The organism is Nostoc sp. UCD121 (assembly GCF_014222285.1).
Lineage (GTDB): Bacteria > Cyanobacteriota > Cyanobacteriia > Cyanobacteriales > Nostocaceae > Nostoc.
This window is the reverse complement of the sequence record NZ_JACKZS010000029.1, coordinates 1-55,055: the sequence shown is the minus strand read 5'-3', so window position 1 is coordinate 55,055 and position 55,055 is coordinate 1. Positions and strand designations below refer to the sequence as shown.

Sequence of the window (55,055 nt, the reverse complement as noted above, 5' to 3'; positions counted from 1 at the left end):
CCAATATTCTGAGAATTTAGATATAAATAATTCTATTGCTATTATCTATATCTAAATAAATGAAACAAAAATTAATAATTTGTTTTTAGTATAAACTATAATAAATTTAAATAAATTTTTGTTTAAATATAGACTAATGATTATTTGCATTAGTTATAGTTTAAGCAAAAGTTGTTTAAGTAGGGTCTGTTTATATGGCTACTAATACACCTAAGTTAATAGCTTCTGACCACAGTATAGGCAACATTTTGATTATCTCCTTGCTGGCCTTCTGTGGGCTGACTTTTATCATTCTTCTAGGAATTTTCTAACAGCTAAATGTGCGTTCAAAAACTTTTGAGGCTTAGATTCCTGACTTTTCTAAAAAGTCAGGAATCTTATTAATATAAATAGTTAATTTATCAGAGATTGACGAAAAAGGGTTATCAAGCTTTCTGCACTATCGACGTTGCTTAGATATGTACTTCTGCAAAGAAACAACATCTTGTAAAAGAGAAGTGAACATTGCACACTTAATTTTCTTTTAGCAAGTAGATTTGCTTATATACATAAAAAACTTAATAAGATAATCTTATTAATTATGGCATAATTGTGACCCTTCCAAGTTCATTAACTTGTAGGTGACAGTTACTTGCTAAAGTAATGGTTATGAATTCTCACAACCGCAACCCATCTCTTATAATAACTTATGGATAGTTATGAAATTATATAGGGCGAACGACGGGACTCGAACCCGCGAATGGTGGTACCACAAACCACTGCCTTAACCACTTGGCTACGCTCGCCATTCAACAATTCGAATTATAGCAATAATTTGGCAAACGATCAAGAGTTTATGTTCAAGGAACGGACTCAGTTGATTTAGAGTCTCTGAAATCTAACGATTACAATGTATTTTACTTGGCAAACATGAAACCCCTAACCATCATTGCATATACTGGAGCAGCAGCAGGACTCGCCGCCTTGGGTGTGACAATGGCAAAGACTAATCCCAGTCAGGTTGAATATGAAGAATATGCAGTGCAACGGTTGACGGAATACTTAAAAACCGATGTATGCAAAAAAACCACGAATATTATAGAAAATTTAATCCATTTTAATTGTGATAAGTTGGTTGACTCAGCTAACCCACAAATCCAAGGAATTATTGCCAGGACTACAGAAAGACAAAATTTTATGATTTTTAGCATTTACCGTACAGATTTAAAAATAAATTCTTGGATACCTTCATACAAATTTGAAACGGTGGGAGCTTTTGATCAATTTTATACTTACACTGCCGAAGAACAATGAAGCAAGTTGCAGTGGAAGAATATAAAAGTGATTAACAATACTTATATTTAGTAATTGACAATAGTTTCAATAATCACCAGAGTACTTATTAAACTAGCTTAATATTAAGTAAAATATGAGTATTAGTCACTGAGAGTTCAAGCTTTGCCGATGTCATCTGCCTATCTGCTAGTATCTCACGGAAGTCGCGATCCGCGCCCAGAAGTTGCTATGGAGCAACTAGCAAAGCTGCTATATAACAAATACCACAACCCATCTAATAACAAACATCTGGTTGGCATCGCTGCTTTAGAAATGAGTCCTCAGCCTTTACATGAGCAGATTCAACTATTTGCTAAAAGCGCTTTTGGTGATTGTCCACAGTCTCAAAACGAGAATCACCTCAAAATTGTACCGCTATTTCTGTTGCCGGGAGTCCATGTTATGACAGATATTCCCGCCGAAGTAGCGCTAGCGCAACAGGCTATTGGTCAAGATATCATGATTGAGTTGCAGCCACATTTAGGCTCTCACCCCAATTTAGAGAAATTACTGGCCAAGCAAATATCTACTATAAAAGCAGAAGCATGGATTCTGTTAGCTCATGGTAGCCGTCGCCCAGGTTCCAAAGAAACTGTGGAAGCAATGGCGACGAGTTTATCAGCAGTTGCTGCTTATTGGGCTGGGCCTCCTAGTTTAGAATCACAGGTGAAAGAGTTGGTAGCCGCTGGTTATAGCGAAATTGCAATTTTGCCATACTTTTTATTCGCAGGTGGAATAACTGATGCGATCGCGGCCTCCATAGAGGAGCTAAAATTACAATTTTCTGCGGTGAATTTCCAGTTGGCGCAGCCACTGGGAGCAAGTGCAGAATTAGCCGAGCTTATTTGGGATTTAACGGATAGATGAACCGCACAGAAAAACAGGAGAACGAGTATTTGGGAAAGGTTTATTTAGTAGGTGCGGGGCCAGGAGATCCAGGATTATTAACCCTGAAGGCGAAAGGTTTGTTGGAATGTGCAGATGTAGTTATCTATGATGCCTTAGTGAGTACGGCAATTCTGGCAATGATTAATCCCCAAGCTGAACAAATTAATGCTGGTAAGCGCAGGGGGAAACATTCGTTGTTCCAGGAAGAAACAACTCAATTAATGATTGAGAAAGCGCAGGGTCATGCAATTGTAGTGCGGTTAAAGGGTGGCGATCCGTTTATCTTTGGTCGTGGTGGCGAAGAGATGGAAGAATTAGTCAACGCTGGGATATTAACTGAAGTTGTGCCCGGTATCACATCGGGGATTGCTGCGGCGGCTTATGCAGGTATTCCATTGACTCATCGACTCTATAGCTCATCAGTGACATTTGTAACTGGTCACGAAGCGGCGGGTAAGTATAGACCGAAAGTAGATTGGAATGCGATCGCGCACGGTTCCGAAACCATTGTAATTTATATGGGAATTCACAATCTGCCTTATATCGTAGAACAGTTAAGTGCAGCTGGGTTAGATGTAGAAACGCCCATTGCTTTAGTGCGCTGGGGTACGCGCCCAGAACAAGAAGAATTGATTGGAACCTTAAAGACAATTGTAGAACAGGTAGAGCAAACTGGATTTGGTGCGCCTGCGATCGCAGTCATTGGACAAGTAGTAAATATGCACAGCATTTTGTCTAGTTGTCGTCCAGTTTAATGGCTGGCGCAAATGTGAAATAAAGTGTTTTTAAGTTTCTCGAATCCAAAATGCCAATCCTCCTCCACGGCCACGAGCTGCAATGAAATCTTCCGTCACTAAAAAGAAGGCAAAGAAAGGTAATTGCGCTATCGGCTGGTTGTAGAAATCTTCTGTTTGAACTTTACCAGAACGAATTGGTCTGTTATAAACAACACGACCAAATAGACTGATAAGCATCTGGTTAAAATCAAACGCCAATAAATTTTTCTTACCTGTATATTGCACTGGCCCCGTGAGCTTCAATAAAAGTTGCCCCAATTCAACCTGATTACAAATTTCGCCTCTATGTGAATCCTGTTCTAAGGTGGCATCAAAGGAAACATGGATTTTTATAAACTTGGGTACATACAAACCCTTGCCTAATACAATTCCTCCATGTTCTCTGGCTTTCTTAGTGCCAGTGGCAAAGCAAAGTTGCCATTTACCTAAAAGAAACTCAAAAGGATAAGTTAACCGTTCCTGCTTGGCAGATTTTTCTGCTTGTAGCAACGCATTTACTAATATTTCAGCATTAGGGCGTGTATCTTTCTGTCGTCGATATGCAGCCGCAGCCTGTGATAGCACGGTAACAAAGTCAAATTTGGCTACAGGTGTCAAATTAGCTGTCATAATTTAACTATTTCTTTGCTTTCCTGATAGATTGTAACCTTATGAAGAGTAGAGAGTGCAGAATCGAGAAGAGGTATTTTTATAATCGGTTGTTAGATTTTTCGCGATTGAGAGTCTTCCATAAGGTAGGTTGATTATTAGTCCCCTAGGTGTAATTGGTTTTTGAGTAGGGTTACGGTCAAATGTGCCTACCGCTACCTCCTCTATGAAAGCTCTTGTTAATGACCAAATTCTGTGACAATGGTTAACAATCTGACAATTCATGCAATATGGAAAAGTTAATGCGGAACTTAACGCCCCAACTTTTGCAGGGAATGGGGAAAATTCAAAGTCTCTCAAAAGGAGGAGAGAGGAATAAAAGTAAGGTTTTCCAAATTTTGTGAAAAGTCAGAGTTAACAATAAGCCGGAATTTGAATCTAAGGTACTCATGAGCCAGAGTTCTCAAAACAGCCCTTTGCCACGCAAACCTGTCCAATCATATTTCCATTGGTTATACGCTTTCTGGAAATTCTCTCGCCCTCACACGATTATTGGTACAAGTCTGAGTGTGTTGAGTTTGTATTTAATTGCTATTGCCACTAGTAATAATACTGCTTCTTTATTCACTACTGCCGGCTCACTAAGCCCTGTCTTCGGCGCATGGATTGCTTGTCTATGTGGCAATGTTTACATTGTAGGGCTGAATCAATTAGAAGATGTTGATATTGACAAGATTAATAAACCTCATTTACCGTTGGCATCAGGTGAGTTTTCTCAACAGATGGGACAATTAATTGTTGCGTCTACTGGGATTTTGGCGCTAGTTGTGGCGTGGCTAACTGGGCCATTCTTATTTGGTATGGTAGCAATTAGTTTGGCCATTGGTACTGCTTATTCTTTACCGCCAATTCGTTTAAAACAGTTTCCCTTTTGGGCGGCGCTGTGTATTTTTTCGGTGCGCGGCACAATTGTTAATTTAGGATTGTATCTGCATTATAGTTGGGCACTTAAACAAAGCCAAACAATTCCGCCTGTGGTGTGGGTGCTGACATTGTTTATTTTGGTATTTACCTTTGCGATCGCAATCTTTAAAGATATCCCAGATATAGAAGGCGATCGCCTCTACAATATTACTACTTTCACGATTAAGCTAGGGCCACAAGCTGTGTTTAATCTAGCTCTTTGGGTGATAACAGTCTGTTATCTAGGGATGATTCTGGTTGGGGTGCTACACCTAGCCTCAATTAACCCCATCTTTCTGGTAATTGCCCATTTAGGGCTGTTAGTTTGGATGTGGTGGCGGAGTTTGGCGGTAGACTTACAAGATAAAAGTGCGATCGCTCAATTCTACCAATTTATCTGGAAACTCTTTTTTATGGAATATCTGATTTTTCCTATCGCCTGCTTTTTGGCTTAGACAATGCTAGAAACCTTTCCTACCAGTTCTATTATCGCTGCTTCCGCAGTTATTTTGAGTTTGTCGATCCTAGGCTATTTCGCTTGGAAAACTTTGATTACCTCAGACTTGTTTCAAAAAGGAATCAATCTTGCTCAAGCAAAAGATTACCAAGGTGCAGAAGCAGCATTTCGCAAAGTGATTTCTCTCAACTCTACTAATGATGTAGTGCGCTTGTTTTTGGGAGATGTTTTAAACCAGCAAGGTCAAGTAGAGGAAGCAACAGAATTATTCCAGGAAGTGATTCGCCGCAGTCCAAAAAATCCCGATGCTTACTTGCGTCTGGCCAATATTCTTATGCAGCAAGAGCGAGAAGAAGAAGCTAAAACAAACCTGCTACAAGCTAAAGATTTATTGCAAAAACAGCGCCAACCCGAAAAAGCTAACAAAATCACTCAAGTGTTAGATAAAATGAGTATTAAGTCAAGTCAATCTTAAGTTGAGTGAGAATTGCAGAAATTAAATTTTCCTGTTGCGTCTCCTAATTTTTTTACCATTCCCATCATAATTATGGTGAGAATGGTTTTATTTTGGAATTATCCGTGTATTTTGTAATTATGTCCGTAATTTTCGTAAGTTTAATCGTTCCCTTCATAGTCCTTAGAATGACACAGAACTTAGCTAAACAATAGCCGAAACCTTAATTTTCATCATCAGTTAGGTGCAATACCCTGCGGTTAGTCAGTTAGATAACTCGTAGAGTAGCCGCTCCACGTCTCTGCGGTTTATAACGTCATTCATTCTCTTATTCCTATCTTAAGACAAGATAAAAGTAAATTTCAAACTGGCAAACAACTTTGGCTAATTAAAAAAATGCATTTAGTAGTAGATTTTATAGATTTAAAATAATCAAGTATTTATGTCAGATATTTTATCGGAATTTTGGACTATTTTTTTTACATCAGGATCATTTATTCCACATGGGCATTGTTATCTATGGCAAACTAATTTAGTTTGGTTACATATATTATCTGATGCGTTCATTGCAGTAGCTTATTATTCGATTCCAGCTACCCTATTTTACTTTGTCCGTAAACGGCAGGATCTACCCTTTGATTGGATTTTTCTGCTATTTAGTGCATTTATTGTCGCTTGCGGCACTACTCATTTAATAGAGATTTGGACACTTTGGCATCCAACTTATTGGGTAGCAGGGTTTGTCAAAGCATTAACTGCCATGATATCTGTAATTACGGCAGTCCAACTTGTGTCTTTAGTTCCACAAGCATTAGCACTTCCTAGCCCTGCTCAACTAGAACAAGCAAATCAACAACTTCAAACACAAATAGCCGAACGCTTACGGGTAGAAAAGGAACTGCGAAAATACCAAAATCATTTAGAAGAAATGGTTACTATTCGCACCAATGAAATTACCAAAACCAACGAGCAATTACAACAAGAAATTTTTGAACGCCAACGAATTTTAGAAGTTCTCCGACAAAGTGAAGAACGTTACCGTTATCTAGCAGAGGCAATTCCTCAACTTGTATGGACAACTAATGCTAACGGCGAATGTGATTTTTTTAATCAAAATTGGTGTGAATATACTGGGTTAACATTAGAGCAGTCCTTGGGTTCTGGTTGGTTAGCTGCATTGCATCCAGATGATATCCAAAATGCTGATGAAGTATGGTCTAATGCTGTAAATAATGGCACTATATATAACAATGAATATCGCTTTAAACGTGCTTTTGATGATTCCTACCGTTGGCAGCTAGCGCGAGCTTTACCGCTTAAAGATGAGCAAGGTATTGTAGTTAAGTGGTTTGGCACGTGTACAGATATCCACGAACAAAAACAAATACTTGAAGAACGGGCACACCTGCTGGAATTAGAACAAATAGCACGAGCCAAAGCAGAAACAGCCAATCGAATTAAAGATGAATTTCTAGCTGTCTTATCTCACGAACTACGCACTCCACTAAATGCAATTCTTGGCTGGTCAAAGTTATTACAAAGTCGGAGGTTAGACCAAGCAAAGACATCGCAAGCACTAGCCACAATCGAGAGGAATGCCAATTTACAAGTTCAACTCATTGAAGACTTGCTGGATATCTCCAGAATTTTGCAGGGCAAACTGACGCTGAATATTACGAAGATTAACCTAGAGTCTACGATATTGTCGGCATTAGAGACAATGCGTTTAGCAGCAGAAACAAAGTTAATTGAAGTGAGTACAGTATTTGAAGCGAATGTGAGACAAGTTATGGGCGACTCGACTCGTTTGCAGCAAGTTGTCTGGAATCTCGTTTCTAACGCTGTCAAATTTACACCCAAGGGAGGGAAAATAGAAGTGCGATTAGAGCAAGCTGATGGTTATGCTCAAATTATAGTTAGCGATACAGGTAAAGGAATCAGCCCTGAGTTTTTGCCATTCGTCTTTGATTACTTCCGCCAAGCAGATAGCACATCTACGAGAAATTTTGGTGGATTAGGATTGGGGTTGGCAATTGTGCGTAATATCGTCGAAATACATGGCGGTATTGTCAAAGCGAAGAGTGAAGGTGAGGATAAAGGGGCAATATTTACTGTTAGTTTGCCGCTTCTGCCAGATGAAAGCCAAAGCCTGACGAATAAACAAAACTATGCTGTATTCTTAACTTCTAACTCCTTACCTCTCAGTGGCATCCGAGTTTTAGTTGTAGATGATGATACTGATTCACGAGATATTATTGCTTTTGTACTAGAGCAAGATGGGGCTTTTGTAATTGCGGTATCTTCCGCTTATGAAGCATTAGAAAACCTAGCAGAGATAAAGCCAGATGTGTTGGTTAGCGATATTGGTATGCCTGAGATGGATGGCTATATGTTAATACATCAAGTAAGAAGTTTGAAACCAGAACAAGGTGGAAAAATCCCCGCGATTGCTTTGACTGCCTTTGCTAGAAATGATGACCAGCAAGAAGCACTAAAAGCTGGGTTTCAAATGCATTTATCCAAGCCTATTGACCCACAAAAATTAATCGCAGCTATTGCTAAAATTGTTGAATTAAAAGTGTAATAAATAAATAACATACCAATTTTTTACTCATAAAAAATCACTAGCCATTATGTATAAATGCACAATTATATGAGAGTAACTTGTATCAAGTTAGGTTAATCACTTATAATTCCTGCTAGAACCCCGCCAAAGCTACGCGACTCGATATTACATATAAACCAAGCAGGTAAGGTAATAAAAATGCTGAAAAACAAAAATGTACTGGTAGCAGCTATTATCTGCGTGTGTTTGAGTAATGGGAATACTGCCTTTGGTAAAAATATTGGTGTTGTTTTATCAAAAACTACAGACTCAAATCAAGCAGCACTTCCTGGGAACAAAAATGCAGTTGCTTATTTTGAGCAAGGAACTAATTTCTACAAACAAGGAGATTTCAAAGGAGCAGAGGCGGCTTTTCGGAAAGCGATTGAACTAGAACCCAAATTTGTGCAAGCTTATATTGCTTTGGCAAATACTCTCGACGATCAAGGCAAACCCCAAGAAGCGATCGCACATTACAAAAAAGCCATCAGCCTCGATCCTCAAGACTCTGGAGCCTACTTTAATTTGGGTTTAACTTTAGCAAGGCTCAATCAGTTAGAAGCTGCGATCGCCCAATATAAAAAAGCCCTCAGCCTTGAACCCAACTATGCAGACGCTCACTATAACTTAGGAAATGCTCTCTACGCCCAAGGTAAGCTAACCGAAGCAGTCACCGAATATACAGCTGCTATTCGCCTCAAACCCAGCTATGCCCCAACTTACACGCGTCTGGGAAACGCTCTGTACGATCGAGGTGAGCTAGCAGAGGCAGTTACTCAGTACAAAAAATCTATTAGCTTTGATCCCAAGTATGCAGACGCTCACTATTACTTAGGCAATGCTTTGTACGCTCAAGGAAAGTCAGCTGAAGCGATCGCCGAATATACAACAGCCATTCGTCTCTCTCCAAAAAATCCCGCAGGTTATAATGCCTTAGGAAATACTCTCTACGCTCAAGGCAAACTAGAAGAAGCGATCGCCCAATACAAACAAGCCCTCAGCCTTGAACCCAACTATGCAGACGCTCACTATAATCTAGCCAGCGCTTTTTACGCTCAAGGCAAGCTAACTGAAGCGATCGCCAACTATACCGAAGCGATTCGCCTCAATCCCAAACACGCACAAGCTTACACGGGTTTGGGAAATGCAATGGACGATCAAGGTAAACCCCAAGAAGCGATCGCACATTACAAAAAAGCCATTAGCCTTGTACCCAACGATGCATTCACTTACTATAATTTGGGAATCACTTTAGGAAGAGAACAACAGCTAGAAGAAGCGATCGTTAATCTCAAAAAAGCCAAAGAGTTATTCCAAGCTGAAGAGAACAAAGAAATGGTTGAGCAAGTCGATCAGCTAATCCAAAAAATTAATATCCGAACGAATTGAATTTAGGGAATTGGGAATTGGGAAGTAATAACCAATGACAAATGACAAATAACAAATGACAAATGACTAAGATTGAAGAAAGGGGCAAAGTCTACCTTGTAGGTGCTGGGCCTGGAGATGTGGCATACTTGACGGTAAAAGCTTACAATCTCTTAGCTGCTGCTCAGGTTTTAGTCTACGATGCCCTGGTAGATGCTCAATTATTGCAGTGTGTAGCAACTGATTGCTTGAAGTTGGATGTCGGTAAACGCGGTGGTAAACCCAGTACAACTCAAACTGAGATTAATAAGTTACTAGTAAAATATTGCCAGCAAGGAAAACAAGTTGTAAGGCTCAAATCAGGCGATCCATTGATTTTTGGGCGTTGCACTTCTGAAATTGAAGCATTGAAAGCATCTGGTTGTGATTTTGAACTGATACCAGGAATTTCTTCTGCCCTTGCAGCACCTCTGTTAGCAGGAATTCCCCTTACAGATCCGGTGTTGAGTCGTTGTTTTGCAGTGCTTACAGCTCATGAACCAGAGGTTTTAGACTGGGAGGCACTTTCACGCTTAGAGACACTAGTAATTTTGATGGGAGGGCAACATCTGCCAGAGATTGTACATCAACTGCTGCAACACGGGCGATCGCACTTAACACCGATTGCAATCATCCGTTGGGCAGGAACTCCTCGTCAAAAAATTTGGACAGCGCAACTGGGCAGTATTTTGGAACAAACCACCGGATTATCACTTTCCCCGGCGGTAATTGTTGTTGGCGAAGTTGTTGGGCTACATAAGTACTTACAACCTGAGAAAATAGATTATCAGGATTCGACTACAGCCCAAACTCCAATGTTAAACAGCCTCTCCGCTTCTTCCCAACCCCTCACAGGTAAAACAATCTTGGTGACACGTTCAGTTGGGCAGTCGAGTACATTTAGCGATCGCCTCATCAAATTAGGTGCAACAGTCATCGAAATGCCTACCTTAGAAATCGGCCCGCCCTCCAGTTGGGAAGCTTTGGATAATGCGATCGCTCATTTATCTCAGTTCGACTGGTTAATTTTCACTTCTAGCAATGGCATAGATTACTTTTTTGAAAGGTTAATTGCCCAAGGTAAAGATACCCGTGCCTTAGCAGGTGTAAAAATTGCCGTCGTTGGCGAGAAAACAGCCAATAGTCTCAAACAATACTCTCTCCAAGCAGATTTTATTCCCCCCAACTTTGTTGCCGATTCTTTAATAGAAAATTTCCCAGAGGAACTAAATGGTAAAAAAGTTTTATTTCCTAGAGTTGAAAGCGGCGGAAGAGAAGTTTTAGTTAAGGAATTAACTCTCAAGGGAGCAAAAGTAATTGAAGTTGCCGCATATCAATCTTGTTGTCCTAGCGATATTCCACCTGCGGCAGAGTTAGCCCTCCAAAACCGTAAGATAAATGTAATTACCTTTGCCAGTTCTAAAACTGTACAATTTTTCGACCAGCTAACTGAGAAGATATTGCCCGAAAACTCTGATGTTAGTCAACTCTTAGAGAGCGTTTGTATTGCCTCTATCGGCCCTCAAACCTCTAAAACTTGTCATGATTTATTCGGACGTGTAGATGTAGAAGCCCAAGAATATACTTTAGATGGTTTAACCCAAGCATTGGTAACATGGGCCATTAATTCTTAATCTCAAATAGCCAATGACTAATGACTAATGACTAATGACCAATGACCAATGACAAAACGTATAATCGGCTTAACCGGAGGTATTGCCACAGGCAAAACCACTGTCACCAATTATTTAGCTAGCGCTTATAACCTGCCGATTCTGGATGCAGATATTTATGCAAGAGAGGCAGTATCTTTAGGTTCGCCTATTCTGAGTGCGATCGCTCAACGTTACGGCGAACAAATTTTATTATCAGATGGCAGCCTCAACCGCCAGAAGCTAGGCGAAATTATCTTTAATCGTCAAGATGAACGCAACTGGATAGACAATTTAATTCATCCTGATGTGCGCGATCGCTTCCTCAAAGCAATTGACCAATCTTCCTTACAAACACTGGTGTTAGTAGTGCCTCTATTATTTGAAGCGGGAATGACTGATTTGGTTACAGAAATTTGGGTAGTGTGTTGTTCTCAAGAGCAACAACTACAAAGATTGATACAACGAAACCATTTAAATATAGAACAGGCACAAGCCAGGATCAACAGCCAATTATCTCTCGAAGAAAAAGTGGCTCGTGCAGATGTAGTTTTAGATAACTCTTCCACCCTAGAAAGACTACTGAAGCAGATAGATGTCGCTCTAAAAATTACAAGTATGGACTAGAACCTATCTATATTAAAAAATATACATAGATTGCATTTTCAAGACATAAAATCTTTATCATTTCAGATGATCTATTCCAGTAAAAAAATCTTATATTTGACCAGCTTTATGTAATAATTCGGTGATTTTACAGTTGAATCTGTGGTTGATGGTACTGTAAATTTAAATGATTGTTGACAAAAAGATATCATAAAGTTAAATTAAAGGCTAATAATTAAGAATTAAGAAAAATTAATTGTAAATTATTGATCTTATTTTAATATTGTTTTGTGATTTCCTTCTCGACGAACTGCTTGTAATTTAGTTTTGCTAGTTATTGGCTACAGACACTTAATTGGACATTGGGTGATAAATTCCTTTACTAGCTATCAATACGGTTGATTCCTAACTAGAGTGTCCACCTGTTCGATTCTGGATTGGTGACTAAAAAATGATTGAGATTCACCTAGAGTCCAGAACTCTTCGTTATAGATTTCTTCTTTGGGAGAACTCACTTATGTCTTTGATCAGGACAGGTATGAACTTAAGTTTTAGTTTTTTAAGCAAGTTAGCTCTAGTGAGCTTTCCAGTAAGCGAATTAAAGAAGAAAAATAAAATACACGATTATAGCCAACTAGCCTGGGGAAGTGACTACGTATTTGAGCGCCTCAACCAAGGAATGCTCGGATATATGACTGGAGTAGGAAAAGGCGTTAAACCCTGCGATCGCATTATTTTACGAGAAGGTTGTGAATCTTATCAATATCAAGTAGAAGAAGTTGATTATTATTCCGATCCATCTGATATGTGGATAGCTTTGCTTAAGAAAGTACCGATTGACTAAATATTAAAGTCAACTAGTTACTTCAATTCTATCTGTGAAGATTTCCCCTATCTTACTAGACTAATAAGAGAAAGAATATATCTATTTTAAATCGATCAAGAAATGAGCTATTAAAGTATTTCTTTCGTAGGATAGCAAGTAAAGATGCAGAAGATTTGGTTTATCTTTATCAAGGTGCATCACTGAACCATCAACAGCTAAATGGTGATGATCTATCCACCGCTCCTGCGAATCTAGTAAAAAACTGAAGTATGGGCTGACATCTGGATGATTTTTCGTTAATTCATCGTAGCTTTGATAAAAAGGAGGTATGCCAATTCCCATAGGCATATATAAACCTTTAGGATACTCTTCTACAGGCAATTGAGGAAGCTTTTTAAGATTAATGCCACTGATGAGTAATCTATTTTGTTCACTAGTCTTAGTATCTGTGAATACTAACTCAATTTCTTGTAAATTCTGTTCAATACCAATCGGTTTAATGTTCCTTAAAATAGTTTTATCAAATTTGCCTATTCTCCAGTATTGATTTCCCCAAGGCTTATTTTGGTCGTAAAATCCTGGTGGTCGAAAACTGGCAAATTTAATTTCATTTTTAGCATCGTAAAAATCTCTCCATTTTGTAATATTTTTCGCTAATGTAGTTCTAACTTTTCTACTTTGCTCTCCCGACACAATTATCTTTTCATCAAGGGGGAATTGAGTAGCAACTTCTTTTTGATCGAGTACGTTTCTTAGAAGATTACTCTTGACTATTGTGCCACTTGGATCTTGCCAGTGTTCTAACTTCCACCAATGCTTCCAATAAGAAATATTATTAATTTTTTCAAAAATATTTTTGTAATGTCCCATCGGGAAGGTAAACCAACTTTGATAATAAAGGGATTTATTACCATCCTCTTTAGTGAAAAGTAAAATTTCCCAAAATCCTGCATTTAAACAATTATTAGCCAAAGCAACTTCTACCAGATTTTGCTTTTCAAAACCGTCTCCGCCGCTAATTTCTATATTTGGTGAGTTAGCAGGAAAGCTAACTTGTTGTCTATTCCACTCCCGGTCTGTAAAAGCGATTATTTCTAAAACTTGATCTTTTTTAACCCATTCTGGTGCTTTAGGAACTAATAGCTCTAAATCAACATTTTTTATAATGATTTGCGCCGTTTTGTTGTCTGTTGGCTCAATCACAAAATCGAAATGTGTATCATCTCTCTTAATAACTGTTAATTTTCTCTGAGAATATCTTTGAAAATTTTTACCCAAGGGTGCGGGATTGACTGGATAATCGACATTAGATAATTCTTGTAGGTTTACACTCATCTTATTATCAAATTTATATCTGGATTGAAACCATAAGCCAGCCAATCCGAGCAAACCAAGACATAGAATAAGGGTGCTAAATAAAATCTGTTTATTCGTGACTCTAAAATTAAGCTTGCTAAATCGTGAAATGCCTGCATTCTTTTCCTTTGCAGAAGTGTTTTTCATGGGATAGATTAATTTTTATGAGAATGATACTTAACAGCATACCGTTATGTGAAACTGATTTTTCATTCCCATTATCAATGGTCACATTAATAAACAATTATCTGAAATTAAGAGGTTTAATACCCATTTCCTGCTGACTTTTCACGGGTTCTGGAAAACATCTCTCTTTCTAGGCTACGGTGTACACATAAGTCTTTTAAAGTTGTTTTGATCCACTCCACCCAGTGCCGCGATAAATTGGGGGCAAAAACCTCTCAAAGTTCTCCAATTTATCGGAGGATTTAGGAGGAACTACAAAATTTTGGTTTTGTAGAGAGATGTGTATACACCTTAGCCTAGAAGGAGAGAGACTTTGAATTTCCTCCCAGTCAGGATTTTAGTGACGAGTGTAGGAACGCTCAAAGTGAGTTTTGAGTGTCTGAGCCATAGCGGATATTACAATTGCTGTTATAGAAACCGATATTGCTGCTATTCTGATTCTAGAATCATCTGCAAGTATCCCTACAGCAGCTAAAGCGATCGCTACCCCTATACAACTTTGTCTGATTTTATTTGTCACTTGATAAGCTTGATTACAGGAATGACAAATAATTGTATGTTGCGAAAATCGGTCTAATGTTATCAACTTCTCATCAGACTCGCTATTACCGACATTTTTTGAGGTGGAATAACCTTGATAAAACGGCAAAGATGCTCCAAATTTATCTAGCCACTTGCGATACTCAACCACTAAAGTATCAGATGTCTTCAGAGGTAAATACACTTCTTTGAGATTTTTTTTCAAACGCTCAATTTGTGCTTTTTGTTCAACAACTAATTGCAAATCACCTTCCAATATTTTGTTTCTGATCAAGATGTGATCTAACCAAGGAGGCATCAGCTTAGTTTTTTGGGTATAAGAGTTACTATAATTCCTGATGAGAATCCGACATCTATTCTTACCTAGTGGAATTGAATACAAGGCTGTGCCCCCAAATTTACCTTGCTGTGCATTAGCAAATTTGTAAAGAATCAAATTAGGAGCAATGAAATCTAATGAAATCCAAGGCAGATTGGGTTTCCGTGTTCGTCGCCACCTTCCCTTAATCCCCTGAACGTTGCTTTCAATGACTTCTATTTCCAAAGCTTGGGCATCTTCTCGACTTCCCATGATGCCATCATGACTGATGGGAACATGAGCCGGGTCAATAATATTTTCAATAAAATAGCTTTGGTCGTAAGGTAGGTCACGTACATAGTCTAAGTTGAAGCATTCCGGGTTGTTCCAATCTGGTAGTGATGGAATTAGCTCATCAATAGCTGTTTCGGCTTCACCTGCCCACATCCAAATGATACCTTGACGTTCCAAGACTTTAAAGGATGGCACGCAAGCATTTACCGGAATTTTTACATCGCTTGGTAACTGGGGAATGTGTAGACATTGACCATTATTGCCAAACTGCCAACCGTGGTACGAACATTCTATTTTGCCGTCAATAATTTGTCCATCAGAAAGTCTAGCTGCACGGTGAGAACAACGATCTGTTAAACAGACAAGCTGTCCATTTTGGTCTTTGAACAAAACGAAGGGTTCTTCGTATAACGAAAAAGTATAAGGACGATTTGTAGGCAAATCTTGCAGAAAACAAACAGGATACCAAGATTGTCTCCAGTTAAATTCTTGCTGATTCTCAGGTGTTTCAAAGGTAGAATTTGATGATGTCGCCTGTAGTGTCTCTGTTTCTAATGTCATCGTTTTCTCCAGGTTTATGCCATTCTAACTTTTATAGAAAACTCCTATTTAATTTTTGAACATAAAATTACACATAACGCCTAATTTTTACCCAACAAACGATAATTCTGACTTCTTAATTATTCTTCAACAAAAGCTGCTCATAATCATCTGGAGTATCTAAGTCGAATACACCTTCTGAGAAAGGAATGGCTAAAGCTTCTTGAAAATATTTTTTAATTATATGTTTTGCACCATCTGTACCACTTAGTGTAGTTAGTTTTGCAAATAAAGTGCGGTTAAATAATGCAGGAACACCTAGAGTGTCTGCATATTGTGACGCAACGATTGGATTAAGAGTAGTTTCGTGAACTTCAACAAGTTGATTGATGAGTTGCGGTGAAATAAAAGGTTGATCGCATACCATCAAAACAACAGCTTTTGCTTCTTTGCTGATTATATTCAGAGCTTCTATGCCAACACGAATAGAGGTACTTATTCCCTCACTAAAAAGTGGATTTTCTACAATATGTACTTGTTCTGAGTTAATCTCTGGTTTGATGCGTTCAGCGTATGACCCTAATACAACGATAATTGGGTGGCAAACTGAAGCGTTCGCCACTTGAATTACATGCCTAATCAAACTCTGTTCACCGTAACGTAGAAGTTGTTTTGGTGTTCCCATACGAGTGGATGCACCAGCAGCAAGAATAATTAGACCGACATCAGACATTTGATTTTATCTCCATGAATTGAGCCAAGTCGTGACCTCAGCATTCCACCAGTGCGATTTGCCAGCACTGCTTGAATTTCTGCTACGATTGACAGTGCGATCGCTTCTGTTGAATCTGCACATCTGAATACTTATGGAGAAAAGGAATAAGCTTTTCTCCATAAGCATTGCAGTGATTTGTGCTATTAAGTAGTGAATAGTTTAGGCGATCGCTATCTCTTGAAGAGATTGTCCGAATATTTCTTGTAGGTATAAAAAGCTTACTCGTTTATGAAACACTCTTTTTTATCTGAATAAGCTAACACGATAGCTCTACTGTGGCAATTCTCAAGTAGAAGTTTAGTCAAAGTTGGGGATTAAGGAAGCAAGCCTCTCTCACCAGAGTTAAAACAGTATTAACCTTTCTGGCAAATTTCTGAAACATTACCCAAATGCAATATCACGATCGCCCCAGTGTGACTGGTATTTTATTGCAAGTCCCTAACTTTGCTCTGCTTGCTTGGCAATATACTTCTCAAGCAGGAATTGCTTAAGGTGCGGTTGTTCTAAGTTTAAACCAAGCTCTTGCGCTTTCTGACTAATTTCTTCATAGGTCAGACCTTCGCTAATAGCATTTGAAATCAAGGCAATACCACCAGCCCTTGCTCCAGCCGCGCAGTGAATTAAAATTGGTTTGGGTAAATTTTCAATCTCCTGGATTGCTGCCTCTGTTAGTTCTTGATTTGCTTCTGAAGGCTTTAAAGGGATATTGGCATATTGCAATCCAGCAGCTTGGGCTTGCTGCTGTTCATCACCGAGAAAACCTGCTTCATCGGGAGAACGCAGGTTTAGCACCGACTTAAATCCCTCTTGGGCTGCCTGTTTTAACTCTTCAGGAGTTGGTTGTCCAGCAGCGCTCAAGTCTTTACTAACTTTTCTAGTATTGCTCATAAGATACACTAATTAGATAGGCTTAATGTAGTATATTAGCAATTTCGTTCAACAATCTAGGGTTTTCCTTAATTCAAGATTCTGTAATAGTTGGCTCAGATCAGAATGGCACTAAGATAAGCGCAAACCCGTAACTTAACTGGCTTTTGAGTGTAGGGAGTGTGGGGAGCCAGATTTCTTCCCCATCCTCCCACACTTCCCTCAGACAAAGGTTTCAGGTTTTCTTAGTGCCATTCGGCTCAGATCATTTGCCTATATGAGATAATTTCCTATTAATTATTTGATTCTGCACAAAGGAAATTAGCTCAATATGCGTATGCAGCAAAAAGCATCAAATTCTAACATAGAGCTACCAATTCATTTGTGTGCTAAAACAATTGCTCGACGTTTAATGACCGCAGTTATTTGCCTCACCTTAGCAGGCGCTCTAAGTGCCTACTTCTGGTTCACGGAGTTTTCCTTCCCAGCTAGCAAATGGTTTTACGAACTATTTAGCTTAGATGAAGAATTGAATATTCCTGCCTGGTATTCTGCATTTTCTCTATTATTTTGCTCGGGATTACTTAAAGCAATTACCGCTATTAAGACGGAAGACCGCTATTTCTCTCGCTGGAAAACCTTATATTTTATATTTGTATATTTGAGTTTGGATGAAGCATTTAGTTTTCACGAGCTTTTGATAATTCCGTCAGTGCGAGAATCGCTTAATCTCAATCCTATATTTTTCCAAACCTGGGTAATACCTGGTGCTATTCTAGTGGGAGTTTTTGCATTTAAATATCTAAAATTTTGGCTTCATCTCCCTTACAAAACCCGATATTTATTTCTGATTGCCGCAGTTGTTTATGTGAGCGGAACTTTAGGTATGGAAATGGTGGGTGGACTTTTGAGAGAAGATTTTGGGCGACGTGGGCTAATAACGTTAATTGGGATAGTGGTTGAGGAATTTTTAGAAATGACTGGAATTGTAATTTTTACTTATGCACTGTTAGCTTACCTTAGCAGTCTGAGAGAGAGCCTTAAAATGAAAATATATCTGTCTGAAAATGAATTTAAATAATTCATAATTCGTAATTCGTAATAACTATAGCAATCCGCTTTGATTTCTGTCATTGAAAATTTGCCATGCTATTTGATGCGTTTAAAAATCGTAAATCTCCTAAAATCGAATTTATCAAAACTGACCCAACCTGGCGCGTAGCTTGGGGAACAGTTGATGAAAGTTATGAAAATATAGCTTGGCGAGATGAAAAATTTTCTGTAGTTTTACCACGTACAACTTCTGGATTTCTGACGGATAAATTAGCAATCAGTTCTGGAGGACGATTTGTTGTTGTTGGCGATGTTTGGTTAACTAACCAAGTGCAATTACTGCAAAAGTTAGGGATTGAACCGGATAGCTTTCAAGGAAGTTATCTGCAACTAGTTGCCAATCTTTGGGAACCATGGGGTTTTGAATGTCTTCACCAACTTGTGGGGATGTTTGCGCTAGTGGTTTGGGATAGAGAAAGACAAGTATTGAAGTTGGTTCGCGATCGCATCGGTGTTCGGACTCTCTATTACACTACCACTGGTTCAGTTCGATGGATTGCGCCTCAACTGAGAACTTTATCACCTCACCGTTCATCTGATTTAGATTTGGTAGCGTTGCGAGATTATCTTTGTTGTGCATTTGTTCCAGGAGAAAGAACCCTTTGGGAACAGGTGCGCGAACTACGACCTGGAACCGTTTTAGAATTTCCCGACCACAAAGTTGAAGCTTATTGGCAGCTTCAAGAACAGATTGTAGCAATAGATCAACCCTTAGCATGGCATGGCGATCGCTTGCGAGAACTCCTAGACCAAGTTGTTCAAGAATATTTACCACCAGCAAACGAACCCGTCGGCGTTTTTCTTTCCGGTGGTTTGGACTCTAGCTGTATCACTGCTTTAGCAGCGAAATTCCACAAAGCACCAGTTCACACCTTCTCGATTCATTTCGGTTCAGAATGTCCCAATGAGTTAGAATTTTCCAGTCTCGTTGCATCCCATTGTCAGACGCAGCACCACATTTTAGAAATTACTTTTAAGGATATGTGGGAACGTCTGCCAGAAACAATGGCGTATTTAGATGACCCCATTGGCGACCCACTGACTGTTCCCAACCTTTTGCTAGGACGACTGGCGAGACAAAGCGTAGAAGTAGTTTTAAATGGCGAAGGTGGCGACCCCTGTTTTGGTGGGCCAAAAAATCAGCCAATGCTTATCAATAGTTTATATGGCTCTGTCACCAATCAGGATGCTTTGCAAGCTTATTTAATTTCCTTTCAAAAGTGCGCTGTTGACTTACCACAACTTTTAAAACCAGAAGTTTTGACAGCAATACAAACAGCACCTTGGGTTTTTGAAGAAGATTTATATTCTCAAGCCAGTTATCTGAATCGTTTGATGGCAATGAACATCAAATTTAAAGGCGCTGACCAAATTCTGACGAAAGTCAGTAACTTGACTCAAGCAGCCCTTTTGCACGGACGTTCTCCCCTATTTGATCAACGAGTAGTAGACTTAAGTATGGAAATTCCTCCAGAGTATAAACTTTCTGGGGTGGAAGAAAAAGCAGTTTTAAAGCAAGCTATCGCAAATATTCTACCAGAGGAAATTATTCATCGTCCCAAAAGCGGCATGATGGTGCCTGTGCAGTTAGGATTTCGGAAATATTGGCAGCAGGAAGCTAAAGATTTATTACTAAATCGAAATGCAGCTATCACTCCTTACTTGAACCAGTTACCAATTCGTAATTGGTTAAACTATCAAGGAGATACTTGGAGTCGTTATGGAGTAAAGCTTTGGTTGCTTGCAAGTTTAGAAATTTGGTTACAGGTGAATCAAAAAGTACGGTAGTAAAAACAAAAAATGAATACCGATAACTACAGCTAACTTTGGGAAACAAATAAGTTTGTACTAAAAACTTGAGTTTTTGTATCAATAAACACAAAAAAAATTAATACACAATAGCCCATTTCTGTCGTAATGCACTAGCCAATAAAATATTTTTTTGACTACAATATGAACTTCTTCTGGAATTAGAATTGTCTGCTGTGTATTTACACGTAGATAACAATCAAATCTAGAACTCTAATACAAATTACAGACAACAAAATAATGACACAACCTAACCCACAAGACAAAAATAGCTTTCTTTACCCTCGTAGTCGATATTATGGTAAATTCCAACCAGAGACTTTAGCATTTAATGCCAACCTCCAAGAATTTGCTCAAAGAATTACTTACATCTCTTGTCTAGAAACAGGGGGAAAACTATCCCCAGAAGAAGCTTACGAGCAAATTAGGGCGCTTTGGAAAGAGTTGAAACATAGCAAAAAGGAATTGTCTATTGGCGTAAATAAATGAAAACTAGTTTTTGGGCATTGGGTATGGGCAATACTTCAACTACGCTCAGTACAAGTGCCCAATGCCCAGTTAATTAACTTCCAGCAAAGTCCAGAAATAGCCATCTGGTGCAATAAAAGAGAAACTTGTCTCACCAAACTCATTACTAATAATACTTGTAACTTTTTGTACAGTACTTGCTTTAATGCGATCGCAATACTCTTGTATCCCCTTAACCCGATAGGTATATAAAGACATACCCAAGCTACCTGGTTGGGCTGCCTCAAAACGCGATTCTAAATTAATAGATTCTGGGAATCGAACAATATAAAGTCTACCACTGCGTGCAGCCATGAGGTCAGACTTAGAAGAACGCGGATCGTCAAAAGCAGTAACAATAAACTTTTCACCAGGGTTAAGGTCAAAAATATCTCGACCTGCTGGCGAAGATTCATAGCTAGTTTCGACATCATCACGCACACGCAGCAAACCTAAGACATCTTCATAAAACTTGAGGGTTTGTTTGCTGTCATCCTGAGAGATGATTCCTATATGAGTAAACTGACTAGCCTTAAGAGCAGCATTATGATTAACTTGCCCGTAATGCGGTAGTGTATAGCCAAAGCGTTGAAATAAAACTTGTCGAGCTAAGGGTTGAAGTAGCAACATTTCTCGGACACCAACTGCTGACTCAACAAAAGGACGGCTTTTCCTCTCTTTGTTGTAGATGACTTCCCAATAAGGATTAGAGTGTCTAATAGGAAAACCTGCGGCTTTTGCATCCTCTATATGATTTAAGATACTTAACACATCAGTCGTTAAGCTTGTCGCCCAGCGATTTCCCTTAATTTTCATCGATGCTATTCCCAAACCTTCATGGGTGGGTTTTTGCCAAACCATTAACCGAATCAAACCATGATCTGAATTTTGGTGGTAGAGGCGAATTGAGCGTAAAGACGAATTTACTCCATATAATTGATAGGCTATATCTGCGGTTAATTCACCCACTTGACCAATACGATAGCCAAATTGCTCCCAATACTGAATTGCAGAAATTGGTTCCGGGATGCCGATACAGACTTCATAGATACCTTCAATTGCGGTTTGTTGTTCTTGAGCCATAACAATTTTGGATTTTAGATTTTAGATTGGTCAAATAAATAAAGCTTTCGGAAAGATATCTCAGAAAGAATCGGAAAAGCAACAACTTTAGGTTGTAGCTTATGATGTACCTAGAAAAATGAGTATAGAGTTTTTCTAATTGCACGTAATCAAGATCAAGAATCGCCATCAATCAAGTTTTTTTAACAGGAGTTAAGCGATGACGCAACGACTGACTCAAGAGCAATTAGCACAAATAGTCACAGAAGTAGAAGGTCTGCAAGTGCGTCGAGAAGCGGAACTAGACCAACAGCAGGTTAGAGAAATTTTACAGGAGTTGAATTTACCGCCTGAGTTACTAGATGAAGCGCTGATTCAGTTAAATCGCCGCCAAGCGCTGGAGGTACAGCAGCACCGCAATCGATGGATTACCTCTGGAGTTGTGGCATTCTTAGTGATACTGAGTGCATCTACAATATTTTTCATCCAGCGACAGAATTCTGTACTCTCTCGTGTTTCTGCTCAACAAGACCGCATCACCTTGGTATCAAATACTGGCGGTGACTTGAAGACAATTTCTCGCCAAACCAATCCAGAAATTTTGTACCGTGTCACTTTAAAAGATGCACCTTTGGGTAAAAAGCTGGCTCTCTCCTGTAATTGGATTGACCCAAGTGGTCAAATTGCCAGGCAGAACAGTTATCAAACCCGCGAAATTAATACGTCTGTCTGGGATACGCAGTGCCGCTACACGATTAATCCGGCTGCAACTGTTGGCAATTGGAAGGTGCAGATGTTGCTGGAAGGTCGGCAGATTAGTGATGAAACCTTTGAAGTGAAATAAGTCCAGATGGGCAACATCCCGCATCACTTTCTTGGTTATTGGGGTTATGGCGCTCAACATGAGTTGGAGGCGCTGTTAAATAGGGTTCTGAAAAACCTCTCTCCAAACCTCTCCCCTTGTAGGGGAGAGGCTTTGAACTTTCCCCCTTCCCTGCAAGGGAAGGGGGTTAGGGGGTTAGGTCAGAAAAATAATTTCTCTCTACAAGAAAATTATCCTTTTTGGAATGTTGTTCATATAGGAATTGATGGAAATTGTCCACCGCTAAAAAATCAAATTGCTGCGATTTCGGCATCAGGATTATTAACTTCACCCGATGCTTGGGTAAGTCTCCAAGAAAATAACTGCCTAATTTTGGGTAGAGAACCTTTCGGAAAGATGCCCTTATATTGGACTCAGCAAGGACAAGTTATCTGGTTTGCATCACAACTGCAACTACTCTTACCGATTTTGCAACAGTCAGAAGTTAGCATTTCTGGGTTATATGGCTATAGCTGTTTTTCTTATGTTCCTACACCTTTGACCCCTGTTAATGGAGTGTTTGCAGTGACGGTGGGAACTGAATTAATTTGGCAGAGCGATTCTCAATCAGGTATTCTGCAAACACCTGAATCTAAAAAAATCCACTCGTGGCAAGAAGCGCCAGAACAGTTAACAGATGAAGCTACAGCAATTACTGAATTGCAAACCCTCCTTAAAGATTCCATTGAACGACAGATTGCCGATTTAAAGGATGAACCTGTTGCGGTATTTCTCTCTGGCGGACTTGATTCTTCAGTGGTGGCGGCGCTGTTGGTGCAAGCAGGGGTGAAAGTCCGCGCCTACACTCTAGATTTTGGTGATGTAGGTATTTCAGAATATCCATACTCTGAACAAGTTGCCCAGTTTCTCAAAATTCCGCTTATTAAAGTTGCAGTAACGCCAAGTTCGATCAAGAATGCCCTAATTCCTACTGTGCAAGCATTAGATTTACCCTTTGGAGATGGGGTGTGTGTTCCGTTGTATCTCTTATCTCAAAGGGCGAGTCAAGAAACTCAGGTAATTTTTAACGGCGAAGGTGGAGATCAATTATTTGCTGGTTGGACGAATAAACCTTTAATTGCCGCAGGTGTTTATCAGGCAGAAAATCCCGCCGGGCAAGAAACTTTTATCCAGCAATATCTCCGCACCTTTCACCGCCTTGGGGGATACGAATCTCAAGTTTATCAGCCGGAGGTTTACGCACAGATCCAAAATTTGCATCCTGAAGATTGGCTGTTGGCAGCTTTAGATCGCAATGAGTGTCCATCTTTGCTACATCGCCTCCGCCGTGCCAGTCTGATGCTCAAAGGGGCGCAAAATATCCATCCCCGTGCGACTACATTAGGGTTTGCTCATGGGTTGTGGGTGCGATCGCCTTTTTGTGATTTACCTTTAGCAGAATGGACATTCCGCCTATCTGGAGAACTCTGTTTGCAAGGAGCTTGTGAAAAATATATCCTCAAACGGGCTGTAGAAAATTGGCTCCCGCCTGAAATTGTCTGGCGACAAAAGCGTGGGATGGGGGTTCCCTTAACTTCTTGGTGTTTAAATGATTTTTGGCATCAGCTAGGCATCTGGCTCAATCCAGAAATACTTCGCGCTAATAATCACTTTTATCCTCATATCGCGGCACAAATCGTTGAAGGCAAACTGGGAGCAGCTATTCAAGACCGACGGATTGGTGAGACTCTCTGGTTACTTATTATGTGGCAACTTTGGCGATCGCATGTTTTAAATGAAGAACTAAGTAAACAGTCTTGGGATCATCCTTTTTGGTTACATCGTTGGCTATGGAGAAATTACAAGCGATGGCAAGGTTAGATAAAAGTGAGGAGTTAGGGAGTAGAGACGCGATTAATCGCGTCTCTACAGGAGTTGTGAATAAGCAATTAATCCTTTCATCTTTGCCGTTTTCTGGGGAACTTGCTCAGGAGTTGCTGAGTACTTATGGTTCTCCGCTTTATGTTTATAATGGCGATCGCTTGCATGAAACTATTGAACGCATTACTAAAGCAGTCAGTTATCCCCGCACGCAATTTCGGTTTGCAAGCGTTACTAATGGCAATATTGCGTTGTTAAAAATTTTTCGCTCATTTGGGTGGGGACTTCACGCTAATACCCCAGGAGATATCTACCTAGGATTGCAAGCTGGTTTCGATCCTAGTGAGATTGTTTACAGTGGTAGCAATTTGAATCGGGCTGAGATGCTACAAGTCTTAAATTGGGGAGTTACAACTCTCAATCTCGATAGCCTCGCTCAATTGCAGTTATGCTGTGAAGTTTTGCCCAAACAGAGAGATAAATCTATTCGGCTAGGTTTACGCCTCAATTTGCCCGAAATTACCGGAGATAGCCGCATTGGTGTGCGTCCTGAAGAATTTGGTGATGCGATCGCTTTAACTCATGAAGTTGGATTAAAGCTGAGTGGTTTACACTTCTATCGAGGGACTGGAACTAATGCCACAGCCGCTTTCACCCAGGTAATTGACACAGTAATCGCCATTGCACAAAAGTTACCAGATTGGGAATATTTAGATTTTGGTGGTGGTTTTGGCTACCCATATCACCACAACAAAACAGCCTTTGACTGGGAAATATTTGGCGCTGAGTTAACCGAGAGAATCACTCATTTAGGGCGGAAAATTGATTTGGTGATTGAACCGGGACGAAGTGCGATCGCAGAATGTGCAACTTTGCTTGCTCAAGTTGTTTCTGTAAAATGGCAAGGAGAAAAACAGATTGTCGGAGTTGATACCACCGTTGCCAATCTTTCAGTACCATCAGTACACGGCGGCTACCGAGAAATTATCACTTGGAAACAAGCAGACGATCCATTCACAACTGATATTTGTGGTAACACCACATATTCACGAGATTATCTAGGTAAAAATTGCCAACTTCCAGCGTTAGAAATTGGTGATATTGTTGCCATTCTAGATGTCGGTGCTTATGGTTATGCCATGTCGTCTCACTTTTTACACCGCCCCAAACCTGCTGAAGTCCTGCTAGAAAATGGCACACATCGCTTGATTCGCTGGCGGGAAGACTACAGTGTTTTACTAACAAATCAGGTGCTATAGGACTCATATTTGATTGTGTGAAAAAACTCCATACAACTCAAAAGCCTTTTTTCCTATTGCCTATTGCCTCTTGCCTTCCCAACAATTAATAAATAACATTGAGCAACCATTATGAAGTGCATTAACTGCGGAACTGACAATAAACTCAAAGACCGGACAGCTAATAAAGGTCGGTGTATAAAATGCAATCATCCCTTTGCTTTTGAACCGACCAGTATGAGTAGTGTTAAGATTACTGACCCTTTTTTTGCAAAGGCGATTGCTGATATTTCTGCAAATAATACCTTATTTTTCACTCCCAAGCAGCTTTTTTACTTATTAGATAGCCGGGTAAAAGTCAAGTCTATTTCAATATTTGGTTTGTTATTTATATATTTATTTTTTAATATTTGGGTACCAGGGTTTATAGGTGGCTTTGCTTCGTTAGTGTTTGGTGCTAATTCTTGGTTAATAGCATCAATTGTGTTTAATATATGCTTTTTATTGTTTCTATATAAAAAATCTATATCAAATAAAACAAATATTAACTCTCGCCAAAAATATGCTCGATGTTTCCAAATAATAGGAGGTATGATTATTGCTGTGGGAATTTATGCCAGCTTAATTATATATAACTCGTTTAGTCTATTTGTCATCGCCGTTATTCTAGGGATGCTATCGATATACTGGGGAACTAGACAGCTAGGACAAACTAAATTTGCACAGGAGTTTTTATTTTCTCAAAATGATTTTCAAGGTTGGTTAAACCAATGGCAGAAAATAAATGGTTCAATTCTTAAAATACTACCTTTTCCGCGTGAAGAAAATACACCAGCCATAATTAATCCTGATGTAACTGCTTACAGTTTTGATAGATTAGTAGTTTGCGATAGTGCTAGTATTGCTCAACTATTAATTGCTAATAATTTTCACTTTGAAAATAACTGTGCAATTCTCAGCATTACTGGATATCCGCAAAGCATTTTTGACACCACAATGCAAATGCTGCGCCGCAATCCCGATTTGAAAGTCTATGCAGTGCATGATTGCAATCCACGAGGAATTAGTTTAGTTCATAATTTGAGAAGCAATGCTAGTTGGTTTCTCAATAGCGAGATTGCAATTATTGATATCGGATTAACACCAAGTCAAATTATCGCTGCTAAACGCGGAATGTTCATTCAATCTTCTCGAGATTCGGCGCAAGCAGCTAAACAATTACCTCAAAAAGTTCGTCAAAGTTTGTCTGCTGAAGAATTAACATGGTTAGAATCTGGAAAGTTTGTGGAATTAGAATCTTTCTCTCCCCAAAGACTGATTAAAGTCCTACAAAAGGGTATTGCTGGCAGTCGAAATCTAGAAAGTGATGACAGTAACTTGCTTTTAGTAGGGGATACTGGTAATGATATGTATGTTGTTCAAAGTTTTGGTTAATCTAGCCATAATTCGTAGGCATAGCCCGTTGCAGACATCACATTAGTACTTACGCGAAACTAGACATGGTAGGGGCAATTCATGAATTGCCCCTACCTGAGAATAATTTTTTGTTTCTTAGCTAATTTTAATCACTTTATCAGCGCTAATTCAGAGCGATCGCTGATTATAGTGATTAAGTAGGGAATTCCGTACTGGAGTTGATTGCCCAGTTAACCGGAAAATAGAAAATAATAGATATATGGACAAACGATATTTTTTACAGGCTAGTGCGGTAATAGTCGGCACAGCATTGTTATCAAGGTATATCAACTGGGGGGCAAAAGCGATGACAACTTCTAATAGTGGATTTGAAATTACCAAACCAGAAGAAGAGTGGCGCACGATTTTAACGCCAGAACAGTTTAATGTATTGCGTAAACACGGGACTGAACGCCCTCACACCAGCGCATTAGATAAGGAGTACGACAAGGGTACTTATTATTGTGCCGCGTGTGAACTGCCATTGTTTACCTCTGATACCAAATTTAACAGTGGTACTGGCTGGCCCAGCTTCTTTAACCCGATTGAAGGTGCGATCGCTACTACTGTAGATAAGTCATTGTTTATGACCAGAGTTGAAGTACATTGTAGTCGTTGTGGTGGTCATCTTGGTCATGTTTTTGATGACGGCCCTGCACCCACAGGCAAGCGCTACTGTATGAACGGTGTTTCGCTGAAATTTACTCCCGCCTAATTTACGTTTCACTTTAAGGTTGATACAAATAGGTAGCAGAGGGACAAGGAGGACAAGACGAATAAGGGAAAATGATTAAACAAGTCTCTTCTTTGTCTCCCCCTCTCCCTTGTCTCCCTTGTCTTCCTTCTCTCTTCCCCCTGCCTCCTGCCTCCTTCAAAGAAGTTGGGAAATAGCGCTATCAGTAAAGCGAACCTCTTCAACCATCGGGGTATAACCTAGCCATTGCACTCCTGACTGGGAAAATTGTTGTGGACACCCGCTAACGGCGAAACGAGTTGGTAGTGGGAGGTGAGTATTTTTTAAGCCTAGCAAGTCTAACTCTTGGGCACAGGCTGCCACCACGTGAACAGCTGGGTCAACTAGCTTGACTTGAGAGGGGAGGAGCGATCGCAATACTGGTGTAAGGTGGGGATAATGGGTACAGCCATGAACTAAGGTGTCGATTTCTTGGTCTAGTAAAGGCTCTAAGTAGGCTCGCGCCACTTCAGCAGTGTAGGGGTCATGAATCCGATTTTGCTCAATCAGTGGCACAAACTCTGGACATCCAACTTGCCAAACTTGAACATCAGGAGCAATTTCGAGGATGGCGTGCTTATAAGCATTACTTTTCGCTGTAGCTGGAGTGGCAATTACACCAATGCGTTTTCCTTCCTGCACCGCAGCTTTTGCACCCGGTAGAATTACTCCTAAAATGGGTATGTTGAATTCTTGACGGACGGTTTCTAGGGCTAAGGCAGAACTAGTATTGCAAGCCATAATTACCATTTTTACCTGCTGCTTTTGTAACCAGGTAATAATTTCGCGCGTAAATTGTAAAATTTCTGCTTGTGAACGAATTCCATAAGGAAGTCGGGCTGTATCCCCAAAGTAAACAATTGATTCATTGGGGAGTTGCCGATATATTTGTCGCAGTACTGTCAATCCACCCACACCACTGTCAAAGATGCCAATTGGGGCACGTTGGGGTTCAAGAGCCGAAAAATCGTCTAGATTCGTTTCAAAGATCGAAGATGAATACACAGGCTGATATTAATTTAGGTTTTGGGATTTAAAATACAGAATTTAGCAGACAATCGGCTAATTGACCACTAAATTCTGCACGCCAAAGGATTCTAAATACCACCTTTTAATAAGTAATTTGTACTATGCTAACGCTGTAAGTATTTTAGGATGCCACGAGCGATCGCTTCTGCCATCTGATTTTGATACTCTCGTGATGCCAATCTGGGATTGTCTTCTCGACCACTCATATAACCTGTTTCTACTAAAATCGAAGGCATAGAGCTTTTTCTGAGAACGTAGAATCTGGCTTTGCGGGTTCCCCGGTCTTTGATTGTACCGATGTTTTGCAGAATGGTATTGCGAACCGCTTCCGCCAGAGCATAACCGCTATCGTAATAATATACTTCTAAGCCATTCACATCCGGGCGATTATCAACAGAATTAGCGTGAATGCTTACAAACGCAGTTGCATTAACTCGCTCGGCAATTTCTACCCGTCCCTGAAGTTCTACGAAAAAGTCAGCATCCCGCGTTAGTACCGCTTGTACACCATTTTGCTCTAAAATTGCTGCTACCCTTTTACCAATAGGCAGAATTACATCCTTTTCTAAAAGCCCACCTAAACCGGGAGCGCCTGAATCTTTTCCACCATGTCCTGGGTCAATCACAACTAGTAATTTCCCTCTTGGAACTGAGGGGCGCGGCTTTGGTTGAGATATAGGACGGGGATTATCTATGGGATTGGGGAATTGACCTTGGTTTGGCGATAAAGGAGGTAAATCAATGGGCTGCTGTGTAACGCTACCAGAGCGTTGTAATTCTAGAGCCAAAAGCTGGTCGCCAACTTGATTAAGTTCACCAATTCGCACTCCGGCTGCTGGCTGAACCAAGACGTTAACTGTATTAGATTCTTGAGGTTGCAGGCGGACTCGCAGGATAGGGCTATTAGAATTAAAAGTCGGGCCTGTAACTTGGGGAGCTAACCGAGCATTGTTGATGATAATGCGGTACAAACCAGAGCTTCTATCCCAGCCTCCTGTTGCAGATAAAGCTTGGTCTGCTCTAATTAGCAGTTGTGTGCCATTATTAGCCAGTTGCACAGACTCAATAGTCGCTGTACTAGATGGTATGGGGCGTGGACTATTATTACCTCCAGGGAACTGGGCAATGCCACGACTGGGCAAAAGCACAAAACCACTACTGTTACTATTAGTTGCTCGCCAATTTTGACTATTTTCATCCACCTGTAAAGTCATGCGAACAACAGATGGGCTTGTTTGTATTTGGCTGAACTGAATACGGCTGACACCATAACGATTAATCGCCAAATCGCGTTGCTCTAGACTTGGTGATAAAGTAGCGCTGGCAATGTCAATGTTAATTTCTCTTTGATCGTTGCTACGATTTACCTGAATCTGAGCATTACCACCATTGGTACGGATGAAAAACCCATCGCCTGTAACTTGTAAGTTCTCAATTTGAGTTACCCTGGCGGCAAGCATTCCGTTTTTAGGTGGATTAATAGGGCTGGTTCTCACCACGTTGTAAATATCTCTTGGTGAGAACACAGATGGAGATGTTCTCGGTGAAGGTTGTGTTGCTATAGCTTGTTGTTGCCCACCAGTATTTCTTGAGGGAACATTTTCGGCTATTGGCGTGGGTAATTGCACCATCCAGCGTTCGCCAGTTCTACCAACAAATTTTACTCCCTTGGGGTCTAAAGTATAACCAGGAGTCATTTCAACAACTATGCGCGTTGTTTGTTCGTCAAACTGCCCAACACGGATAGCACGAATTGCACCGCCCACCTGTTGGGTTAGTTGCGGACGGCCAAATGTTGTTCCTGGTAAATCAATTACTAAACGAGTGGGGTTAAAAATTAATTGTGCCTGGGGTTGAACATTCCCTACAGTATTTATTTCTAGGTTGTTTTGATTGACATCAAAACGCCAAGATTCAAGTTTCGCTGCCATTGCGGGCGACGATAGCATGAAGATAGTTCCAATAGTACTGGATAGTAACCAGCGTAATTTCACAGTCTTTTCTCCTGATTCACATTCATGGGAGCCGTCAAAATTTCAATATATTGGCAAATCCTCACACCATCACCGCACACACTTGAGTATTACGCTTTTATTAAGACACAGCTAATGGCGTAAAATATAGCACGCTCCTCTGATTTTGCCATGCCATCGATTAGCCCAGATAAATTTGACTTGTAAGCATCAGATGACAATAACAAAGATGCTACTCTTGTCCCGCCGCAATAATACTTAAATTGTTTTACTACTAAATTGGATAAAAACGGTAAAGATTAGATGTATTTACTCAATAATTTCGACTAAATTACTTATCTTCTCTTTAAATACTGAAGGATGCCACGAGCGATCGCATCCGCCATTTGATTTTGGTAAGCGGAGCTTCTGAGTTTAGCGTTATCATCTCGACCAGTCAAATAACCTGTTTCTACAAGAATAGAAGGCATGGAACTTTTTCTGAGAACAAAAAATCTGGCTCTTCGCACTCCCCTATCTCTGACATTTACGCCTTGGAGAATACTGTTATGTACAGTGCGAGCTAGACCCAAACCACTGTCGTAATAATATGTTTCTAAGCCGCTGACATCCGAACGACCAGGGCCAACTGCATTAGCGTGAATGCTAACAAACACATCAGCGTTAGCTCGCTCTGCCAATTGCACCCGTCCTGGAAGGGTGACGAAATAGTCAGAATCTCGCGTCATCACAACTTGTACGCCATTTTGTTGCAAAACCTGAGCTATTCTTTTGCTAATAGGCAAGATGATATCCTTTTCGCGTAGTCCCCCAAGACCTAATGCCCCAGGGTCTTTACCGCCATGTCCTGGGTCAATGAGGACTACCACTCGCCCATTAGTAACTCGGCGCTGTGGTTGCAATTGGGGCTGAGGATTGGGATTGTTTGGGTCTGGGAATGGCCCCCGGTTTGGTGGTGGTAGCCCAGGTAAACCATAGGAGGGTCTTCCGGGGAGGGAAACAATTCGACGAGAACCTTGTATTGGTATAGCCAAAAGCTGGTCGCCGATTTGCTGGGGTTGAGCGAGTTGTACTCCAGGTGCTGGTTGAACTAAAACAACGACTGTGTTGGCTGCTTGGGGTTGCAGACGTACCCGAAGAATGGGGCTATTGGGGGCAAAGGTAGGGCCTGTAACTCTGGGAGCTAACTTGGCATTGTTAATTGTGACGCGGAACACACCGGATGATCTATCCCAGGTTCCTGTAGCAGATAAAGTTTGGTCGGCTCTAATCAGTAGCTGTCTGCCATTATCAGCCAGTTGCACAGACTCAATGGTGGCTGGGGAGTCATTAGCAGCAGATAATCTGCTAGGGAAGGAGGGTGGTTGTGATTGATTGTCCGAATTACTACTTCCAGGCAATCTGACAACGCGACTAGGCAGAACCACCAAACCACCACTGTTACTATTACTGGCTTGCCAATCTGGACTATTTTTATCTACCCGCAAAGTCAAGCGAACGATAGGAGCTTGGTTTTGTAGTTGGGTGAATTCGACGCGGCTAATACCATGTTTGTTAACAGGCTGATTATTCTGTTGCGCCAAACGTGGTGATAAAGATGCGTCAGAGATATCTATGAAGATACTAGCGCGATCGCGGCTGCGAATTGTCTTAATCCCCGGATTGCCACCACTGGTACGGAGGAATAACCCATCGCCTGTTACTGTCAAGCCATCAATTTGCGTCGCCCCGCGTGTAGTAGTGGCAACCCTTGAAATACTAGGTTGCCGCTCAGAGTCTGGGGTAACGACAGTGTAAGCACTTCTGGGAGGTGAGGCGGGAAATGAGGCTACTCGATCAACTTCTGGTCTAGGTAATTGCACCGTCCAGCGATCGCCAGATGTCCCAACAAATTGGACGCGTTTGGGGTCTAAAGTATAACCAGGTGTCAGTTCGACAACTATGCGCGTTGTTTCTGTATCAAACTGCCCAACCCGGATTGAGCGAATTCCACCCCCAATCTGTTGAGTTATTTGTGGACGACCAAATGTAGTTCCTGGCAAATCGATTACCAGCCGAGTTGGGTTGAAAATTAATTGTGCCTGGGGTTGAACTGCTCCCACAGTATTAATTTCCAGCCTGTTTTGATTGGCATCAAAGCGCCAAGATTCAAGTTTCGCAGCCATTGCCGGCGACGATAGCATGAAGATAGTTCCAATAGTGCTGGGTAGTAACCAGTGTAATTTCACAGTTCTTTCTCCTAATTCACGTTCATGGGAGTCGTCAATATCTCAACTCATTGGTAAGTCATCACACCGTCACCACCTAAACTTGATCTTGATGCCTTGTTTGATTTTTAAGCTGGTATAAAGACACGCTTAAATCAGTTATCAGATTTCATATTTGCTTGAAATCCCAATATAAAATCTTCCACCTTTGGAGGTGGAGGAATCTGACTCCCAAGGAAGCTAGAAAACTAATAACTGATAACCGTTCACTGATAACTGTTTTTTGTTTTTTGCCATCAATGCACTAAGTAGATAATTCCCATTACTGTCAGACGATCTAGCAAAATTTATGGGTGTTACTCCCCAATTACCTGGAAAATATTCAGATAATGGCTCACAAGCCTAGGGATACTGGAAATAAATAACATTCCGAATGCGGGTAGAAATTATAAACAGACGATTATTCTACAATCAGATGGGACGGAAATTTGGAGAGAGAAGTTTCCACTTTATAATTGCAGAATCTTCAAAATACGGTGATTTTACTGAATTTAAAGTGCCGAGTTCTGAGAGAAAATCACTCAGAACTCAGTAAGAATTTACCCAATATTTTGATTAGCGATCGCCAGAATCTGGAGTTACTTCCAAATTGCCACTGTCATTTGATGCTGGCACCTTCGATTTAGGTGGTTCAATTACCAACGAGGTTCCAGAAGAACCATCTAAAACCAGTTGGTCTGAGCCTGCATCCACAGTTTTTGGATCTGGGAACACAAATCGTAACAAAGGAGGAGCTAAAAAGGTTGTCAAGATAACCATCATAATGATTGCCGCCCCTAGTGGTTTCGAAAGAGCGCCACTGGCTGCGCCAACACCAGCAAACACTAATCCAACTTCTCCTCTAGGAATCATCCCCACACCGATCGCTAAACGGTTGATTCCCGGTTGACCAAACACGCTTAAGCCTGTGATAACTTTACCGAGAATGGCTACTATGATCAGGAAAGTTGCCATAATTAAACCTTCTCGATTATCGGGAATTGCTGGGTTTAACACTCCCAAATCAGTTTTTGCCCCAACAGTCACAAAGAAAATTGGCACTAACATATCGGCAATAGGACAGACTTGCCTTTGCAGTTCTTTGCGCTTATCAGTCTCTTCTAGAACTAAACCCGCCGCAAAAGCTCCCAGAATCGCTTCTAAGTGGATGACGGCGGCAAGGTATGCCATAGCAAAGGCGAAGATGAATGCTGGTATTACCAGTCCACCGCGTGTTTTGAGTTGATCAGCGATCGCTACAAAGGATTTATTGAAAACATTCCCTAGTAGAATTGCTCCCAAAATAAAACCAGTGGCGCTGATAATCAAATAAATAACTTTGCTAACATCCACCACACCATCTTTAGCTAGGCTGGCAACTACCGCCAAAACGATGATTCCTAGAACATCGTCAATTACAGCAGCACCTAAAATAATCTGCCCTTCTTTAGAATTGAGCCGCCCCAACTCTGACAGCACCTTGGAAGTAATGCCAATACTAGTTGCAGTCAAAGCCGCCCCTGCAAAAATTGCGGGTACAGCAGCAATTCCAAATAAAGTCATCAGTCCCACAGTCCCAGCAGCAAAGGGTACTACTACCCCCACTATTGCTACAACGGTGGCTTGGATACCAACTGCCATTAAGTCTTTTAAGTTCGACTCCAACCCGATTTCAAACAGCAGGATGATCACACCCAACTCTGCCAAAACAGAAATGACCTCAGACTGGGCTGCAAATACTGCTGGAGTGGCTTCAGGACTTAAACCAGCAGTGATTTGAAGGAAGGACATGATCAAAGAGTTAGAACTGTCTGTGCTGCCTTCTGGAAACACTAAAAGGTGGAAAACAGAGATGCCAACTACCACACCACCTACTAGTTCGCCTAAAACGGGCGGCAAACCCACTTTGTTTGATAACTCTCCACCAACTTTGCTGGCGAGGTAAACGACTACTAAGCTTAGTAGCACTGCGGCTACTACCATTGAACTGTCTGCGGCTTCTGTTGCAGTAGCCAGCAGAGGAAAAGAGAAGTTAATTGGATCTAACAAATGCATGGGTTCTGTGAAAATCCTTCTCTTTGATTTTGACGTGTTTCTGAAAAACATCTATCTGTGGAGACGCTATTGGCAGGTTCAAAAGCTTAATTTGTACCACTTATCCACTCCATCAAGCGCTATCAGAAAACTTCGTAAACCTTTGCTACAGACAGTTTAGAAAGTTACAGTAAGTCAAAGTCGGTGAATGAATTTACCATCATGACAAAATCTTTAAAAATGTTGGTGTAATTTTTTTAGTATCAAAAAATGTAACCATTTCAGCTTTTGACGATCGCAGTGTCAAAGTAAGAACATAGAAATCGTATCTAGCGATCGCACTAAAGTTGTGAAAAACTTGTGGTGGCTGTTGACTCTCAACAACCACCAGAAGATTGCTAAATACGCTTATTAAAAACATCTGTGGATACTTTGAGGAGTGTAAATCTTATGACTAGAGCCGCTTTACCCGGTTCTCAGTTTCCATCTGGAAACTTGTGGAAAATACTGCCTTTAGCCCTGCTAGTATGTGCAACTTTTGTACTGCCTGCATTGGCGCAAGAGAAGGAGAAAATGTGGCGAACCCTTAGTGTCAGTGGTCGCGGAGTTGAAACAATTCCAACAACCTTGGCGCAAGTTAGCTTAGGAGTGGAGATTCAGGGGAAAACAGCAGAGGAGGTACAGCAAGAAGCCGCCCGGAAATCATCGGCTGTAGTTGCGTTCCTCAAAAGCCAAAATGTCGAAAAATTACAAACTACTGGCATCCGACTGAATCCAGTTTACAGTTACACCAATAATGTACAGAGGATTACAGGCTATGCTGCCAGTAACACGGTGAGTTTTAGAATTCCCACAGAGAAAGCTGGTACGTTATTAGATGATGCAGTGAAAGCGGGTGCAACACAAATTAATGGTATTAGTTTTGTTGCGAATGATGAAGCGATCGCAGCTGCTCAAAAACAAGCATTAAAAGAAGCCACCCAAGATGCCCGGTTGCAAGCTGATGCTGTTTTCAGTGCTTTGGGTTTCAAATCCAAAGAAATAGTCAGCATTCAAGTTAATAATGCCACTGCGCCTCCACCACCCATGTTTTTACGGGCTGAGGCTGCCAAAGTAGCTGATTCTTCCACTCCTGTCGTTGGTGGTGAACAGGAAGTAGAAGCATCGGTGACGTTACAAATTAGTTATTAGTCATTTGTCATTAGTCCTTTGTCATTTGTGAGGGCAAAGGACTAATAATCAATGCCCACTTGCCCTGAGCGAAGCCGTTCGCGTAGCGTCTCGCAGAGAAGGGATGCCCAATGCCCAATTCCCAATTAATTAAAAATGTTCTGAAGACATATCTCCACCGCCCTCTCCATCGCGCTTAGAGCCTAATAATTCTAGTTGGTCTACTCTAATAATTGGTGTAGAACGGTTTGCTCCTGTTTGGCGATCGCTCCATGTGTCAAACTTTAAGGAACCTTTGATGCCAATTAAGCTGCCTTTACGCACATAATTACCTGCTACTTCAGCCGTTTTATCCCATAATTCCAGAGTGAACCAGTCAGGTTCGTCGCTGTTGCGTGATCGCCGTTTTACCGCTAGTGTCAATCTACACTTAACACTACCAGACTCAAAATATTTTATATCTGGGTCGCCGCCTACACGGCCAACAAGGGTGACAATATTGATACTCATAGGTTTTACCTTTCAGTACAGGTGTACTTGTTAATTCCGACTTTCATCATAGCGAATTGTGAAACACTTGAAAATAATGTGTTAAACAGTTAACAATATAGTGGAATTGAAAAATTATACATAACTACTTGGAGAAACACATAAAAGTATACGGATATACTAAGCAAACCAGAGAATATCAAAAAACAAGGGCCTGAGACATAGTAAATATTCCTGGGAATCATATAAAAATATAGTTTAGTTTGCTGAACTCAGGATACAAAGATAATCGAATCCACTCTTACCGTTGTAGTCAAGAAGTATCGCACATAGGGGGCTTAGAGAAGCGTGGGTATTTTTAGGAACTTTCGCACATCATGGGATATGGGTATCGACCTCGGTACTGCTAACACCCTGGTTTATGTATCTGGGAAAGGTATTGTACTGCAAGAGCCTTCTGTAGTTGCTATCGATGTTAACGAAAAGGTAGCACTAGCAGTAGGAGAAGAAGCCAAAAAAATGCTCGGCCGCACACCTGGAAATGTGATTGCCCTCCGCCCCTTGCGTGATGGTGTAATCGCTGATTTCGATATAGCCGAGCTAATGCTGAAAAGCTTTATTCAGCGTGTAAATGAAGGCAAATCTCTAATTTTACCCCGAATTGTCATTGGTATTCCCAGTGGGGTCACGGGTGTAGAAAGACGAGCTGTGATGGATGCGGCTCACCAAGCAGGAGCAAGAAAAGTTTATCTAATCGATGAACCTGTAGCTGCCGCCATTGGTGCAGGACTGCCTGTTGCCGAACCCACTGGCAACATGATTATCGATATTGGTGGTGGTACAACCGAAGTCGCGGTGCTGAGTCTTCAGGGTACAGTAATCAGCGAATCAGTACGCATTGCTGGGGATGAACTAACTGATTCAATCATTCAGTATATTAAAAAAGTTCATAACTTAGTCATTGGTGAACGGACTGCTGAAGACATCAAGATTCGGCTTGGTTCTGCGTATCCTACCCATGATGATAATGATGCCATGATGGAAATCCGAGGCTTACACCTGCTTTCTGGTCTACCGCGAACTGTAACCATCAAAGGCCCAGAAATCCGTGAAAGTATGTTGGAGCCACTATCAGTAATTATAGAAGCTGTGAAGCGGACACTGGAACGTACACCTCCAGAACTAGCAGCAGACATTATTGACAGAGGGATTATGTTAGCTGGGGGTGGTGCTTTGCTCAAAGGCATAGATACCTTAATTAGTCATGAAACGGGGATTGTTACCCACATCGCCGCCGACCCTCTGTGTTGTGTTGTGCTGGGAACCGGTCGGGTGTTAGAAAACTTCAAACAGTTAGAACGGGTTGTTACCGAAAGCTCTCGCAATATGTAGCAAAAAAATATCATACTTGAGTTCTATTTGGGTTCTATATAAATAGAATCCAAATAGAACTTAATTGTATAAGTAGATAAAGGTATATATGGTTACAATACGGCGTTGGTGGGATCGTAAAGGCTTACAAATAGGGTTGTTAGCTCTAGTAGTTGGTAGTGCTTGGGTATTGAGACAAACTCAAGGTGAATTGGTGCTTGAGACATACCAGGCACTTACCCGTCCATTAGAGATGTTGCAGTCAGGGCCAACTCCAGAAGAACGTATCAGAGATGCCCGGATATTAGAATTGCAAACCCGTATAGTAGATTTGGAAAGTCAAAAGACAAAGCTACAAGATTTATTAGGCTATGTGGAAAAAGAGCCACTGGCATCACGGCCAATTCCAGCCAGGGTAGTAGGACGTAGTGCTGACCAGTGGTGGCAACAAGTTACTCTGAATCGCGGCGCGAATGCAGGCATTCAGCAAGGCTTTGTAGTCAAGGCCGATGGCGGATTAGTCGGTTTGGTGGAGAGTGTAACTCCCAATACTAGCCGCGTCTTGTTAATCAGTGACCTCAAGAGTCAAGTTGGTGTATCAGTTAGTCGCACAGCAGCTAAAGGCGTTTTGCGAGGAGATTCTTCTGCCGAAGCTGTGCTGGAGTTTTATGAAAAAGTCCCAAATGTCAAGATAGGAGATTTAGTTTCCACATCTACCTATAGTCAGAAATTTCCATCTGGCTTGGCAGTAGGACGAATTAAGTCGCTGGATTTAAAGAAACTTCCCGCATCAGTAGCGAAAATTGAGCTTTTTCCGCCAATCCGCTCTCTTGATTGGGTAGCAGTTTATCCAAAACCAGAAAACCAACAGCCGGAAAATGAAAAGTCGGCAAATCAACTGCCGCAAAAGTCTAAGTAAATTCTCCCTTGAAAATCCATAGAAAAATGAAGATTCCTGCATTTGGTATTAGCAGGCAGAAAAAGCCAAAATCGTCAGAGCGAAAATCGAAATTCCGAATCCAGCCGCTTTCTCGTTGGCATCCCGGTGTACGGCAGCTATTTAGTTGGTTAGTGACGGCTAGTTCTGTACTCTTATGTTTACTATTATTGCCAACCCGCCTGCCAGGTATGGAATTATTGGGAATTGGCCCTAACTGGCTATTAATTTGGGTGGTAACTTGGAGTGTGAAGCGCACAGTATTTGCTGGAGCCTTGGCAGGTATAGTTCTGGGGCTACTTCAAGATTCCATGACAGCACCTAACCCTAGTCACGCCATCAGTTTAGGAATCGTGGGAATTTTAACTGGTCTACTCCAGAAACAGCGTTTTATTGAAGAAGACTTTATTTCAATTGCTGTAATTGTCTTTGTGATGGCAGTTTTGGCAGAAACTATCTTTGGGTTGCAATTAACTTTGATAGGAAATGAGCGCAAAGTAACAGATATTTGGACATATTATCAGCGTGTCGCCCTCGCGTCTGCCATTCTTAGTAGTCTGTGGGCACCCGTGGTCTATTATCCTCTCAATCGTTGGTGGCAACGATTGAAATTGTTGGAGCAATAGTCAGTCAAGGGGGTTAGAAGAGAATTTACAAAAAACCACACGCGGTAGAGGCAATTCATGATACTATCCCTACCGCGTGTGGTTTTGGCTATTATTTGCGTAAGTCTTGCAAATCTTTAATTATTTAAGCTGATTTACTTAGGTTATGATTGCCAGGGAAGAAAATTCTCCTTTGTAACCTGAATCTTGATGAAATTTGGCCAACCTCTAGCAATATGGATTCAAGCTACATTAAATCAAACAACACCGTATCATTGTAGTTAGTAGCAATTTATGTTTGATACTTTATTTTTTGCCTTATAAGAATATCAGGTAAGTCGTCTCCTGATTTCCTAACGGCAGAAAATGGAAGCTTTCACTGAATAACCTAGTTGGAGAACGCTAATGTCGAAGGAAAGAAAAAGTAATAAAGAAGTTAAAAAACCTAAAAAAGATCCCAAGGACAAAAAGGATAAAAACGACCCAAACAAATAGAACGATTTAGACCAAGGGGATTTCTAAGGTTTTTATATTTTTTGGCAGAAAAACCACAGGTTTCGAGCTAGACGAGGTTTATACCTATTCTTTGTGAAACTTTACAGAATCAAACTAGTGAGGCAAGGGGCAAAATCCCCTTGTTCGTAAGCAACCTCAGATATAATGAGTATTAGGAGTTAAAAATTTTTAATTAATAACTCTTAACTCCTCACTACCCACTACTGACTATTAACAGCTTCAGTCACCTTTGCCCTTACTGATATCTCCTGCTTGTGTTTTCCTTCGGCAGATGAAGGAAAACTTTTAGGAACAGTCTTTGTACCCGTTCGCTTTGCCAGTGCCAATAACAGGTAGACTGTGAACAAATATCCAGACGCTAAAATAAAAATCATCATAGGTATACTTCCGTAAATCATTGTTCTACTAGCACCCTTTCAAACGAATATAAAATTCCATAAAATTAGTAGAACCTCAGCCAACCAAGTACATTCTTGATTGCTGTAGCTTCATAATGGTAAGATTACCTATAGAGATAAAATTCTCTACGGACAAAGAATTTATTGTCTAATGAGACTTCTTGCAGACCATAGATCCACAGCAGTTAGATTGCCGTTTAGCAATCTAAAACTACGATTCTCAGCGGTCTACTTGATCTGCGTTATTTTTACTCACACTGCTGTGAAAAGAGCAATGCTTGCGCTCAACGTGCGCTGAAGACGTGTAGCGGCTTCCCATAGGGATATAGCATAGCTCCAAGCCAGGAGTTTTGCATATCGTAGGAAAAATCAAAGGGATTATTCCCTTAATCTAAGCTACGACTAATTATTTTAGACTCACATCACCGACCTAGTAAAATCACTTAGTAAGTGAATTACTTTGGGGTGTGAATATCTGAAAAATTTAAAATTCCTACATTTTAGCGTAACACAACGACCCTGAATTTGAAGCCCATTCCAATGCTAAATTTCAAATTTTTTGAATAGCTATACTTCAGTTCTGAAGAAATTTAGTTTTATCGATCGGCAACCCAATTTAAATTATATCTATTTTGTCAATAAGTAATATTGCTTGAATTTTGCTTTGATCTGTAGCGGTAAACGTGTACTTGCAAACTACTTAATACAATTTAAGCTAGCATTTGTCCCAGTGTACTGAGAAGCCATTTTTTAAGTTAGTTTAGAATATGATTCTCTCAAAAATCAAGCATAATTACTTATTGACAAAAGTATTAACAACCTTAATTATCACCGATAGAATCATGAAAATGGGATTGTCCTATGAAAACTTTGCGCTGGCACAGGGTTATCTTAAAATGAGTGTAGGATATGTAAACTTTCGTAACCTAAGCCAGAGTCCGCCCATCCATGACCCCAGCCACCTCCCTGTTTACCCCTGTGGAAGCAGACCTGCGACTACTAGCAGATAACCTAAAACAGCTAGTTGGAAATCGCCACCCCATTTTGTTTGCAGCAGCCGAACATTTATTCGGAGCTGGGGGAAAGCGTATCAGACCAGCAATTGTCCTGCTAATATCGCGGGCAACAATGTTAGAGCAAGATATTACACCGCGTCATCGCCGCCTAGCTGAGATTACAGAAATGATTCATACAGCAAGCTTGGTACATGACGATGTGGTAGATGAATCAGACGTGCGGCGAGGCGTTCCTACCGTTCATAGTTTGTTCGGTAATCGCATTGCCATATTAGCAGGAGATTTTCTTTTTGCCCAATCGTCCTGGTATTTAGCCAACTTGGACAATTTGGAGGTTGTGAAACTCCTCTCAGAAGTCATTATGGATCTGGCTACTGGGGAGATCCAGCAGGGACTAAATCGTTTTGATGGTGGTATCTCTATTGAAACTTACCTCCAGAAGAGTTATTACAAAACAGCTTCGTTAATCGCAAACAGTTCTAAAGCTGCTGGGTTACTTAGTGAAGTCTCGCGGGAAACTGTTGAGCATCTGTATAGCTACGGTCGTCATTTTGGTATAGCATTTCAAATCGTTGACGACATTCTAGATTTCACCAGTACGACAGATACCTTGGGTAAACCAGTGGGGTCTGATCTCAAAAGTGGTAATCTAACTGCGCCCGTTTTATTTGCTTTAGCGGAAAAACCATCCTTGGAAGTGCTAATTGACCGAGAGTTTGCTCAAGATGGAGATTTAGAGCAAGCACTAGCACTAATTCAAGATAGTCAAGGCATACACCAGGCACGGGAGTTAGCTGCTCACCATGCTAAGTTAGCAATTGAACATCTTGCAGTTCTCCCACCCTCAGAATGTCACCAGGCATTAATTAACATAGCTGAGTACACACTGAGCCGCCTCTATTAACTCAGTTATTAGTTATTAGGTACAAAATGGGGTTTTAGATGCCAAGTTAAACCTACCAAATGTTCTTAGGTGGGGAAATTTGGCTCAGTTGTCAGCTAAATTTTGAAAAATGTTCACTGATAACTGTTTGTTCACCAATTTTAGATTAAGCCGATAGCCTGGTTCTTTAAAGAACTAAAAGGGTAGTAATTGGCATTAATTTCTTTTCATCAAAAACTTTTTCAAACAAATTTGAGCTTTAAAATTTGGGATGTGGGATTGTATCTAAAAAATCCCACATCCCAAATTTTTCTATGCAATATCAGGGGGTATCTGTTTAGGCGATCGCTGCTGCCGCAACCTTTGTTGCATGAGTTTCTCTAGATCAGTTCGCCGAATTTCGACGGTATGAGTGGTCTTACCCGGCGTTTCCAAAAAAAGGATACTATCTACGGGTTCCAATGCCACCAATTGGAACAAAATATGTGTGACAGGAACAATTTTAGCTAGCATTTGAGGGTCAAGCCCAGCAGGGGAAATTAGAGAGACATCCTGTATGGTAGGGAAAGCGTAAATAACGCGCTTTTCCAATCCTGGATTAGCACGATTGCTCAAAGTAGTTAAAACCCAGCTTGCCTCCGAATTTTGGAGAATATAGTACTGGGAATGGCGTAATTTTTGAGCGATCGCTCTAAGGGCAGGAGCAATTGCTGCAATTAGATTTGGTGTTATACCATCGCGGGGTGCATTGTCAATCAGCAATTGAATTTGTGCTTCTAAATCCATAATGACTTGTATACGGCTCCTGGGTAATGGCAATAACATCTATCAAAGTGTGAACAATCCCATCCAAGTTGGGAATAATAAAATCAGCCATATCCTGAATGTAGGATTGGTCTGCGTTTAGCTTATACGTAAAACCAAAAAAGCCAATACCCACAGTCGTACAGGTTGTATTTAAATACTTAAGGTCTTTTGAAAACTGAGACTATGAATTCAGCCGCAACCGCAACAATTCCATCTGCAAATATTCTGGGAGAAAATTCTAAAGGCGTGGAGGTGATCTTTCAACTCCTATCCAAGGAGTTTCAACAATCGACCAAAGCTTCGGAACAGAATTGCCATGACGTAGCAAGACGTATTACCACCGAAGTCTATCGGATTTGCCATGAAAGCAAACGTATTCAAGCTTCTGGAACTGTAGAAAGCTCGGCGATGACCCTAGCTCGGCATCGGCTACAACAGTGTCTCAGGTACTATCAGTTGGGTTCAAATCGGGGCAGAGTAGAATTACACAGTACTCTGAGTGCAATTATTTATCGATACATTAATCCGCCTCAGAAGCAATTGAGTTATCAAGGGCGACTGACTATAATCGAAGATTTTTTACAAAGTTTTTATCTGGAAGCATTAAACGCTTTCCGGCGAGAAAATCAACTTGGTGCTACCTATCGCCCTCAGACGCTTCTAGAATTGTCTGAGTATATGGCATTTACCGAGCGCTACGGCAAACGACGCATTCCCTTACCAGGCCGTCAGCAGCAGCTAATTATCCTGCGGGCACAAACTTTTTCTCAACAGCAGCCCCCAGAAACCAGCGTAGATATAGAACAAGCCGCAGAAGGTAGCAATAACGAAGGCGATGGTTCTTGGGAAGAACCAGCAGTGCATCAATTGCGCTCCACAATGGCAACGCAAGCCGAACCCGAACCAGAAGAAGATACCTTGCGTTCGGTTGTGGTTACAGAATTAATGAATTATCTCGAACAACGACAACAATCTGACTGTGCTGATTACTTTTCCCTCCGCCTCCAGGATCTCTCAGCACAAGAAATAGAGTCGATTTTAGGTTTAACCCCTCGTCAGAGAGATTACTTACAGCAGCGCTTCAAGTATCATTTAATTCGGTTTGCTTTATTACACCGTTGGGAATTAGTTCACGAGTGGCTGGAAGCTTCTTTACACACCAATTTGGGTTTAACTCCCCAACAATGGCAAGTATACACAGCACAGCTGGACAATAAGCAACGGTCTTTATTAGAGTTGAAGCAACAAGGACAAGCCGATGAAAAAATCGCCAAAACTTTAGGGCTGTCAATGGCACAACTTCAAAAACGGTGGTTTAAGATTCTTGAGCAAGCTTGGGAAATTCGTAACTCATTAGTGTCCGGATCAGGTGCATCTACTCATGAATAGTGACTCAGAATCCTCACAATACCAGTATCTCGGTTGGTTATTGACAGATGATGTCAAAAATAACGAGCAATCGGTAGAATCTGAGGAAAATGACGGGGTAAAAAAACTCATCAATGAAGCCACTGCTTCAAAAAGCAGTGAGCCAAAATTGGGAGGAACGCCCCAGACCCTTCAATTGGGAGAAATTCCTACTGTGCAAGATCGTTTTCAAGCCGTCATTAAACATCGGTTACAAATCCAAGCCCAAGACCACCCACCTTTGTTTCCCTGGGAAACACAATTAATCGACTATCCCGATTTTGTTGATGAGCCGTCGATGACGCTCGTTCCTACCTGGGGATGGATGGTACAACAGTCGAAGCTGAAACTGCCTTGTCCCTTGCCGGAGAGAGTTTTCCAGCAATTGCTGGAACAGTGTCAGGCATTGGTGACATCTTCAGTCCCTCTAGGGGCAAAATTAGTTCAAGTGGTGGAGAACTTTTTTCCCAACGAGTCTCAAGCACTAAATGATATAGCTGGATTGGTGCTAAGAAGTACTTATCGCTCTGTCAGTACTCTGGAGACAATGCCCAATATTCAGAGCGATTACTCAGATTTACAGCCGCGTCAACAGATGGCTTTGTCGTTGCTGGCAGCTAAACAGTTGCTGGAAAATTTGACTCTACCACTTTCAGCAACCAGTCCAGTGGTAGAAAGACAATGGCTAACCACTGTCGGTAATTTGAACATCAGAGTAGAGTATCAGTCTGAAGGTAAACTTACGAAGTTACTTGTTCAAGCTGAGTTACCTGTTAAAGGAACTTTGATACTTCGTGGAAGTGGTACTTTAGCAATGGCAACATCTTCGACTTCGGGATACTTAAGTGTAGAGTTAGGTTGTGAGCAACTTAACCCAACTTATACTCTGGAAGTTGAGTTTCCAGAAATAGACCAACAGCCGCTTTTGTTTGTCATCAATCCCACTGTGTAATCTTAATTGCCACGGCTAGTACGTAATGCCGCATATCTTAAGGTAACTATTCCCTAGCTGTTGCCTTGGGCATTTTTCAGTCTCTAGATACTACTAGCAACAGGGTGCTTACTTATACTTAGGCGTGGTTACAGTTAACCAATGGTGTAGACTCACCCTCCATCCCATAAATTGAATGTTCGTGGGTACTCGTAAGTCCACTCGGTTACTAGCAAAGCCTGGGGAACGAGTTAGTTTGTTATGCTGATTTCGCCTCTATTTTACCAAGCAACCAATTTTTCACAACGAATTTATTCGATTGTGCTGTTTTTTTATACAAAATTATGTTCACTCTTGGCGCAATGAAACCCTACGACAGGAAAAGGGAAGCAAAGGTTGAAAACAGAGTTTTCAACCTTTTTATTTTGTAAAAATAGGCGCTAAACCTTGATAGATGAATGAAGACAGGATAATAAAGCTTCTTCTAACGGGAATACTTTAAAGTAGGGCGAATAGTTTCGTCCTCAACATTGTTTCCGTGGCATCTATAACTTAGACTCGAAATGCTCAACTTATCCAGGATGAATCGGTTTTGGCGTGCCCCTGTGGATAATTTCTGGCGGCAAAATTTGCAGCGATCGCCTTTGACAGAAGTGGAAGATTCAATTTCCTTGCGGGTGCTGGTGCTAGCATTGGTTATTTTGGGAATTGGGGCGACTGATATCGCCGCCGAGACTTCATTCAGTTTTTGGGCGTTACCCCTGAGTGTATTGGGTGCAGCTTGGAGTTACTATCGTCGCCGCGATCGCAATGTTGCGGTTCAGTTTTGCATTGCTATCGGAATGTTAGTAGCGCTGGGTGCTTTCTTTGGGCGGTTAGTGGGAGAGTTGAATGATACGCGGTTGGGTTTGGCGGAGTTATTAATTCAACTTCAGGTGTTGCACAGCTTTGATACACCCCGCCGGAAAAATTTGGGCTATTCGATTGTTATAGGACTGATTTTATTGGGTGTGGCGGCAACGCTAAGTCAGACTTTAGCATTTGCACCTGTGTTGCTGTTATTTTTAGCGATCGCTCTGCCAACTTTAGTGCTAGATTATCGCTCACGCTTGGGTTTGCAGCCATTAAAAACTCAAAAGGAAAAATTCAACCCAAAGAATTCTTCAACTCTTAATTTTAAATTTTTAACTCTGACTTTTTTACTAATTGTCAGTCTGGGACTGGCAATTTTCGCTGTTTTACCAAGATTTCCCGGTTATCAATTACGGAATTTTCCTGTAAGTTCTGCTATTCAAGTAAAAAGTAATTTCACAGGTCGTAGTATCATTAATCCCGGTTATGTCCGCCAAGGTAAAGGTGATAATCAAGGCAGTGGTGGTAGTGGTACGGGACAAGGCCAAAGTGGTGAACCAGGTAAGGTAGATAATAACTTTTATTACGGTTTTAATAGCCAAATGAATCAAAACCTGCGGGGCGAGATGAAACCCAAGGTTGTAATGCGGGTGCGATCGCAAGCTGAGGGTTTTTGGCGAGTACTAGGATTTGACCGCTATACGGGTAAAGGATGGGAAGTTTCCCGTAATGAAGATGTTACGACCATCAAGCGATCACCTTGGTCTTACCAAATTTTCTTGAACCCACCTCTGACTACTGCTAAAACCCAAGAAATAGTACAAACTTATACAGTAGTGGCGGACTTGCCTAACCTAATTCCGGCGATGGCTTATCCCAAAGAGATTTACTTTCCGACACCAATGGTCGCGGTTGATAAAGAAGATGGATTGCGATCGCCTGTGGAATTATCAGAAGGACTCACCTACACAGTAATTTCTGAAGTACCATACCGCGATCGCACTTCATTAGGTCAAGCTTCTACTAATTACCCGCGACAGATTAAGAAGCATTATCTGCAAATTCCTCCCGAAATTGCTGAAAAAGTCCGACAACGTACCGAAGAAATCCTTGCTAACTACAGTCGGGAAGGAGTCACAAAGTCTTCTAAAAGCCTAGATTCAGCCTATGAAAAGGCTCTTTACTTAGCTCAATATTTAAAGCAACGTTACTCTCTTCCCCAAAATCCCTTAGATTTGCCTTATTTGGGAGAAAAAGATGACTTAGTAGAAGCTTTTTTATTCAAATATAAAGGGGGTTATCCAGACCACTTCTCCACAGTTCTTACAGTGATGCTACGTTCCATTGGTATCCCAGCGCGGTTAGTGGCAGGGTTTAGTTCAGGAGAATTTAATCCATTTACTGGGCTATATGTTGTCCGTAATACTGACGCTTATGCGATGACGGAAGTATATTTTCCGAAATATGGCTGGTTTGCCTTTGACCCGATTCCCAATCATCCCCTCATACCTCCATCAGTAGAAGATACTCAGACTTTTAGTGTATTGCGCCAGCTATGGCACTGGGTTGCTGGATGGCTACCTTCTCCAGTGACAGGTTTGTTGAATAATGTATTTGAGACAATATTTAAGTGGGTGATTAGAGCGATCGCTTGGTTTTTAGCTTTATTTTCTCAAGGTTGGTTTGGTATATTAACTGGCTTAATCTTGGCAACTACAGCGGCTTTCTTCGGTTGGTTGGGTTGGGGTCAGTGGCGAGAGTGGCGCAACCGCCGATGGTTAAAGAAATTGCCAGCAATGGAAAGCCTTTATCAACAAATGCTGCAATGGACAACCCAAAAAGGTTTAGGTAAACATCCAGCACAAACCCCTTTAGAGTATGCCAGAGGCTCGTACCAGCATCATCCCCCAGCAACTGCTGAGGTAATAGATGAGATTAGCCAAGCTTATGTTGGCTGGCGTTATGGTGGTCATACGCCTAACTTGAAGCGACTGCGGCAAAGATGGCAAGGTATCAAAAAGGCTAGTAAGGCTGATAAGTAACTCCAGTTGTGGGTTATCAACTGACGTGTGTTTGCTAACCCTCAATTCATACTATGTGTTGTGTAAGCCTTATAGAAGAAACTCTAAATGCAATAAATCCTAAAATACCAAATATAGCTGTAGCTACACCTGTCTTTCAACCTGCCTCCTTAAGAATTATTTCCGTCGTTTCGGCATAGGACGCATCGCTTCCCGACCCAACATAAACATCCCTGCAACACCCAAACTAACAAACCAAACATATTGATACCAGTATTGCAAAATCTGCTCACCAGTGCTGAGTTCTGGATGCAAGGTGTTCAAGTACAGTAGTAGCACTAATATCATCAATGCCCCAAAACCAACAAAGCTTAAGCCAACACGAATTCGTACAGGTCGCAGTTCAAAATCACTAATAGTGTCTAGGTCAATTTCTGCCAATTCGTTAAAGTAGTCATCTGCCAAAGATGAGGTTGCTTGGAATTTATTGCTCAGTTTTGGTGGCAAAATCGGCGACAGTGTTGCTACAGTTGGGCGGCGTAGTAAAGCCTCGGTATCTCGCAGCAATTGCAATGGCTTACGGTTAGTAGTTTGTTGAGCAAACTCTATATTGTCTGTGGAAGTTGGGGCATTGGCTTTACTTTCAAAATCCATAGTACGCTTAAGAAAAACCAGGATATACATAGCCTAGCGAATCATCAGAAAAATGCATCAAAATAATATAACTATGAATTATAAATTACTCGTCCATCTCTTTTAATGTTGCTAATGCCGACGGAGATAAGCGACTCAGATAGCGGAATATCCAGTACTTAAAGATAGTGTTTAAAATTACAGGAAATGTCGCAATAAATACAAATATTGCATTTCTACTGGCTGGCAAACCTAAATGTTCTGCAAATCCTTCCAGAAGAACCTCCCACCCATCTGGTGAGTGGAATCCTACGAATATATCTGTAAAGAGAATAATTATAAAAGCTTTAGCACTATCGCTCAATCCATAAACTATAGTATCTATGAAAGACTTAAGAATTACAATTTCTCTTTTACTATAAATGATAACTATACTAAAAGAAATTAATGATATCAAATCAGCAAAAACATTACTAACAGCACTATTAGTTTTTAGATTAAATTCCTCAGCTATCTCAATTGCTTTTTCTTTTATTTTTTCTTTAATTACCTCCGAAGAAAGGGCTGGTGCATTATTTAATAAAGATTCAAACCTCAAGTTACTTTGAAAATTAGATAATTCATGGAGAGCTTCTTTTTCCAGGTCAGAATTGATGAAAATTTGAGATTTATTCTCGCTTCTAGTACTTTCTAATATAGGAATCACTAAGAATTGTTTAGATAAGATTTGAGCCAAAAATGGAACAATAATTAAAGTGAGCAAAAATCTTAGACCAATTCTTGTTCTATTTCTATAAATTCGGTGATTTCTGACAAATTCTTCTTCTCCCTGTGGTGAAAAATCTCCTTTAATTTTATTAATAGTTCTGCCAATAGACCCAGGCAAAGCTCTAGCTTTTTGATTTGGAGGCAGAGGTTTAATATTAGATAATTCTGGTTGTTTATTGATTTCACTCTGATTAAGTTTTAATGGTTCATAATTTGACAATAACTCACTGTTACTAATCAGTTCATCTTTGATTGCATATTTTTCTACAACTTCATCAATCACCTTCAGCTTTTCTAATAAAACAGAATTAGAGATATTGATAATTCCCCGACTAAGTTGGAATTCTGCCAGCCTGAACTTGATAATAGTTAAGTTTTTATCGAGGTAAATTTGCCAATAAGACATCGCATTTTCAGTATATTTTACTGATTTCGAAGATATTTTTTTACCTTCAAAATGTTCTATTTCGATGTTTTTAATTCTCTGAGCGGCTTGTTGAGCTTCTAATAGTGCCCTTTCTGGTGTATCGAAAAACCAATTGTTAAGCGATCGCAAATACTTGTGCAAATTTTGGCGAAGCAATTCTGCTGTTCTGGCAAATGAATTTTTCATTACACGTATAAATCTTTATACTATATGTAGTATTTTTATATAAATATGAAAAGTGGCTAATACCTAGTTTAAAATATTATTAACTATTAGGGCAGAGTATTAATAGACTTAATACTCAACTTTATGGTAAACAAGCCTTAGAGGCTATTTATAAAGTAAATCTAAAGATGAGTAAAAAAGAGCGTTCGCAATAATAAGATACTTAATATACAGTGTATTTACATAGTTGCTCATGGCACGAAAGTCTTATCCCACAGACTTAAATGATATGGAGTGGGAAATCCTTGCGCCTCTAATTCCAGCAGCTAAATCTGGAGGGCATCCTCGTACAACTAATATGCGAGCAGTATGCAATGCAATCTACTATCACTTAAAAACGGGATGTCAATGGGATATGCTTCCAAAGGATTTTCCACCAAGCTCAACGGTATACAGCTACTACCGCAAATGGCAGCGTAAAGGCATCTGGGAAAAATTAAATCACACACTGCGTGACCAAGTGCGCTTAAAATTAGGTAGATCCACACAACCAAGTGCGTTAGCAAAGCTCGCCGTAGGCATCGCCGCAGACAGTCAGTCGGTAAAAACGACTGAAAAAAGGGGGAGGTATACGGTTTTGATGGTGGCAAATTAATTAAGGGTAGGAAGCGCCAAACCATAGTCGATAGCCTTGGATTGCTGCTGAAAGTTGTAGTCAATGAAGGAAATGCCCCCCTATTGAGTACTTGCAGCCTATGCTTTGATGGAATTGTTGGAAGAACGCCCAGAATTATTGGAAAAAGTTGAAGTCATGTGGGTTGACTCAGGCTATGACGGTGATAAGTTTGCCCTAGCTATCTGGCTAATGATTCAAGCTCATGTTGAAGTAATACGTCGTACAGAAAAAGAATTTGAGATTTTACCCAAGCGTTGGGTAGTAGAAAGAACTTTTGGTTGGCTCAACCAGTACCGTCGTCTCAGTAAGGATTACGAGCATCTTCCAGAAATGAGTGAAGCTGCTATATATGCTGTTATGACTCGGATCATGCTGCGTCGTCTTGTCGTCAAAGATTTACTTTATAAATGGTCTCTTACTTGGATCATTTCATATTTTGAACTATTGCAAAATAGGATAAGTATTTTTTATGTAATCAGTATTGCATAATACTTGCTTCTCTGTATTGATTTGTTGGTGATATCTACTGTATCCATAGTGATTCGCCCTTTTTGCAAAACTTTTTGGTTTACTGATTAGGTTTTTTGATGGGGATTTAGACCCCAATACAAAATAAGCAACCCATAGCAGATGGGATTTTAAACCCTAAAAGAGAAGCGATAGAAATATTTTATAAATAACAATTTTTTATAACATTATTAAGCTCAGAATAGTACGCCTAAAAGTATTATGTATTCAAGTAATTATGTTGACCTTACCAGTGTCAATATCGTAACAAGCACCAACAATTTTTAGTTTACCTTCACTGAGCAATTTAGCTAAAATTGTTGAGCTTTCCTGCAATTTTTCAGTCTGATATTGAATGTTAGCAATAACTGCATTTTGCGTATTATCACCCGTTCTTAACTTTACCCTTTCAACAGATGGTTTGATGCCCTCAATAATCAAACCAATTCTTCCAGGAAGTGGTTCGTTTTTGATTGCTTCTGCCACTGCACCGCATCTTTTATGACCTAAAACCACAATCAACTGCGAGCCCAATACTGTTGTAGAGTATTCTAGACTACCTATAACTGTGTCACTGACCACATTACCAGCAACTCGCACGACAAATAAATCTCCAAGACCTTGATCGAAAACGATTTCCGCAGGGACTCTGGAATCTGCACAGCCCAATATGGCGGCAAAGGGATATTGAGCTTTAGCGACTAATCGCAGATGTTCTAATGATTGATCGGGATATTTGCGTTTTTGATTGATAAATCTTTGATTCCCATCTAGTAAGCGTTTTATAGCTTCATTAGGACTTACTGGATTAGAGCTAACTGGGTGAATATCAGCAATAGCAGTTTGCTCTGTATTCCAAAAGCTATCACCAAAAGCAGTAGCCGCAATACCTACCACACTGGCAAATTTTAAGAAGTCACGTCGCCCTACAAATCCATTAATTCGACTCATTAATCTAGCTGATAACAACAAAGCTGTTCTCAGGAAGATATCACCTTCAAGCAAGATGCAAGAGTACCATCCTACACCATTTAAGAGTCATTTAATCTTCATGTGCGATCGCTACGGCTACTTTATCTATCTAGCTTTTACAAACAGAAGAGTTGCTATTAGACATATCCAAAAATTAAATATGCCTTATCTATAACCTTTGTAGAAGCATAGCAATGCTATGTATCTATATTTTTTATCCAATATTTATTGACACCAATACATAATTATGCGATTCTACTGAGATTGTGATTTTAATGGATCAAAAAGCAAAGTAAAATTGCCCTCATTTGAAAATTTACTTTAAGCTTTGTGTCAAAATAGCTGATTTTGGTCTGCTAGTGAAAATGTACCTAAAATATCATCCTATATTAGGAATATATAAACTATCAAGTAATTCTTTTTCTGAAGTATATAGATTTTTTACAGAGATAGTAAACAAACAGTATTTTCTTAAAGAAAACAGTAACATATTCGTCAAGTTACCACCTAAACTAAATTTTATTAAGTATTTATAGAAATTTATATGGCTGAGGCTTTTATTTCCTACTCCCGCAAAGATAAAGAGTTCGTCAAGAAGCTTTATGAAGCACTCAAGCAACAAAAGCGAGATATCTGGGTGGACTGGGAGGGGATTCCGTCCACGGCAGATTGGCGGAAAGAAATTTATGAAGGAATTGAAGGCGCTGATAATTTTATCTTTATTATTAGTCCGAATTCAGTGGTTTCTGAAGTCTGCGGTGAAGAGATTGAACACGCCCTCAAGCACAATAAACGTTTAGTGCCAATTGTATGGCAGTATGTTGAGGGTGTTGATCCCGAATTAGCCAAAATCAACTATATTTTCTTTCAGGAAAGTAATGATTTTGAGGAAGCGTTGCAATCATTACTCAAAGCCCTCGATACTGACCTAGCTCATGTTAAACAGCATACTCGCATAATCGTGCGAGCCTTGGAATGGGATCAGAAAAAACGCAACAATAGTTATTTGCTAGAAGGTAGTGAATTAGAAGAAGCAGAGCAGTGGTTCACTCAAGGGGCAGGTAAAAAACCCTTGATCACGCCACTCCAACAAGAATACATTGGCGAAAGTCGCAAAGCCCAGAAGGTGCGTCACAGAACAAGATTTATTGCTTTGACTTCAGGGTTGGTAATTTCAATAGGATTGGCTATTGTTGCAGTAATTAATTGGAAGCAGGCTGACGACCTGCGCGTAAAAGCACAAAAATCGGAACTCCAAGCTCTAATTTCAGCATCAGATGCGCGTTTTACCTCGAATAGAAATACAATTGATGCCCTGATAGAAGGTTTAAAAGCCGGCAAGCAACTCAAAGAACTAATTCAAGCCAAAGTTGACATTCCACTTCAGCAACAGCAAAAGGCGATCGAGGTACTGGGACAGGCGGTTTACTGGGTAAGAGAACGCGATCGCCTCCAGGGACACAGCAATTATATCCAAAGCGTTAGTTTCAGTCCCGATGGGGAAGCGATCGCTACCGCTAGTGGAGATAACACCGTAAAACTTTGGAACAAACAGGGTCGTTTGCTCAACACTTTAAAAGGGCATCCAGATCAAGTCCTCAGCGTAAGTTTCAGCCCCGATAGTCAAATTCTTGCTTCTGCCAGTTATGACGGAACGGTGAAACTTTGGAAAAAAGATGGCAAGGAACTTAAAACCTTTAAAAAGCTGAATACTGGAATTCGGGCTGTGAGTTTCAGTCATGATGGGAAGATTCTTGCCTCTGGTGGTGACGACGGCATCGTGAGACTTTGGAACATACAGGGTCAAGAACTTAAAATGATCGAGGGGCATACAGGCATAATCTATAGTTTGAGTTTCAGCCACGACGATCAAATCCTTGCCTCTGCCAGTTATGACCGCACTGTGAAACTGTGGAACAAAGACGGTAAGCAACTTAAGACCCTGGAAAAACAAGATAGTACAGTCACTAGTGTAAGTTTCAGTTCTGACGATACCCTTGCCTCTGCTAGTTTAAGTGGAAGAGTGAAACTTTGGAATCCTGATGGTAAATTTCTTTCAACTCTTAACAGATCAGAGACACAGAGTAGTCCCATCTACAGCGTCAGTTTCAGTCCCGATGGTCAGACCCTTACCACGGCTAATAATGATAAGGGACTTCCAGAAAATAAAATATACAGATAATAAAAATGATAATCATTGTTAGGGGGG

The 55,055-nt window shown here is 40.6% G+C and carries 44 protein-coding genes, 1 tRNA gene and 1 pseudogene; 28 read left to right on the top strand and 18 right to left on the bottom strand.

Translation table 11 applies throughout. From position 1 onward, the window contains the following. Positions 1–712 precede the first annotated feature (712 nt). A tRNA-His gene (locus GNF10_RS09190) sits at positions 713–785 on the bottom strand. A 124-nt stretch (positions 786–909) separates the two neighbouring features. Here GNF10_RS09190 and GNF10_RS09185 point away from each other — a divergent pair. The 3 genes from GNF10_RS09185 (at position 910) to cobA (GNF10_RS09175) (ending at position 2,957) form a co-directional block, all read left to right on the top strand. Continuing rightward, the gene (locus GNF10_RS09185; RefSeq protein ID WP_114085803.1) at positions 910–1,293 is read left to right on the top strand and encodes a DUF4359 domain-containing protein; all 384 of its coding nucleotides are present in this window, start codon (positions 910–912) and stop codon (positions 1,291–1,293) included. A 150-nt stretch (positions 1,294–1,443) separates the two neighbouring features. Beyond that, complete coding sequence (locus GNF10_RS09180) at positions 1,444–2,181, top strand: sirohydrochlorin chelatase (RefSeq protein ID WP_185585296.1); 738 nt, start codon at positions 1,444–1,446, stop codon at positions 2,179–2,181. Next, positions 2,178–2,957, top strand: a complete 780-nt coding sequence (gene cobA, locus GNF10_RS09175) for a uroporphyrinogen-III C-methyltransferase (protein ID WP_185585297.1) — start codon at positions 2,178–2,180, stop codon at positions 2,955–2,957. Before GNF10_RS09180 ends, cobA (GNF10_RS09175) begins: the two co-directional genes overlap by 4 nt. A gap of 30 nt (positions 2,958–2,987) precedes the next feature. On the opposite strand, the gene GNF10_RS09170 is transcribed toward cobA (GNF10_RS09175), so the two are convergent. Next, positions 2,988–3,608 (bottom strand): hypothetical protein, encoded by a 621-nt coding sequence (locus GNF10_RS09170; RefSeq protein WP_185585298.1) that lies wholly within the window; start codon positions 3,606–3,608, stop codon positions 2,988–2,990. Positions 3,609–4,036: 428 nt separating this feature from the next. Here GNF10_RS09170 and GNF10_RS09165 point away from each other — a divergent pair, with 428 nt between their 5' ends. The 7 genes from GNF10_RS09165 to GNF10_RS09135 all read left to right on the top strand — a co-directional run bounded on the left by GNF10_RS09165 (position 4,037) and on the right by GNF10_RS09135 (position 12,575). After that, positions 4,037–5,005, top strand: coding sequence for a homogentisate phytyltransferase (locus GNF10_RS09165; protein WP_185585299.1), 969 nt, complete (start codon positions 4,037–4,039; stop codon positions 5,003–5,005). Positions 5,006–5,008: 3 nt separating this feature from the next. Further along, entirely contained in the window at positions 5,009–5,482 is a 474-nt protein-coding gene (locus GNF10_RS09160; protein WP_185585300.1) for a M48 family metallopeptidase, read from the top strand. Positions 5,483–5,903: 421 nt separating this feature from the next. Next, on the top strand, positions 5,904–8,045 hold the full coding sequence (locus tag GNF10_RS09155; protein WP_185585301.1) for a hybrid sensor histidine kinase/response regulator: 2,142 nt from the start codon (positions 5,904–5,906) through the stop codon (positions 8,043–8,045). Between the two features lie 180 nt (positions 8,046–8,225). Then, positions 8,226–9,455 (top strand): tetratricopeptide repeat protein, encoded by a 1,230-nt coding sequence (locus tag GNF10_RS09150; RefSeq protein WP_185580757.1) that lies wholly within the window; start codon positions 8,226–8,228, stop codon positions 9,453–9,455. 62 nt (positions 9,456–9,517) lie between these two features. Then, positions 9,518–11,107: a uroporphyrinogen-III C-methyltransferase gene (gene cobA, locus GNF10_RS09145; protein ID WP_185580756.1), complete on the top strand. Its 1,590-nt coding sequence runs from the start codon at positions 9,518–9,520 to the stop codon at positions 11,105–11,107. Between the two features lie 48 nt (positions 11,108–11,155). Continuing rightward, positions 11,156–11,752 carry a dephospho-CoA kinase gene (coaE, locus tag GNF10_RS09140; RefSeq protein ID WP_185580755.1) on the top strand — a complete coding sequence of 199 codons (597 nt, stop codon included), beginning with the start codon at positions 11,156–11,158 and terminating at the stop codon, positions 11,750–11,752. A 496-nt stretch (positions 11,753–12,248) separates the two neighbouring features. Next, entirely contained in the window at positions 12,249–12,575 is a 327-nt protein-coding gene (locus GNF10_RS09135; protein WP_185585596.1) for a hypothetical protein, read from the top strand. A gap of 81 nt (positions 12,576–12,656) precedes the next feature. Here GNF10_RS09135 and GNF10_RS09130 read toward each other — a convergent pair whose 3' ends face one another. From GNF10_RS09130 to GNF10_RS09115, 4 genes are all read right to left on the bottom strand, one after another. Next, on the bottom strand, positions 12,657–14,060 hold the full coding sequence (locus GNF10_RS09130; RefSeq protein WP_185585595.1) for a hypothetical protein: 1,404 nt from the start codon (positions 14,058–14,060) through the stop codon (positions 12,657–12,659). Between the two features lie 376 nt (positions 14,061–14,436). Further along, on the bottom strand, positions 14,437–15,792 hold the full coding sequence (locus GNF10_RS09125; RefSeq protein WP_185585594.1) for a Rieske 2Fe-2S domain-containing protein: 1,356 nt from the start codon (positions 15,790–15,792) through the stop codon (positions 14,437–14,439). Between the two features lie 115 nt (positions 15,793–15,907). Beyond that, positions 15,908–16,504 (bottom strand): NTP transferase domain-containing protein, encoded by a 597-nt coding sequence (locus tag GNF10_RS09120; RefSeq protein ID WP_185585593.1) that lies wholly within the window; start codon positions 16,502–16,504, stop codon positions 15,908–15,910. 480 nt (positions 16,505–16,984) lie between these two features. Continuing rightward, complete coding sequence (locus tag GNF10_RS09115) at positions 16,985–17,434, bottom strand: sulfur transferase domain-containing protein (RefSeq protein ID WP_185585592.1); 450 nt, start codon at positions 17,432–17,434, stop codon at positions 16,985–16,987. A gap of 310 nt (positions 17,435–17,744) precedes the next feature. Here GNF10_RS09115 and GNF10_RS09110 point away from each other — a divergent pair, with 310 nt between their 5' ends. The 3 genes from GNF10_RS09110 (at position 17,745) to GNF10_RS09100 (ending at position 20,824) form a co-directional block, all read left to right on the top strand. Beyond that, positions 17,745–18,494: a hypothetical protein gene (locus GNF10_RS09110; RefSeq protein WP_185585591.1), complete on the top strand. Its 750-nt coding sequence runs from the start codon at positions 17,745–17,747 to the stop codon at positions 18,492–18,494. A gap of 65 nt (positions 18,495–18,559) precedes the next feature. After that, positions 18,560–20,314, top strand: a complete 1,755-nt coding sequence (locus GNF10_RS09105) for an asparagine synthetase B (RefSeq protein ID WP_185585590.1) — start codon at positions 18,560–18,562, stop codon at positions 20,312–20,314. A gap of 261 nt (positions 20,315–20,575) precedes the next feature. Next, a complete protein-coding gene (locus GNF10_RS09100; protein ID WP_185585589.1) occupies positions 20,576–20,824 on the top strand; it encodes a hypothetical protein in 249 nt (82 codons plus the stop codon). A gap of 69 nt (positions 20,825–20,893) precedes the next feature. Here GNF10_RS09100 and GNF10_RS09095 read toward each other — a convergent pair whose 3' ends face one another. Next, positions 20,894–21,925 carry a VOC family protein gene (locus tag GNF10_RS09095; RefSeq protein ID WP_185585588.1) on the bottom strand — a complete coding sequence of 344 codons (1,032 nt, stop codon included), beginning with the start codon at positions 21,923–21,925 and terminating at the stop codon, positions 20,894–20,896. 199 nt (positions 21,926–22,124) lie between these two features. Here GNF10_RS09095 and GNF10_RS09090 point away from each other — a divergent pair, with 199 nt between their 5' ends. The 5 genes from GNF10_RS09090 to msrB all read left to right on the top strand — a co-directional run bounded on the left by GNF10_RS09090 (position 22,125) and on the right by msrB (position 27,995). Beyond that, entirely contained in the window at positions 22,125–22,748 is a 624-nt protein-coding gene (locus GNF10_RS09090; RefSeq protein ID WP_185585587.1) for a DUF3859 domain-containing protein, read from the top strand. A 6-nt stretch (positions 22,749–22,754) separates the two neighbouring features. Continuing rightward, complete coding sequence (locus tag GNF10_RS09085; RefSeq protein ID WP_185585586.1) at positions 22,755–24,587, top strand: asparagine synthetase B; 1,833 nt, start codon at positions 22,755–22,757, stop codon at positions 24,585–24,587. Further along, the gene (locus GNF10_RS09080; RefSeq protein ID WP_260446156.1) at positions 24,539–25,846 is read left to right on the top strand and encodes a decarboxylase; all 1,308 of its coding nucleotides are present in this window, start codon (positions 24,539–24,541) and stop codon (positions 25,844–25,846) included. Before GNF10_RS09085 ends, GNF10_RS09080 begins: the two co-directional genes overlap by 49 nt. Positions 25,847–25,957: 111 nt before the next feature. After that, complete coding sequence (locus GNF10_RS09075) at positions 25,958–27,259, top strand: hypothetical protein (protein ID WP_185607144.1); 1,302 nt, start codon at positions 25,958–25,960, stop codon at positions 27,257–27,259. 241 nt (positions 27,260–27,500) lie between these two features. Continuing rightward, positions 27,501–27,995 (top strand): peptide-methionine (R)-S-oxide reductase MsrB, encoded by a 495-nt coding sequence (gene msrB / locus GNF10_RS09070; protein WP_114085776.1) that lies wholly within the window; start codon positions 27,501–27,503, stop codon positions 27,993–27,995. A gap of 156 nt (positions 27,996–28,151) precedes the next feature. On the opposite strand, the gene murI is transcribed toward msrB, so the two are convergent. From murI to GNF10_RS09045, 5 genes are all read right to left on the bottom strand, one after another. Next, complete coding sequence (murI, locus tag GNF10_RS09065; RefSeq protein WP_185584581.1) at positions 28,152–29,018, bottom strand: glutamate racemase; 867 nt, start codon at positions 29,016–29,018, stop codon at positions 28,152–28,154. Between the two features lie 128 nt (positions 29,019–29,146). Then, positions 29,147–31,036, bottom strand: a complete 1,890-nt coding sequence (locus GNF10_RS09060) for an N-acetylmuramoyl-L-alanine amidase (protein WP_185584583.1) — start codon at positions 31,034–31,036, stop codon at positions 29,147–29,149. 314 nt (positions 31,037–31,350) lie between these two features. Continuing rightward, positions 31,351–33,243 carry an N-acetylmuramoyl-L-alanine amidase gene (locus GNF10_RS09055; RefSeq protein WP_185584585.1) on the bottom strand — a complete coding sequence of 631 codons (1,893 nt, stop codon included), beginning with the start codon at positions 33,241–33,243 and terminating at the stop codon, positions 31,351–31,353. 594 nt (positions 33,244–33,837) lie between these two features. After that, complete coding sequence (locus tag GNF10_RS09050) at positions 33,838–35,316, bottom strand: cation:proton antiporter (protein WP_185584587.1); 1,479 nt, start codon at positions 35,314–35,316, stop codon at positions 33,838–33,840. Positions 35,317–35,515: 199 nt separating this feature from the next. After that, positions 35,516–35,716: a hypothetical protein gene (locus GNF10_RS09045; protein ID WP_185584589.1), complete on the bottom strand. Its 201-nt coding sequence runs from the start codon at positions 35,714–35,716 to the stop codon at positions 35,516–35,518. A gap of 29 nt (positions 35,717–35,745) precedes the next feature. Here GNF10_RS09045 and GNF10_RS09040 point away from each other — a divergent pair, with 29 nt between their 5' ends. Then, positions 35,746–36,486 carry an SIMPL domain-containing protein gene (locus tag GNF10_RS09040; RefSeq protein WP_185584591.1) on the top strand — a complete coding sequence of 247 codons (741 nt, stop codon included), beginning with the start codon at positions 35,746–35,748 and terminating at the stop codon, positions 36,484–36,486. A 129-nt stretch (positions 36,487–36,615) separates the two neighbouring features. Here the strand turns inward: GNF10_RS09040 and GNF10_RS09035 are convergent, their stop codons facing one another. Next, a complete protein-coding gene (locus GNF10_RS09035; RefSeq protein ID WP_012408517.1) occupies positions 36,616–36,975 on the bottom strand; it encodes a single-stranded DNA-binding protein in 360 nt (119 codons plus the stop codon). 363 nt (positions 36,976–37,338) lie between these two features. Here GNF10_RS09035 and GNF10_RS09030 point away from each other — a divergent pair, with 363 nt between their 5' ends. The 3 genes from GNF10_RS09030 (at position 37,339) to mreD (ending at position 39,888) form a co-directional block, all read left to right on the top strand. Further along, positions 37,339–38,346 (top strand): rod shape-determining protein, encoded by a 1,008-nt coding sequence (locus GNF10_RS09030; RefSeq protein WP_094330992.1) that lies wholly within the window; start codon positions 37,339–37,341, stop codon positions 38,344–38,346. 88 nt (positions 38,347–38,434) lie between these two features. Then, positions 38,435–39,244: a rod shape-determining protein MreC gene (gene mreC, locus GNF10_RS09025; RefSeq protein ID WP_185584593.1), complete on the top strand. Its 810-nt coding sequence runs from the start codon at positions 38,435–38,437 to the stop codon at positions 39,242–39,244. A gap of 26 nt (positions 39,245–39,270) precedes the next feature. Next, on the top strand, positions 39,271–39,888 hold the full coding sequence (gene mreD, locus GNF10_RS09020; RefSeq protein ID WP_185584595.1) for a rod shape-determining protein MreD: 618 nt from the start codon (positions 39,271–39,273) through the stop codon (positions 39,886–39,888). 695 nt (positions 39,889–40,583) lie between these two features. Here the strand turns inward: mreD and GNF10_RS09015 are convergent. Then, complete coding sequence (locus GNF10_RS09015) at positions 40,584–40,781, bottom strand: hypothetical protein (RefSeq protein WP_185584597.1); 198 nt, start codon at positions 40,779–40,781, stop codon at positions 40,584–40,586. Positions 40,782–41,729: 948 nt separating this feature from the next. On the opposite strand from GNF10_RS09015, the gene sds reads away from it, so the two are divergent. Continuing rightward, positions 41,730–42,701 carry a solanesyl diphosphate synthase gene (gene sds, locus GNF10_RS09010; RefSeq protein ID WP_185584599.1) on the top strand — a complete coding sequence of 324 codons (972 nt, stop codon included), beginning with the start codon at positions 41,730–41,732 and terminating at the stop codon, positions 42,699–42,701. A gap of 291 nt (positions 42,702–42,992) precedes the next feature. Here the strand turns inward: sds and GNF10_RS09005 are convergent, their stop codons facing one another. Then, a complete protein-coding gene (locus GNF10_RS09005; RefSeq protein ID WP_185584600.1) occupies positions 42,993–43,466 on the bottom strand; it encodes a hypothetical protein in 474 nt (157 codons plus the stop codon). A gap of 204 nt (positions 43,467–43,670) precedes the next feature. Between GNF10_RS09005 and hetZ the strand changes: the two genes are divergently transcribed. The 3 genes from hetZ (at position 43,671) to GNF10_RS08990 (ending at position 48,719) form a co-directional block, all read left to right on the top strand. Further along, positions 43,671–44,876, top strand: a complete 1,206-nt coding sequence (hetZ, locus tag GNF10_RS09000) for a heterocyst differentiation protein HetZ (protein WP_114085764.1) — start codon at positions 43,671–43,673, stop codon at positions 44,874–44,876. Continuing rightward, positions 44,869–45,846, top strand: a complete 978-nt coding sequence (locus tag GNF10_RS08995) for a PatU (RefSeq protein ID WP_185584602.1) — start codon at positions 44,869–44,871, stop codon at positions 45,844–45,846. Before hetZ ends, GNF10_RS08995 begins: the two co-directional genes overlap by 8 nt. Before the next feature lie 542 nt (positions 45,847–46,388). Then, positions 46,389–48,719 (top strand): DUF3488 and DUF4129 domain-containing transglutaminase family protein, encoded by a 2,331-nt coding sequence (locus GNF10_RS08990; RefSeq protein ID WP_260446289.1) that lies wholly within the window; start codon positions 46,389–46,391, stop codon positions 48,717–48,719. Between the two features lie 156 nt (positions 48,720–48,875). Here the strand turns inward: GNF10_RS08990 and GNF10_RS08985 are convergent, their stop codons facing one another. Both GNF10_RS08985 and GNF10_RS08980 read right to left on the bottom strand, forming a co-directional pair. Beyond that, entirely contained in the window at positions 48,876–49,352 is a 477-nt protein-coding gene (locus GNF10_RS08985; RefSeq protein ID WP_185584605.1) for a hypothetical protein, read from the bottom strand. Between the two features lie 85 nt (positions 49,353–49,437). Beyond that, positions 49,438–50,712 carry a proton extrusion protein PcxA gene (locus tag GNF10_RS08980; RefSeq protein ID WP_185607143.1) on the bottom strand — a complete coding sequence of 425 codons (1,275 nt, stop codon included), beginning with the start codon at positions 50,710–50,712 and terminating at the stop codon, positions 49,438–49,440. 232 nt (positions 50,713–50,944) lie between these two features. On the opposite strand from GNF10_RS08980, the pseudogene GNF10_RS08975 reads away from it, so the two are divergent. Then, a pseudogene (locus tag GNF10_RS08975) lies at positions 50,945–51,754 on the top strand (IS5 family transposase); the annotation flags it as partial. Between the two features lie 348 nt (positions 51,755–52,102). On the opposite strand, the gene GNF10_RS08970 reads toward GNF10_RS08975, so the two are convergent. Beyond that, positions 52,103–52,825, bottom strand: coding sequence for a carbonic anhydrase (locus GNF10_RS08970; RefSeq protein WP_185587939.1), 723 nt, complete (start codon positions 52,823–52,825; stop codon positions 52,103–52,105). Between the two features lie 565 nt (positions 52,826–53,390). Here GNF10_RS08970 and GNF10_RS08965 point away from each other — a divergent pair. Beyond that, positions 53,391–55,028, top strand: coding sequence for a TIR domain-containing protein (locus GNF10_RS08965; protein WP_185607142.1), 1,638 nt, complete (start codon positions 53,391–53,393; stop codon positions 55,026–55,028). Positions 55,029–55,055 lie beyond the last annotated feature (27 nt).

Excerpts from the sequence above, each read along its gene's own strand:
- GNF10_RS09185 (WP_114085803.1), top strand. The coding sequence starts at position 910 with ATGAAACCCCTAACCATCATTGCATATACTGGAGCAGCAGCAGGACTC.
- GNF10_RS09180 (WP_185585296.1), top strand. The coding sequence starts at position 1,444 with ATGTCATCTGCCTATCTGCTAGTATCTCACGGAAGTCGCGATCCGCGC.
- cobA (WP_185585297.1), top strand. The coding sequence starts at position 2,178 with ATGAACCGCACAGAAAAACAGGAGAACGAGTATTTGGGAAAGGTTTAT.
- GNF10_RS09170 (WP_185585298.1), bottom strand. The coding sequence starts at position 3,608 with ATGACAGCTAATTTGACACCTGTAGCCAAATTTGACTTTGTTACCGTG.
- GNF10_RS09165 (WP_185585299.1), top strand. The coding sequence starts at position 4,037 with ATGAGCCAGAGTTCTCAAAACAGCCCTTTGCCACGCAAACCTGTCCAA.
- GNF10_RS09160 (WP_185585300.1), top strand. The coding sequence starts at position 5,009 with ATGCTAGAAACCTTTCCTACCAGTTCTATTATCGCTGCTTCCGCAGTT.
- GNF10_RS09155 (WP_185585301.1), top strand. The coding sequence starts at position 5,904 with ATGTCAGATATTTTATCGGAATTTTGGACTATTTTTTTTACATCAGGA.
- GNF10_RS09150 (WP_185580757.1), top strand. The coding sequence starts at position 8,226 with ATGCTGAAAAACAAAAATGTACTGGTAGCAGCTATTATCTGCGTGTGT.
- cobA (WP_185580756.1), top strand. The coding sequence starts at position 9,518 with ATGACTAAGATTGAAGAAAGGGGCAAAGTCTACCTTGTAGGTGCTGGG.
- coaE (WP_185580755.1), top strand. The coding sequence starts at position 11,156 with ATGACAAAACGTATAATCGGCTTAACCGGAGGTATTGCCACAGGCAAA.
- GNF10_RS09135 (WP_185585596.1), top strand. The coding sequence starts at position 12,249 with ATGTCTTTGATCAGGACAGGTATGAACTTAAGTTTTAGTTTTTTAAGC.
- GNF10_RS09130 (WP_185585595.1), bottom strand. The coding sequence starts at position 14,060 with ATGAAAAACACTTCTGCAAAGGAAAAGAATGCAGGCATTTCACGATTT.
- GNF10_RS09125 (WP_185585594.1), bottom strand. The coding sequence starts at position 15,792 with ATGACATTAGAAACAGAGACACTACAGGCGACATCATCAAATTCTACC.
- GNF10_RS09120 (WP_185585593.1), bottom strand. The coding sequence starts at position 16,504 with ATGTCTGATGTCGGTCTAATTATTCTTGCTGCTGGTGCATCCACTCGT.
- GNF10_RS09115 (WP_185585592.1), bottom strand. The coding sequence starts at position 17,434 with ATGAGCAATACTAGAAAAGTTAGTAAAGACTTGAGCGCTGCTGGACAA.
- GNF10_RS09110 (WP_185585591.1), top strand. The coding sequence starts at position 17,745 with ATGCGTATGCAGCAAAAAGCATCAAATTCTAACATAGAGCTACCAATT.
- GNF10_RS09105 (WP_185585590.1), top strand. The coding sequence starts at position 18,560 with ATGCTATTTGATGCGTTTAAAAATCGTAAATCTCCTAAAATCGAATTT.
- GNF10_RS09100 (WP_185585589.1), top strand. The coding sequence starts at position 20,576 with ATGACACAACCTAACCCACAAGACAAAAATAGCTTTCTTTACCCTCGT.
- GNF10_RS09095 (WP_185585588.1), bottom strand. The coding sequence starts at position 21,925 with ATGGCTCAAGAACAACAAACCGCAATTGAAGGTATCTATGAAGTCTGT.
- GNF10_RS09090 (WP_185585587.1), top strand. The coding sequence starts at position 22,125 with ATGACGCAACGACTGACTCAAGAGCAATTAGCACAAATAGTCACAGAA.
- GNF10_RS09085 (WP_185585586.1), top strand. The coding sequence starts at position 22,755 with ATGGGCAACATCCCGCATCACTTTCTTGGTTATTGGGGTTATGGCGCT.
- GNF10_RS09075 (WP_185607144.1), top strand. The coding sequence starts at position 25,958 with ATGAAGTGCATTAACTGCGGAACTGACAATAAACTCAAAGACCGGACA.
- msrB (WP_114085776.1), top strand. The coding sequence starts at position 27,501 with ATGGACAAACGATATTTTTTACAGGCTAGTGCGGTAATAGTCGGCACA.
- GNF10_RS09050 (WP_185584587.1), bottom strand. The coding sequence starts at position 35,316 with ATGCATTTGTTAGATCCAATTAACTTCTCTTTTCCTCTGCTGGCTACT.
- GNF10_RS09045 (WP_185584589.1), bottom strand. The coding sequence starts at position 35,716 with ATGTTTTTAATAAGCGTATTTAGCAATCTTCTGGTGGTTGTTGAGAGT.
- GNF10_RS09040 (WP_185584591.1), top strand. The coding sequence starts at position 35,746 with ATGACTAGAGCCGCTTTACCCGGTTCTCAGTTTCCATCTGGAAACTTG.
- GNF10_RS09035 (WP_012408517.1), bottom strand. The coding sequence starts at position 36,975 with ATGAGTATCAATATTGTCACCCTTGTTGGCCGTGTAGGCGGCGACCCA.
- GNF10_RS09030 (WP_094330992.1), top strand. The coding sequence starts at position 37,339 with ATGGGTATCGACCTCGGTACTGCTAACACCCTGGTTTATGTATCTGGG.
- mreC (WP_185584593.1), top strand. The coding sequence starts at position 38,435 with ATGGTTACAATACGGCGTTGGTGGGATCGTAAAGGCTTACAAATAGGG.
- mreD (WP_185584595.1), top strand. The coding sequence starts at position 39,271 with ATGAAGATTCCTGCATTTGGTATTAGCAGGCAGAAAAAGCCAAAATCG.
- GNF10_RS09015 (WP_185584597.1), bottom strand. The coding sequence starts at position 40,781 with ATGATTTACGGAAGTATACCTATGATGATTTTTATTTTAGCGTCTGGA.
- sds (WP_185584599.1), top strand. The coding sequence starts at position 41,730 with ATGACCCCAGCCACCTCCCTGTTTACCCCTGTGGAAGCAGACCTGCGA.
- GNF10_RS09005 (WP_185584600.1), bottom strand. The coding sequence starts at position 43,466 with ATGGATTTAGAAGCACAAATTCAATTGCTGATTGACAATGCACCCCGC.
- hetZ (WP_114085764.1), top strand. The coding sequence starts at position 43,671 with ATGAATTCAGCCGCAACCGCAACAATTCCATCTGCAAATATTCTGGGA.
- GNF10_RS08995 (WP_185584602.1), top strand. The coding sequence starts at position 44,869 with ATGAATAGTGACTCAGAATCCTCACAATACCAGTATCTCGGTTGGTTA.
- GNF10_RS08990 (WP_260446289.1), top strand. The coding sequence starts at position 46,389 with ATGCTCAACTTATCCAGGATGAATCGGTTTTGGCGTGCCCCTGTGGAT.
- GNF10_RS08985 (WP_185584605.1), bottom strand. The coding sequence starts at position 49,352 with ATGGATTTTGAAAGTAAAGCCAATGCCCCAACTTCCACAGACAATATA.
- GNF10_RS08980 (WP_185607143.1), bottom strand. The coding sequence starts at position 50,712 with ATGAAAAATTCATTTGCCAGAACAGCAGAATTGCTTCGCCAAAATTTG.
- GNF10_RS08970 (WP_185587939.1), bottom strand. The coding sequence starts at position 52,825 with ATGAGTCGAATTAATGGATTTGTAGGGCGACGTGACTTCTTAAAATTT.
- GNF10_RS08965 (WP_185607142.1), top strand. The coding sequence starts at position 53,391 with ATGGCTGAGGCTTTTATTTCCTACTCCCGCAAAGATAAAGAGTTCGTC.